Genomic DNA, 57671 nt, shown 5'->3' with positions numbered 1-57671 from the left:
CATATCAAGGGAACTCCATGATGAAACGGGACAGTTGCTGGCGTCGCTACTTGCTTATATGAAACTTTTGCTTTCCAAGCTGACCGACCAACAGCAAAAAGAGCTTTTGCAGGAGGCGCGTGACGTAGCGGTTAACGCGTTGGAAGGCTTGCGAAAAATTGCCGTAGAACTAAGGCCTCCGGTATTGGACGATTTGGGGGTCACAGCGGCTATGCAAAAATATATCCAGACTTTTAGTGGACAACAGGGGTTGAAGGTACATTTTTCTGTTCCGGAGAAACAGCTGGAGTTGGATCCGGAAGTCTCCCTGGCGCTTTACCGCATACTGCAGGAAAGTCTTACAAATATTGCCAAACATGCAAGGGCATCAAATGTCTATGTTTGTTTGTCCGCTGCCGGACAAACAGTAAGGCTGGTTGTCCGGGACGATGGCCTGGGAATTGACGGGGGACTTGAGTCTGCCGGCCAAAAGAACCGGTTAGGAATTTATGGCATGAAAGAACGGGCTGAACTTTTGGGCGGCAGCCTCGACATACATTCGGAAAACGGGTGCGGCACCGTTGTCATTGCTACATTGCCGAAAATTTTGTCTAACGTCCTTAAGTGAGCGGGGTTGATCATATGGTGAAAATAAAAATATCCTGGCCGATGACCATGCGGTTCTTCGGGCTGGTCTGAAACTACTGCTCAATAATGAGCCGGACTTTACTGTCGTGGGTGAGGCGGCCGACGGGCAGCAAGTGCTGCGTTTGCTGGAAAGAGAAACGGCAGACGTATTGATACTCGACTTGGCTATGCCTGTCATGGGTGGGCTGGAAGTCATCAGGGAGCTTAAGAGCCGGGGCTGCCAGATAAAAATCTTGGTGCTCACGATGCATGAAGATGAACAGTATTTAAAAGAGGCAATGCGGGCGGGGGCGTTAGGATATGTGGAAAAGAAAGCCGTCGATACGGAACTATTTCAGGCAATCCGGACGGTCGCTAAAGGACGGCGGTACTTAAACCCAGCCAAGACTCAGGAACTGCTGGGCAGTCTCTTGGCAGGCGCTGCCGCACACGCGGCCGATGATCCTTACACGCTGTTGAGCTTTCGGGAGCGGGAAGTGCTTAAATATATGGTTAGAGGCTATTCATTGAGCGAGATTGCGAAAATGTTATGTATCAGCGTTAAGACGGTGGATACGCACAAGACCAGGATTATGAATAAGCTAGGATATACGGAAAAAAGCCAGTTGGTGGAATATGCCTTAAAGCATGGGCTATTGACAACAAAATTAACCCCGTAGGAATTTTTCCTACGGGGTTTTCTCATTTTTTCTTACTGCAAAATCAGCATTTTACCGATATGAGAATTTTCTGTTAACGGCAATAATTGTAAATGAAGTGGAGAAATGGAGAAAGAGAGGGTGAAATTTTTATGTCGGAAAATTCTAAGGCTACATCAACATCAACGGCAGCACAAGCGAAAAAAGGTGGGTTGTTCAGTTTTTTTGAACCGGCTCCGCACATACCGCGCTTGCCGGACGCGGAAGTCGCCAAACTGTACCCCAAGTACCGTTTGCAGGTGTTCATGAGCATTTTTATTGGTTATGCAACTTATTATCTCACGCGGAGCAACTTTCCCATGGCGGCTCCGCACCTTATCAGAAATTTAGGTTTTACTACCGCCGATATCGGCAATGTTCGTGCTGCGCTTGGCCTAGCGTATGGCCTGAGCAAGTTTGTCATGGCAACCTGGTCCGACCGCAGCAATCCCCGCTATTTTATGGCCGCTGGCCTGTTTTTGTCCGGGGTCGTGAACCTGTTCTTCCCGCTGACAACCAGTGTTACAATCATGTTTATCCTCATGTTTCTCAATGGCTGGTTCCAGGGGATGGGCTGGCCTCCCAGCGGCCGTACCATGACGCACTGGTTTTCGGTGAGTGAGCGCGGCACCAAGATGGCCATCTGGAACTGCGCCCACAATATTGGCGGCGGCATCATCGCGCCTATCTGTATCTGGGCGTTGTTCTCCTTCGGCTGGCAGGGCATGTTCTACGTACCCGCTGTCATTGCCATCGCCATTAGTTTCTTTATTATTGCTACTTTGCGGGACACGCCGCAGTCAGTTGGCTTGCCGCCCATTGAAGAGTACAAAAATGACTATCCTGTTGCTGCTAAAGGCATTGACGCGGAAAAAGAATTGTCGGTCAAAGAGATTTTGTTTAAATATGTATTGAACAATAAATATGTGTGGACAATTGCTATTGCCAACGCTTTCGTATATTGCGTGCGTTACGGCGTGGTGGACTGGGCTCCAACATACCTTATGCACATGAAACAGCTATCGGTTAAGAACGCCGGCTGGGGTTATTTTATTTACGAGTATGCCGGAATACCAGGAACATTGCTGGCGGGCTGGCTGAGCGACAAATACTTCCGGGGGCGCCGTTCGCCGGTTAGCTTTATTTACATGATTGCAGTGTTGGCCGCCGTGTTTGTTTACTGGAAAAACCCAGCTGGCAACCCGCTGGTGGACATTATCGCCCTGGCGACTATCGGCTTTCTCATTTACGGACCGGTCATGTTGATCGGCGTTAGCGCCCTGGACATGGTACCGAAAAAAGCCGCCGGTACAGCTGCCGGGTTTACCGGATTATTCGGTTATCTCTTTGGGACGGTCGGCGCGAGCTCGGGCATTGGCTACGCCGTGAAAGCCTTCGGATGGGATGCCGGTTTCTACATTCTGATTGGCTCGTGCTTGCTGGCAATGTTGTTCCTGCTGTTTACCTGGAATTACAAGCCGACGTGCGAAGCTGACGATGCCGCCTGCAAGGCGTAGATAGCAAATTAAACTTAATATCTGGACTGGAGAGAACAAGAGATGGTCATCAAGTAGCGCCTGTAGCGGCAGGTGCCATTGCACCATCTCTTGCCTTTTTGCGATTTGGCTTAATGCGTTGGTCTATGTACAATGTTTGCCTGGAAAGACCAGCTATAAAAAAGTCAAGCCTACCATGTTAAGAAATCCAATATAAAATTGGGCTGTTTTTAAGTACGACAAATATGCCTGGGCAAAATGTTAAGCTTCATGTCGTACAAACAGTAAAGGTGGAGTAATGAGGGAAGTGAAGTTATGGCTGAACGAATGAAAGCAGATGTAGTAATCATCGGCGGCGGGATTGTCGGCGCGGCGATTGCGCGGGAGTTGGCAAGGTTTGAACTTGATACCGTATTGGTAGAACGCCATCCCGATGTCGCCATGGGAACTTCCAAAGCCAACAGTGGCATTTTACATGCCGGTTTTGACGCGCAACCGGGCACGCTTAAGGCGAAGCTCAATGTGCGTGGTAATGATTTATACCGTCGCCTGCAGGAGGAGCTGGACCTGGAAATCAAATGGACCGGCTCACTGGTGATAGCCCACGATGCCGAAGGAATGCAAACAATTCACGAACTGCTGGACCGCGGCCGTGCCAATGGCGTTCCCGGCCTGGCCATTTTAGACAGGGAGGCAGTACTGGCGCGCGAACCTAAGTTGACTAAAGACGTTGTGGGCGCGTTGTGGGCGCCGACGGCGGGAGTGATTTGCCCCTTTGGCGCGGCGATTGCGATGGCGGAAAATGCCGTTCAGAACGGCGTACACGTCATCACTGAGTGCCCGGTCTATAAAATCGAAGCCGAGGGCGGCCGAATAAAGGGAGTGCATACCGGCCGGGGGTTTATCAGTGCCAAGTTCGTCGTCAACGCCGCCGGTGTGCAAGCTGATGACCTGAGTAGGTCGGCGGGGGATGAAAGTTTTTCCATCAGGGCGCGCAAGGGTGAATATATTTTGTTCGATAAGACGGTAGGAAAATGGGTGAACAGTATTATTTTCCCGACGCCGAGCAAAGTATCAAAAGGCATACTGGTTGCCCCTACCGTGCACGGCAATTTGTTTATCGGGCCTAATGCCCGGGAGGTGGATGACCGCGCCGACCTGTCTACCACGTCGCAAGGACTTGCCGAAATTATCAACGGCGCCCGACAGTTGGTACCTGACTTGCCGCTGCATGCCGCAATCACCCAGTTTGCCGGTCTGCGGGCAGCAGCAGACGGCGGCGATTTTATTATTCGGCCGTCGGCGACGGTGCGCGGGCTTGTCCATGCCGCGGGCATACAGTCGCCGGGGCTGACGGCGGCGCCAGCCATTGCCGAAAAAGTAGTGGATATCCTGCGCGAGGAAGGGCTTAACTTAAGGCCGAAGGCCTCTTTCAACCCTATAAAACCGCGGCGGATCAGGTTTAATGAGCTGACAAGGGACCAACAACGGGAACTTGTAGCAAGAAATCCGCTATATGGGAGGGTTATCTGCCGCTGCGAGACGGTGACGGAAGGAGAGATTGTCGCTGCCATTCACGCCCCCTGTGGCGCCAGGACGGTTGACGGCGTAAAAAGGCGCACCCGGGCGGGAATGGGACGGTGCCAGGGCGGATTTTGCGGCCCGCGTGTTGTCGCTATCCTAGCACGAGAACTTGGTATCCCGGTGACTGCCGTACGCAAGGACACTGCCCGGTCCTACCTGTTTTACGACAAAATCCCCAGAAGCTGTGAGGTGGACTGTCATGACAAAACGGAGTGCTGAACTTTGTTACGATGTAGCGGTAATCGGCGGGGGGCCGGCCGGACTAGCCGCCGCATACAGCGCGCGACAAAACGGCGCCAGACAGGTACTCATTATCGAGCGGGATCGGGAGCTGGGCGGCATATTGCAGCAGTGCATTCACAACGGCTTTGGCCTCCACCGTTTTCGTGAGGAACTGACCGGCCCGGGGTATGCCAGCCGTTATGTGAAACTGGTGGCCAATGACCCGGGAATTGTCGTACTACTTGACACAATGGTGTTGGAAGTCGGTCGGGACAAAACTGTCTGGGCGGTCAATCCCCGCGAAGGGCTGCTGGCGATCAGGACCAAGGCGATTGTTTTCGCCATGGGCTGCCGGGAACGGACCCGGGGCGCTATCCGCATTCCTGGCGGTCGGCCGGCAGGGGTGTTCACGGCAGGGGCTGCCCAGCGGATGGTCAATATGGAAGGGTATTTGCCCGGGAAGAAGGTCGTTATTTTAGGCTCTGGCGACATTGGCCTCATCATGGCCCGACGCATGACGCTCGAGGGTGCAACGGTCCAAGCGGTCATCGAGATAATGCCGTATTCCAACGGCCTGACGCGCAACATTGTTCAGTGCCTGGAGGACTATAACATTCCCTTGTATTTGTCCCACACCATCACCGCTATTCACGGCGGCGAACGGGTTACTGGGGTCACCGTTGCCAAAGTAGACGAAAACCGGCTGCCGCTGGCGGGAACGGAATTTGAACTAGAGTGCGACTGTGTACTCCTGTCAGTCGGCCTTATACCGGAAAACGAGCTGTCGCGATCCGCCGGAGTGGAAATCGACAGCATCACTGGTGGCCCGGTAGTAGACCAGTTCCGCCAGACCTCGCTACCCGGTTTTTTTGCCGCAGGCAATGTAGTGCATGTTCATGACCTTGTAGATTTTGTATCAGAAGAGGGGGAAACAGCAGGAAAATATGCAGTGCTGTACGCACAAGGTCAAATGGGCGATTATGTTCGGAAGATCAGCGTCTTGACCGGCGACGGGATGCGGTCGGTTGTACCGCAGCGCCTTAGCCTCTGCTCCGGATCAGATGATCCTGTTCGCTTATTCATGCGCGTTGCCCGGCCCGAGCAGCGCGTCACTATCCAAATAGCAGCAGGCGATAAGGTAATTCAGGAGCGCCGGTTGCCTGTTGCCAAACCGAGCGAAATGGTTGTGGTGGATATTCCTGCCGAAAAGTTGCACAATGTTGATGGCGAAATCGTCGTGTCAGTGAGACGTCAGGGTGGTGAAAAGCAATGAGTGAGATAAAGCGGCGCATCAGCTGCATTGTTTGTCCGCTAAGCTGTGAGGGAGAAATCATACTCGAAGGAGAGCAGATTACCGCCGTAACCGGGTTCACCTGCCCACGCGGCCAACAGTACGCCCGGGAGGAAGTAACGGCGCCGAAACGGATGCTGACAACGACCGTCCGGGTGGTCGGTGGCCAGCTGCCGCTCTTACCGGTGGTCTCGAAAGGACCGCTGCCAAAGGACAAGATTGTTGCTTGCGCGCGGTTCTTGTCAACGGTAACGGTAACTGCGCCGGTCAGCGAAGGCAATATTATTTGCGAAAACATCCTCGGCCTTGGCGTTGATATTGTCGCTAGTAGGGATTTGTCAGTCGTTGATAAAAATTAACCTAAAATCGACCTTTGATCGATTTGAAAGTATTACGTGCAAACTGCATGTTTTACGCATCTTGTTGAATAAACGTGGCATCAAAGTAGCCGATCCGGATAAAGGGCCGCGGGTATGCGGCACTTCTGAGGATCCAAGAGCTACACAACTCACTAACCCGGAAGAGACAGAGGTAACTAAAAATTTAACCTTCTCGTGAACTATCGGATTCCTCACTACGACAGCAGCCATGTTTATCAACATGCTGGTACCGGATAATACGCTGCTTTTCGGCGTTTGCTGGAAAAAACAGTAAAATGCACTATGGACCGGGTAGATTAATCTTTTGGTTGTTCTATCGAGTAGAAGGGGGCGGCTAGCCCCCGTCCTCTCACACCACCGGACGTGCGGGTCCGCATCCGGCGGTTCGCCAAGCTTGGCGAAGCTTTTGGTAACGTTCGGTTAAACTCATCAGGCCCTGGGCTCGCCAGTAGGCATTGCCCAGGGCTCTATTCATTGGCCCGTGGGCCATTCGCCATGGTCCTTTGCGGGTATTGGCGAATTCATGCACTACCCATTCCGGTAGTCCCAAAGCCCTTAACTCACTGTATCTGGTCCTCACTCGCTTCCACTGCTTCCACAGGCACATGCGTAATCTTCTCCGTATCCAGCCGTCTATGTTCTTAAAGACGCTGGGAGTATCCGCCAAGGCGAAGTATCCTATCCATCCTCCCAAATAGGTGTTCAGGCGTTCTATCCGCTCCGCCATTGATTGTGGAGCACTACGAGCAGTCGCTTCCCGGATTTTCTGTTTCACCCGGTCGATTGTTTGTGACGCCAGGCGGATGAGGATTTTCCCACCTTTGGCTTTATACATGCTAAAGCCCAGAAATTTCAGTTTCCACGGTCGGTCTACCATGCTTTTCTCTTCGTTCAGTTTGAGTTTTAACCGCTCCTGCAAGTAGTTGCGGACACTAGTCAATATTCTTTCACCCGCGCGCCTAGTCTTTACGTAGATATTGCAGTCATCGGCATAACGCATGAACTTGTGGCCACGTTTCTCCAGTTCCTTATCCAGGTCATCCAGTAGGATGTTGGCCAGGAGTGGGCTTAATGGTCCGCTTTGCGGTGTTCCTTCTTCCCTGTCCATGACCACACCATTGACCATGATGCCTGCCTGGAGATAGCGGCGGATGAGTTTTAACACTCTTTTGTCTGTTACTTTTCGGGCCACTCGGGCCATGAGTATATCATGGTTTACCCTGTCGAAGAATTTCTCAAGGTCCATGTCCACAGCCCATTCATAGCCTTCTTCCACGTATTGGCGCGCCTTCCTTACCGCATCATGTGCTTTCTTGCCAGGACGGAACCCGTAGCTGGCTTCGGAAAAGTGCGGGTCAAAGATATGCGTCAGTACCTGCAGAAGGGCCTGCTGGATCAGGCGGTCCATCACGGTGGGTATCCCCAGCATCCGTGTACCTCCTCCGCACTTTCGGGATTTCGACCCGGCGCACGGGCATCGGTTTGTAGGTACCCGCGAGCAGTTCTTCCCGGATGCGCGGCCATTCGGCGCGTATTTGGTCCCGAAGCCGGTCGGTCGGGATGCCATCAACTCTGGGCGCGCCTCCGTTTCGCTCTACCCGTTTCAGCGCGGCCGTCATATTACTTGTGGCCACCACCTGTTCCATCAGGCTGTTACCCTGGTCCCCGCGAGGTGATGTTCCGCTTTGTGCCGAAGAAGGGCTCGGCCCTCCTGCAGTTCGCCATCGCTTCACCACTTCCTCCCGCAGGTAGGCCCCTTTCGGGGTATTCTGCTTTCTTCGTCCTTCTTGCGAACGCATCGGTTTCACCTCTACTTGATGTTCGGGCCTCCCCTGAAGTTCATGACCTTCGAGGTACTATGCCCTCTGCTGACTCCTGCCGGCTCAGCCGAGCCTCTCGACCCGGGTTGCCAGCTTTAGCTAGCTTGCCGACAGGCCTCCCCGGGTAAGAACGCTGATTTTCCCCGCACGCCTGCCCCATTTACTCTACCGTCCTTTGGCAGCCTGGGATTTAGCTGTGTTACGCCAGCTCATCCGAACGGTCTAGCCTCGTATGGGGTTCTTGTTCATCAGGCCGCGGTTTTGCCTCCGGCTTCCTTCAGACCCTACCTCACGGTTGGCGCCCTTGCCCTTGGCTAGCGGGCTGGTGCTGCCTCGCCCGCAGTAGACTTTTACCACCTAGCCAGAGCCCATGTCGGGCGCACGTATATTAGCACCAGTGATGCAACAAGCGCTATAACTTTAAGTAAGGTTTCGGTCATAGTCCAAGTTTGCTAATCCGTTCGCAGTACTTGAAACAACAACGCACTCGTCACTATTTTTTGTCGGTCTTGATGGTTAACAAAAACATCAGAAGGGCTAAAAGCAGCCCGTAAAGTAATATGACATATTCACGCTGAAAAGCTTTCTATATAAGACACTACAAGGACTTTCTTGGGCCCTTGTTTAAAAAATTATGTTAACTCATCCGAGGATGTATGTCTTCTTAAAAAACTACAATGTCTTGACACTATCCGTGCAACTAGGCCCTTTTGACGCCCGCCGAGGGATATGGTATTGTAATAAGGAATATGATAGTACTAACGCCTGTTGGTTCCGGTCTGGCAAGGACAGCCCCGACCGGTCAAGCAACAGGCTAGGCGTGTTTTCCGAGCAAAGAGGTGTGATAATGCAACCGCTATTTGACGCAATCCAGACCGACAAGGCCTTGCAGCAGGCCTTGGCCGCCTGCACCGCGGCCAACAAGGCGAGCCTGATCTACGGCTTGACGGGAACGCAGAAAAGCGTTCTCCTCGCAGCCGCCTACCATAAAAAACCGCGTGCCACGTTTATTATCACCGTCTCCGGCGAAAGTCTCAGCCAGCTTAAGAGCGATTTAGCCACGCTTTTGCCAGCGGCGCCGGTCTTAGAGCTGCCGGCCCTTGACTTTGTTACCTTTTCGGTAACGGCTAAAAGCCTGGAATTAACGGCCCAGCGGCTGGATATTTACAGCCGCCTGCTGGGCGGGGAGCCGGTCATTGTCCTGGCGACAGCCGAAGCCATTATGCAGAAGGCGCCGCCGAAAGAGGAACTGGTAAACAGCCGCGTCAGCCTTGCTGCCGGCGGCATAGTTCAGCTCGAAAAACTATTGGCAACCCTGGTGCGCTTTGGCTACGAACGGGTCGACCAGGTCGACAATGTTGGCCAGTTCAGCGCCCGGGGCGGCATTATCGATATTTTTCCGCTTAATCGCCCCTATCCGCTGCGACTAGAGCTTTTTGGCGATGAAATCGACTCACTTAGGGAATTCGACCCGGCTACCCAGCGGTCGATCGGCGCCTTGGACAAAGCAGACATCATGCCCATCATCGAGCCCGAACACAGCGGTAAACGGACGACGGTACTGTCGTATCTTCCGGCCGACGGCTGCGTCGTTTTTGATGAACCGGCCCGGGTGCGGGAAGCGATGGCCAAGCTGATCAAGGAAAACCCGGAAATAAAACGCCGCGTTTATACCTGGCCCGATATTGCCGCCGCGGCGCAAGCCTTCAATGTTGTTTATTTGTCGCTGCTCCTCCAGAAAACGCCGTACACCGAACCGGGCGAGATTCACAGCATCACCGCTAAGGGGATCGCCCCGTTTCACCGGCAGATGGAGATGCTTGTTGACGAGCTTAAAGCTTGGCTTGACCGCAAGCTGCAGCCCGTTATTTTCATGACCAACCGCGACAAGGCGGTGCATTTGCAGCATAATTTGACGCAGGAAGGTGTTAGCGCGGTCTTTAGCGAGCAGCTGACTACCCTTGTTCCCGGCACGGTCATGATTACCGTCGGCGTGCTGGCCGGCGGCTTTGAACTGCCCCATGCCAAACTGGCAGTGCTAACCGAAAAGGACATTTTCGGCCGCCAGAAAAAAGGCATACGCCCCCGCGCCGCTAAAGGACAGCAAATCACTTATTTCCGCGATCTCAAGGTCGGCGACTATGTTGTCCATGTCAATCACGGCATTGGCAAGTATGCCGGTGTCGAGACGCTTGAGGTCGGGGGCGTGCATCGCGATTATTTTCTTATCCGTTATGCCGGCGAAGACAAAATTTACGTGCCTACCGACCAGGTACATCTGCTGCAGAAATACATTGGCGCCGAAGGCGAAGTGCCGCGTCTTCATCGGATGGGCGGCACCGAGTGGCAGAAGGCGACGAGCCGGGCCAAAGCGGCCGTGGCCGATTTGGCCAAGGAACTTATTGCCCTGTATGCCGCCCGCCAGGTGACGCCGGGCTTTGCTTTCGAGCCCGATACGCCGTGGCAGAAGGAGTTTGAGGAAGCCTTTCCGTATGAGGAAACGCCTGACCAACTGCAGGCCATTAGCGAGATCAAACGCGACATGGAAGCGCCGCGCCCGATGGATCGCTTGCTCTGTGGCGATGTCGGTTTTGGCAAGACAGAGGTAGCCATTCGCGCCGCTTTCAAGGCCGTGATGAGTGGCAAACAGGTGGCCGTGCTGGTGCCCACCACCGTTTTGGCTCAGCAGCATTACCAGACGTTCAGCAGCCGTTTCGCCGGTTTCGGCCCGGTGGTCGACGTTATCAGCCGCTTCCGCAGCCCCAAAGAACAGAAAGCCACACTGGCCAAGGTGCGCGCCGGCCAGGTGGACGTTCTCATCGGTACCCATCGCCTGCTCAATCCCGATGTCCAGTTCAAAGACCTCGGCCTTTTAATCGTGGACGAGGAGCAGCGCTTCGGAGTTGCCCAAAAAGAAAAACTTAAGAAGTGGCGCACCAATATAGATGTATTGACTTTGAGCGCCACCCCCATCCCGCGCACGCTGCATATGTCGCTGGTCGGCGCCCGCGACATGAGCATTATCGAGACGCCGCCGGAGGAGCGCTACCCGGTCCAAACCTATGTTGTCGAATACCACGAAGAAGTCGTCCGCGACGCCATCCGCCGCGAACTTAGGCGGGGCGGGCAGGTGTATTTTGTCTATAACCGCGTTCAGACCATCGATAAGATGCACAGCCGGCTGAGTGAGATTTTGCCGGATGCGCGCATTGGCGTGGCGCACGGGCAAATGAGCGAGGACCGGCTTGAACGGGTGATGCTCGATTTTTATGAGGGAAACTACGATATTTTAGTCTGTACCAGCATTATCGAGAGCGGCCTCGATGTGCCCAATGCCAATACCATTATCGTTTATGACGCCGACAAATTTGGCCTGGCCCAACTCTACCAAATGCGCGGCCGGGTCGGGCGCACCCACCGCATGGCGTATGCCTATTTTACCTATCAGCGGGACAAGGTGCTGACCGAGGTGGCGGAAAAGCGCCTGCAGGCCATCAAGGAGTTCGCCGAACTGGGCGCCGGTTTCAAAATTGCCATGCGTGACCTGGAAATCCGCGGCGCCGGCAATATCCTGGGGCCCCAGCAGCACGGCCATATTCTGAGCGTTGGTTTTGAAATGTACTGCCGGTTGCTTGACGAAGCGGTGCAGGAACTTCGTACCGGTAAAGTTGTGCAGCCGCCGCCCGAGCCGGTATTGGAGTTCAATGTTGACGCCTACCTCAGCGGTGACTATATCAGTGATGCGATGCACAAAATCGAGGTATATCAGCGGATTGCCGCCATTCGTACGGAAGAACATATTAGTGAATTGGTCGATGAGCTGATCGACCGGTTTGGTGAGCCGCCACAGCCCGTACAAAATCTGTTTATGGTCGCCCGCATCAAAAACTACGCCCGGGTGCTGGGCATCCGCTCCATATTTCAGCGACGCGACCATGTGGAGATCCAGTTTACCGACCGCCCCAATATTGGCCTTGACGATATTATGGCGCTGAAAAGCACCTATCCTGGCCGTGTGTCCATTCAGCCCGGTCCCCCGCAGACACTGCGGCTGAAGACGGTGAATTTGACCGAACCGGTTCTTGACTGGCTGGTCAAGGTTTTACGCCCCCTTAGCGAGTCGGCCGAAAAAAAGACGGCATTAGCGCCGTCCGCTGCCGGCGGGGACAATGAATAAAACGCGGAAGCCGGATATATACTATCACTAGACAAATGTCAAAAACTGTAGAAAAGGGGGGATTACTGGTGAAAGCGACTGGCATCGTCAGAAGGATTGACGATCTGGGCAGAGTTGTCATTCCGAAGGAAATTAGAAGGACATTACGGATTCGTGAAGGTGATCCATTAGAAATATATGTCGACCGTGAAGGCGAAGTAATTCTCAAGAAATATTCACCAGTTGGCGAATTGGGCGATTTTGCCAAGGAATACTGTGACTCCCTCTATGAAGCAATTGGCCATATCATCATGATCGCCGACCGGGATAACGTAGTTGCGGTCGCTGGCGCGTCGAAGAAAGAATTTCTCGGTAAGCCGCTAGGGCCTGCTGTCGAAAAAGTCATGGAAGAACGCAAGACGACGGTCATAAATAATCCCGGTGAATACAAGCACTGCAAAGGTTGCGTCACGGATTGCGAAGACGACCATACCTGCAAATTCACAGCGCAAGTAATTTCGCCCATTATTGTCGAGGGGGACACCATTGGGGCAGTAATTATCTGCTCCAAGCAACCAGGCGTCCAAATGGGAGAAATGGAAGTTAAACTAGCCGAAACCGCTGCGGGCTTTCTCGCTAAGCAAATGTCTCAATAACGCCTTCTTGGTTGGTTTAAGTAGCGGACGCCGTTCGCTACTTTTCTATTGGCCGGCGTTCTTATGAATGGCAAGCGCTTTTGCCTGGAAAGTATTTCCCCTGAGGGGGGAATTTTGCTATAATATAAAATGCTTCAAACATGAAAGGTTATGCCATGGGTTAACATTCAGGAGAGGACTGACTGGTATTGAGCAAGGATACATTCCTAAAGGGCGCCTTGATTTTGACGGTTGCCGGCATTATCGTCAAGGTTATCGGGTCGGTGAACCGTATTTTATTATCACGGCTACTGGGCGGCGAAGGGATTGGTCTGTACCAAATGGCCTATCCCATTTATCTTTTAGCCCTCAGTATTTCGTCGGCCGGCATTCCGGTAGCAATTTCCATTTTAATTGCCGAGAAGATTGCCCTTGGCGACTATCGCGGCGCTAACCGTGTTTTCCGCATTTCGCTGGCGGTACTGGCAGCAACCGGTATTATTTTTACGTTTTTACTTTACTACGGCGCAAATTGGCTGGTCGAATACCAGTTTGTGCGCGATCCGCGGGCCTACTACGCCATTGCCGCTTTGGCGCCGGCCATCTTTTTTGTCACCATCCTCTCCAGTTATCGCGGCTATTTTCAGGGATTGCAGCTCATGACGCCCACGGCCGTTTCCCAGATTGTGGAACAGCTGCTGCGCGTCGTCACCATGATCGTCCTGGCTTATCTACTAATGCCATATGGCCTGGAGTACGCGGCCGCCGGCGCGAGTTTCGGTGCCGGTCCGGGTGCGGCCGCCGGTCTGCTCGTTCTTATCTATTATTACTGGCGCCAGCGGAGGGAATTTCAGCGCAAAATCGCTGCCCAGCCTGATATGCGGCAGGAATCGGGTTTCAGAATCATCACCCGTATTGTCCGTCTGGCCTTTCCGGTATCGCTGGCTAACATTATGCTGCCGGTTGTTTCCAATATTGACCTCTTGATTGTGCCGGCCCGTCTGGAAGTCGCAGGGTTTACGGTCGAGCAGGCGACGGAACTTTTCGGTTATCTGACCGGGATGGCGGTGGCCCTGATCAACCTGCCCACCATCCTTACCGCATCGCTGGCGGCCAGCTTAGTGCCGGCCGTGTCCGAAGCTTATACGCTGGGCAACCGCGCGCGCATTTACCAGCGTACGGCAACGGCCATGCGCATCTCCAATCTTATTACCATTCCGGCTTTTGTTGGGATGTGGCTGCTGGCTACGCCCATTTCGCAGATGCTGTACGGCACGCCTAACGCCGGAGTGCCGATTGCCATCCTATCGGTAGGTATCGTCTTGCTCGGCATTCACCAGGTGACGACCGGGGTGCTGCAGGGCCTTGGGCATACGGCCATTCCCCTTGTTAACATGGTTATTTCGGCGGTGGTAAAGGTCATTATGAGCTGGACGTTAACCGCCATGCCGTCCCTGGGGATTAAAGGGGCCGCCTGGGCGTCGGTAGCTGACTTCGGTGTTGCCGCCCTGCTCAATATGTATTTTGTTTATCGCTATGTGGGTTTCAGCATTGATTGGAAAGACACGTTTAAAACAATGGCAGCGACAGCCGTCATGGGCGGTATTGTGCTGCTTGTTTATGACGCCATTATGACTAAGACCTTTAGCAACACGCTGGCTACGTTGGCGGCCATTGCTGCGGGCGGCGCCGTATACGGTATTGTTCTCTTACTGGTAGGCGGCGTTAGCGAACGGGACGTCCAGCGCATTCCGCGGGTAGGGCCGGATTTAGCCCGCCTGCTACACACATTCCGATTGTTGAGGCGATAATATGGGCAAAATTACGATTGTTGGGCTGGGGCCGGGGGCCTTAAGCCTGCTTACCGTCGAAGCCTGGGATACGCTTCGCGCGGCTCAAACGCTCTTGCTGAGGACGGCGCGTCACCCTTGCGTGGACGATTTGGCGCGGCGCGGGCTTTTGTTCACAAGTTACGACGCTGTTTACGACGAAAAAACTTCTTTCGAAGAAGTTTACCGCACGATTGCCGCTGATGTAGTTTCCCGCGCCGCCGGCGGCGAAGAAGTGGTTTTTGCCGTGCCGGGCAGTCCCCTGGTGGCCGAGCGCGCGGTGGCTCTTATCCGGGAGCAGGCCAAGGCGCAGGGCATTCCGGTCGCCATTGTGCCGGGCATGAGTTTTCTGGAAGTGTTGTATACCCGGTTGGGTATCGACCCCATCCACGGCCTGACGGTTGTGGACGCGGCCGAGCTGGACAAGCTGCCGCCCGATCTTCCGACCGGCCTGGTCGTGACCCAGGTCTACAACCGGCAGGTAGCGTCGGAGACCAAGCTGACACTAATGGACTATTTTGGCGATGATTATCCCGTTACGGTGGTGCAGAGTCTCAGCCTGCCTGATGAACAAGTCCGGACTATTCCCCTGTATGAACTGGACCGTCTGTCGGTGATCGACCACCTTACCAGTGTGTATGTGCCGCCAAGACCGGCCAAAGCCACGCGCTTCAATCTCGACCCTATCGTCGAGGTGATGGCGACTTTGCGTTCCCCAGGCGGCTGTGTGTGGGATATTGAGCAAACCCATGCCAGCTTGCGGCGCTATCTTGTCGAAGAAGTATATGAAGTGCTGGAGGCCATTGACCTGGCCGATGCGGACAAACTATGCGAGGAGCTTGGCGACCTGCTCCTGCAAATTGTCTTTCACGCCCGCATCGCCGAGGAGAGCGGTGCCTTTTCCATGCAGGACGTAATTGACGGCGTAACGGAAAAGATGATCCGCCGCCACCCCCATGTTTTTGGCGATATCACGGTCCGCGACGCCGCCGAGGTCGTGCTTAATTGGGAGAAAATTAAAAAGCAGGAAAAGGGCGGGGCACCAGCCTCTGTCCTTGCCGGTATCCCGAACGGCCTGCCCAGTCTGATGCAAGCTTATAAACTGCAGGCTAAGGCGGCGAAAGTTGGTTTTGACTGGGACGACATCGGCCCGGTATGGGCGAAGATTGACGAAGAGCTGGCCGAACTCCGCGCCGCGGTGCAAAGCGGCAAGCAAAGTTGCTGCGAAGACGAACTGGGCGACGTACTGTTTGCCGTTGTTAATTTGGCGCGCTTTTTAGACATCGATCCCGAAACCGCTCTCAATCATACCAACAACAAATTTCGGCGGCGGTTCGCTCATATCGAAGAAACGGTTGCCGCGCAGGGCCTCAGGTGGCAGGATCTAACCCTGGCCGAGCTCGACCGTCTGTGGGAGGAGGCTAAGGCCAAAGAAACAGGAAAAAATAAGTAATGTTTGGTAATTTGTAGAAGGAATAAAAACCAGAATAGCGAATAATGCTATTCGTAACAATTATGGACAACTATATTGAGGAGGAAGGATTGTGAATAAAACCGAATTGATCGCCAGTGTTGCGGAAAAAGCCGGCATGACGAAGAAGGACGCGGAAAAGGCGCTTAATGCCGTTTTTGCCAGCATCGAAGAAGCGCTGGCTCAGAACGACAAAGTGCAAATTATTGGGTTCGGCACCTTTGAGGTAAGAACGCGCGAAGCCAGAAAAGGACGCAATCCGCAGACCGGCAAGGAAATCGATATTCCGGCCTCGAAGAGCCCTGTCTTCAAAGCTGGCAAAGGTTTGAAAGACGCTGTCAACAAGTAAGGCGATACATAGATGTGTAAAAACCAGGTGCAGGCCTGGTTTTTTCTCTTCTCCTCATTTCTGACATAAGGGGAGGCTATTTGTTCGGTGACTGGGAAAATACTAATTGTGGAAGATGAAGCCAATATCCGGGAGCTGGTGCGCTTTAATCTGGCGAAGGAAGGCTACGTTGTTCTTGAGGCTGAGGACGGTAATGCGGCGCTGGCTTTGGCGCGGCGCGAGCGGCCTGACCTTATTGTTCTCGACCTGATGCTGCCGGGCATGGACGGGCTGGACGTTTGCCGCATTCTTAAAGGCAGCAGCGAAACAGCCGGTATGGCGATCATTATGCTGACCGCCAAAGCGGAGGAAGTGGATAAAATCATCGGTCTGGAGCTAGGGGCCGATGATTACATGGTTAAACCTTTTAGCCCGCGGGAGCTTTTGGCCCGCATTAAGGCAGTGCTGCGCCGTAGCAAGAGAGATGCTCCTCTGGCCGGTGAACTGGTAGTTGGCAACTTAAAACTTAATTTTAGCCGCTATGAGGCCCATATCGGTAAAGTAAAACTCGAACTTACGCCCAAAGAGTTTGAACTTCTGAAGCTGTTCGTCACCGATATGGGTAAGGTATTTACGCGTGAACAACTCTTGGACAAGGTCTGGGGGTACGAATACTACGGCGATACCCGAACCGTAGACGTTCATATCCGCCATCTGCGGGCCAAATTAAGTATTGACCCTGTCCTGGCCGAGGCCATCGAGACAGTGCGCGGCGTCGGCTACCGGTTTCGGGAAATTTAACAATTTATTAACATGGATTTAACAATGGTAGAACGCATTCATGCTATAGTGCTGGGAGAGAACCTTAGGAGGAGCCCTATATGGAATATAAAATCCAAATTAACAAACTGAAGCTTTATTATGGGGATACTCTGGCACTGAAAAAGATTTCCCTAAATGTGGTAAAAAACAGCGTTTTGGCCCTTATCGGCCCGTCCGGCTGCGGCAAATCCACCTGTCTGCGCACCATTAACCGGATGAATGACCTCATTGACAATGTCCGCATTGAGGGCGAGGTACTGCTGGACGGCATGAATATTTACCATCCCGGCACCGACGTAGTCATGCTGCGCAAGCGGGTAGGCATGGTGTTTCAGCGGCCTAACCCCTTTCCCATGTCCATTTATGACAATATCGCCTACGGCCCCCGTATTCATGGCCTAAAAAATAAGGCGCGCCTGGATGAGATTGTGGAAAAAAGCCTGACCGGCGCCGCCTTGTGGGATGAGGTAAAAGACCGCCTGCACAGCTCGGCAATGGGCCTGTCGGGCGGGCAGCAACAGCGGCTGTGTATCGCGCGCCTCTTGGCGGTTGAACCGGAGGTGCTGCTCATGGACGAACCATGTTCGGCGCTCGACCCTATTTCGACGATGAAAATCGAGGAACTAATCACGGCGCTTAAGACTAATTACACGATTGTCTTGGTGACCCACAATATGCAGCAGGCTGCCCGCGTTTCCGATTACACCGCCTTTTTCCTAAACGGCGAGCTCATTGAACATGACGAAACCGGCGCCATTTTTACCCGCCCCCAGGATAAACGCACCGAAGATTATATCACCGGCCGCTTCGGTTAACAGGAGGGAAAGACGTGGTAACACGACAAAGTTATGATCAGGAATTGGAGGCGCTTAGGCAGGAACTGCTGCGCATGGGCAATGCCGTGGCTATGGCCATTGAGGATGCCGTCCAGTCGCTGGCAAAGCAGGATGTTAACCTTGCCCGCAAGGTAATTGAGGGCGACGACATCATTGACAAGATGGAAGTGGACATTGAGGACAAGTGTATGGTCCTCATTGCCCGTCAGCAACCGCTGGCCCGGGACCTGCGCATCATCAGCACAGGCCTGAAAATTACGACCGATCTGGAGCGTATCGGCGATCACGCCTATGACATTGCCAATGTCACCCTACGGCTGGCCCACCAGCCTCTCATCAAGCCGTTAGTCGACATCCCCCGCATGGCCGGCATGGCTCAGAAGATGCTCCACAATGCCCTTGAAGCATATTTTAAGTTGGATATCACGCTGGCCGAGCAGGTCTGCCTGGCTGATGACGAGGTCGACAACCTTTACCAGCAGATTTTCCGGGAACTTTTGACCTATATGATGGAAGATCCCCGGACGATCAGTCAGGCAACGCAACTTATTTTTGTCGGCCGCTACCTTGAGCGTATCGCTGACCATGCTACCAACATCGCCGAATGGGTCATCTATCTGGTGACTGGGCAGCGGTTAAGGAAGAAGTGAAAAAAATTCCCCCGCGGTGACCATCGAAAAAGTCTAACATTATATTTGCTTCTGTGACAGGAGACCGCTGATTGGCCAACAAGACAAAAAGTTTCTCCGGGGTTTAAAAAGGCCCCGTGATTTTGGCAATAATCCTTGGCAGAAGTGCCCAAGTATGCTATGATCATAATAGCTATTGTACGGTATAGCTCTGCCCAGTGGCCTTTGTGATCATCTTGATTGGGCTTTTTCTTTTTTCCCCGCTTTATCTGTGGGTTTATATACGTACATGACCACTGGTTTCTTGGGGTTATGACATAAGTTATCAAAAATAATCTGCCATTTAATATTGGTGGTAAGCACATGCTTGAGCATGACAAGAGACCGCACAGCCACCTTGAGAAATTCAAGGAGCAATGGCGGGTAATGAGCTTCTACGAACGCTTCGAGCAGGTCATCGCGCTCATTCTCAGTGCCGTGATCGCCTGCATCATTGTTATTTCGCTGATCCAACTGATTCGCGTCGTCTTTGTCTTGCTGGTCTTGGAGACATTCAATCCCCTCGATCATGGGGTGTTTCAAACGGTGTTCGGGATGATCATGACCTTGCTCATCGCGATGGAGTTCAAACACTCGATCATCAAGGTGACGCTGCGCCAGGACAGTATCATCCAGGTGAAGACCGTGGTACTCATCGCCATGATTGCCTTATCGCGCAAGTTTGTAATTCTCGAACCCGACACGAGCCCCGCCAAAATCGCGGCGCTTTCCGGCGCGATCCTGGCGCTGGGTGTGGTATACTGGCTGCTGCGCGAGCGGGATGACCGGCTTACGGCACTCAAAAAAAACTCATAGGAGACAAACCTCCAGTTGTTTCAACCTATTCCGTGGTATTCTGGCAAAAACAACGGCCTTAGAAGTTAGGAAACTACAGCGCGACAAATCATACTGGGCTAGTAAAAAGACGTTTTAATTAGAGAAGCGCCTTCCACATCAGCCTAAACTGGAAGGCGAGCGTTGACGTGTACATTAAGGTTTCTGGTATCCACAAAAAACGCACTTTTGCAGGGGGATTCCCTGCAAAAGTGCGTTTTTTGGTGCGCCCGGCATGGGCGGTATATAGGGTGAAAGTCCCGACCAGTGAAGGTAGCAGTAGCTGTAGCTTAAGTCAAGGGGTGTTGGTTGCGAGACCAAATCTGAAGGAAGGCAGCGTAATTGGGTTATTGCGTTTTGGCCAATGGCAGGGTGAAGGTGAAGGTGGTGCCGGCGTCCGGCTCGCTCACCACGTCAATTTTGCCGCCCAGTGTTTCGATGATGTGTTTGACAATGGCCAGGCCGAGACCGGTGCCGCCGGCGCGGCGGGAACGGGCGCGGTCGACACGGTAGAAGCGGTCAAAAATAAAGGGCAGGTCTTTCGCAGGGATGCCTATCCCTGAGTCCTGAACCATGACGACGGCTTTGTCGCTGGCCTGCCACCATTTGACCAGTATCTTTCCGCCTTCCGGCGTATACTTGATGCTGTTATCAAGCAGGTTAACGAGCACCTGCCTCAGCCAATCGGGGTTGGCCATAACCGCTAGCGGTCGGGCCGGAGCATCGAGGAGCACGGACAGTCGTTTGGCCCGCCATTGGGCCGACAACTCTTCGACAACGGCGGCCGCCACTTTATATATATCGGTAGGCTCAAGGCGGGCTTGCTGACCGGTTTCCCGGGCGTCCAAACTGGCAAGCTGCAAAAGGTCGTCTACCAGCCGGTTCATTCGTTCGGCTTCGTCATGAATGATGGTAACGAATTTAGTAGCCAGCGCCGGTTCCCGGATGGCGCCGTCGAGCAAGGTCGCAGCAAAACCTTTGATGGCTGTGAGCGGCGTCTTAAGTTCGTGGGATGCGTTGGCGACAAATTCGGCCTGCCGCTCCTGAATCTCCTGCAGGACGGTGATGTCGTGAAAGACGGTAAGGACACCGTCGCCACCATCATTGCCAAGGGGAGCAAGAAAAACCTGAAAGACGCGTTTTGCGCCGTGAAGGTTGGTGCGGAGCATAATCAGGCGGTTTTCGCCGGTAGCCACCGTTTCCCGGACGGCTTTATCAAGCAAACTGTTGCCGATAACCTGGATGTTGTGCTGGCCCAGCATGGCGCCGGTGATGCCGAACAGCGAAGCAGCCCGCAGGTTGGCGTCAGTCACCCGTCCATAGCGGTCAAGCAGGAGAACGGCATTATCCATATGCTGGAGGATGAGTTCGAGCTTATGTTTTTGCGCCACGATTTCCTTTAGCTTGTCATCGAGCCGCGCCGCCAGGTTGTTTAGCGTATGGCCTAAAATTTCGATTTCGTCGCCGGTTTTGATGTGAACGCGTTTATCGAGTTGCCCTTCACTAATAAGGCGGGCTACGTCCGTGATTTCTTCCAGCGGCGCCGTGTACTTACGGGCCAGGCGGATGCTGAAGGCGATGGCGAGCAGGGTAGTGACGACAAAGGCGGCGAGCAGCGCCGACCGAATCCGGTTATAAGCCTCTTCCACATGGGCCAGAGTGGTGGAGAGACGGACAACGCCAATGATTTCGTTGCCGCTTCGCATAGGAATAGCTACATAAAGCAGGTTTTCGTCCAAGGTAGTGCTGTGGCGGATAGCCGTGCCGCGGCCGTCGGCCAGCGCAGCGGCGATTTCAGGCCGCTCGCGGTGGTTTTCCATCAGGGCCGGGTTTTCTCGCGAGTCGGCCAGTACGACGCCGTTTGGGGCGATAATGGTTAGGCGCAGATCGACCTCGGCGCCGAGCTCTTTGGCGATGGCGTCAAGGCCGGCTTTCTCTGGCGGACCGCTCAAATGGATCCGTAACAGCTGTTCGGTGATTTGAGCCTGGGTAAACAGATTGCTGGTCAGGCGCTCAAGGTTATACCTGTGAACAAACCAGAGAATATAGCTGCCAAGGGCAGCCAAAGTAAGAATAATCAGCAACAAAAAAGAAAAAATGAGCCGGTTGCGTAAACTAAAGCGAAACATGGCTTATACTCCTGTTTTTAACAATAATACTACGGCATTTTGGATTTGTGTGCAATTATGACTATATTATATTATAGGTGGCCAGCTTACGGTCTCTCTGCCCGGCAATTTAACATAGCGTTAACATTGGTTTAACACAACGATTGCAGAACGGTTTTATAATGAAAGCGCGAAGATAAACTAATAAAACATGGTACAGGAGGTCTTGTTCATGAATTTATTCCGTAAACCGAAAATGCTCGCAGCGGCGCTGGTGCTTATGCTGGGCTTGTCGCTGGCGGCAGGCTGCGGTCAGAAAAGTGAGCCCAAGGCGAGTGAGCTGCAGGGCACGGTTACTGCTTCCGGTTCAACGGCCCTCTTGCCGCTTTTAAAGCCGGCGCAGGAAGAATTCCAAAAGAAACACCCCAAAGTTACCGTTAACATCGCCGGCGGCGGTTCGTTTACGGGGATGAACCAAGTTGCGGCAGGGTCAGTCAACATCGGCAACTCTGACGTCGAGCTTCCCCCTGAACTAAAAGACAAAGGCTTGGTCGACCACAAAGTGGCTGTTGCGCCCTTCGTGTTTATCGCTAATCCTGACGTAACTGTCGACAACCTGACTCAGCAGCAATATATCGACATCTTCACCGGCAAAATCACCAACTGGAAAGAAGTTGGCGGTAAAGACCAGAAAATCACCATTATTCACCGCGCTAAATCTTCCGGTTCCCGTGCGACCATTGCCCAAGTTGTCCTGAAAGGCGCCGCTTTCACTGACAATGCTGTTATCCAAGACTCGAACGGCGCTGTCCGGGCCGCCGTCGCCAGCACTCCCGGCGCAATCGGTTATGTAGATGCACCTTATGCAGACAATACCGTAAAAGTGCTGGCTTACAACGGGGTAAAATATACGCCGGAAAACGTAATCAACGGCACCTATCCGGTTTTCGCCTATGAGCACATGTATACCAAAGGTGAGCCGACCGGCGCGGTGAAAGCGTTCATTGACTACGTCATGAGCAAAGAATTTCAGGAAACTTACGTCGAGAAAAATGGCTTCCTGCCGATTACCAAGATGAAGAAACAATAGGGTAACCAAAGCCGCGCCGCCGGCGCGGCTTTTGCTTTCCTGTAAAACATGCAATTTTAACGAAAAGTTAACATTCTATTAACAAAGGCCGGAGCGGCGGTGTTTATAATAGCTATGAGGAAATTATGTTTAGAGCGGAGCGTGAATAAATGGCGACTTTGGTCAATGCCAAAGAACATAGCCTAAAACTGGCCTACGACCGTTATGTACGCTACTTGTTTGTTGCCAGCGCCTTTTTAATGACCGTTATCATCCTGTCTATTATTATTTTTGTTGGACAGCAGGGGCTGCTCACCTTTAAAGACGTGCGGCCCGAAGAATTTTTCCTGTCGACCAAGTGGGATCCGACGGAAGGCCATTACGGCGCGTTCAGTTTTATCGCCGGTTCGGTGTATGTAACGCTGCTCGCGGTGCTCTTTGGCACGCCACTCGGCCTCGCCGGCGCTATCTTCATGGCCAAAATCGCGCCACCGTGGCTCCGCCAAATCATGCGCCCGGCCACCGACCTCTATGTGGCCATTCCGTCGGTTGTTTATGGCTTTGTGGGTCTTACCGTGCTGGTGCCGTTTATTCGCGTACAGTTTGGCGTTAACACCGGCTTTGGCTTGCTGGCTGCCGCCGTTATTCTGGCCATTATGATTTTACCGACGATTATCAGCATCTCGGAAGACGCCATCCGCGCCGTGCCGCGGGCACTGGAGGAAGGATCGCTCGCACTGGGGGCTACTCGCTGGCAGACGATTACCGGCGTTATCCTGCCGGCGGCGCTGCCCGGCATATTAACTTCGGTTATTTTGGCCATGGCCAGGGCTGTAGGCGAGACGATGGCCGTGCAGATGGTGATTGGCAATACGCCGCAGCTGGCCAAGTCGTTATTTATGCCGACTTCTACCCTGACCAGCGAAATTGTGGTTGAGATGGGCAACACCCCCTTTGGCTCGGCCTGGGGTAATTCACTCTTCCTCATGGCTCTGGTGCTGCTGCTATTATCATTATTTATGATCTTGGTTATTCGCTGGGTGGCGGCAAGAAGGGCAGTATAATGGAACGCTCTATTGACGATACCCATTATTCTATCTGGCATATGCCGCTAAAGGGGATGATTGTCGTGTGGCGACGCCTAACAAACCCCCGTGTTATGGATAGATTGGCCAATGCGGTTATGTGGTTGGCGGGGATGGTTATTTTAGGAATTTTGGCTACCTTTCTTGCCTATATCTTATATAAAGGCGTACCGGTGCTGTCGTGGAACTTTATCACCGGTATGCCCAGCGATATCCGCGCCGGTGGCGGGGTGGGGCCGCAGTTTTTTAACTCGTTCTATATTCTCTTTTTGTCTATGCTATTTTCTATTCCGATAGCCATAGGCGCCGGCGTCTATTTGGCCGAATATGCGCCCGCCAGCCGTCTTACTGATCTCATTCGTCTCAGCACGGAAAGCCTCGCCACCGTGCCGTCCATTGTCCTTGGTTTGTTCGGGATGATAATTTTTGTTAATATGCTAGGGCTGGGATTCAGCATCATCGGCGGCGCGCTGACCTTGTCCCTCCTCAACCTGCCGGTACTGGTGCGGGTAACGGAAGAAGCGATCCGTGCTGTGCCGGCGTCCTACCGGGAGGCCAGCCTGGCCCTAGGGGCCACCAAATGGCAGACGATCTGGAAGGTAGTACTGCCTAATGCCTTGCCGGGCATTATTACCGGTATTACGTTGACCGCCGGCCGGGCGTTAGGAGAAACGGCGATTCTCATCTTTACCGCCGGGACTACCGTGTCGCGCCATCTGCCTGATTTTGACCCGCTGGCTGCCGGGGAGACGTTGGCCGTGCACATGTGGTATGTCATGGCTGTCGGTTTAGTACCAGACCGGGTCGAGATTGCCAACGGCATCGGCGCCCTGCTGATTATCGCCATCTTAGCCTTTAATCTTATGTTTACTATTCCGGGACAAATGCTGCAGCGAAAACTAAACGGGAAATAGGAAGAATAATTGGCAGGCAGCCGCCGCTCAGGATATTGCCAACACCATTGTGGTCATGGAAAAACTGTCAGCAGAGCTGGCAATAATTGTCGGCCAGTTTAAGGCGTAAAAGGACATAATTAAAAACGAGGATATAAAACCCCCCATTGCCAGTAGCTGGCAATGGGGGGTTTTAACCAAAATCATAATGCGTCGCTATATATATTGCGTACGACTTCGGGAGTCGCCGGCACAGGTGCTAGATCTAACAGGGTTTTAAGGCTGGGTGTTTCAAAGGCGAGCTTAACTAATTTATCAATGTCGCCAGCCGTAAACCCTTCATCCGCCAAGCGAGCGCTTATTCCCATTGATTTAAGCCAGTTTTTCAAGGCAGTGTATACTTTGGGGCTCTCGTTTTCTGCACCTGTGAGGCCAGGAATGATAGGCGCCAAAATATCTGCCAGGATGGCACCTTTGGCAGGATAAATTTGTTTGACTACGGCAGGCAAGAGTATGCCAAGGCCTTTGCCATGGGCTAGCTCGGGACGGACGCCGCTTAAGGGGTGTTCAAGAGCGTGCGTAAAATGCAGTAGACCGTTGTCAAAGGATATGCCAGCGATTAGGGAAGCATAGAGGAGGAAGTAGCGCGCCTGTAAATCCTGCGGGTCTTGTTTTGCCCGGGGGAGGTATTCGGCGACTAATTTAATCGTTTCACGAGCCAAACTAATGGCAAATGGATTATTTACCGTGGTTGTGGCTGCTTCAACAACATGGTTAACGGCATCGATTGTTACATAAATTGTTTGATCGACAGGAAGCATTGTCATTAATGCGGGGTCATCGATCGCATATAGCGGGTAAATACAGTCATAGGCAATGGCAGGCTTATATTCTTTTTCCGGGATGCTGACCACGGCGAAGCGGTCGACTTCAGTACCGGTGCCATGCGTGAGATTTATAGCAACAATCGGCGCTGCTTTGACTGGTGTAAACTTAAATTCATAAATGTCGCGGGCCGTTTTGTCAGTATACTCTAAAAGGATGGCTACGCTTTTCGCAGCGTCGATCGGGCTGCCGCCACCGATGGCGATTACCGCTTGGGCGCCAAAAGCGCGAGCAAGATGTGCAGCTTCATCTACTTGATCAACAGTTGGATTAGGCGTTACTTTGCTATAGAGTGTATAGGCGATGTTGGCAGCGTCTAAGGCATGCTTTACTTTGTCCCATGCACCTGTTTTAATATGTGAAGATTTACCTGTTACAACAACGGCTTTGTTTATGCCCTTTTTGCTCAATTCTTGGGCGATATCGGTTATTTTACCGATTGCGCCTACGCCTAAATAAACCGTTGTTTTAGCACGTATTTCGCTGATAAGGTTAATATCGACGCTTTTTTCCCACATAGTAGCACCTCTTTTTTAATAAATAATATGCTTATTTTGAGCATATTACATTTATGATAGTTTGCCAAACTTGGATTTGTGAAAAAAATAACTATTTTCGACTGCTAAAAGTTATTATAACTGTTTTTGTGTTTAAAATACAAAAACAGTTCCAGTTTTCACAAAATATTATACTTTTGAATTGCAATAGCAAATGTAACTTCTGGAAATTTACAGAGTATCGTAGGAAGCATAGGGGGAGTGTGGGTGAGCGGGTTTTACGTTCTGTCAGGAATAACAAATCTTTGACGATAAAAATATAGCAAACCACATGTTTTATTTGTCTTCTGCCATACTAAGAGGTGAGGAGGTGCATCATATGTCGAAAACGTGGAAGCAATGGTTTTGGTTGCCAACATTTTTGCTGGCGGTTGTGTTAGTGCTAGGCGGCTGCAATCTGTTTAAACCGCCCCAGCCAAAACCGCAGCCCGCGCCGCCGGGGCCGCCGCCGCAAAAGCAGGCCGTGCAAGGGGCCGAGCCGGACATTCTGGTGTATATGCATGAGACCGGTGAAAAGAAGACCATGAAAATGGAAGACTACATCGCCGGGGTAGTAGCCGGCGAAATGAAAAATGACTGGCCGGTCGAGGCGCTGGCCGCCCAAGCCATTATCGCCCGTACTTTTACCGTGGAGGCCATTGAGACAAAAGGCGGTGTTCCCGCGCGGGGCACACAGGCGTCAACCGACATCAAGGAGTTTCAGGCCTATAACGCCGCCGCCGTCAATGACCGGGTGAAACAGGCCGTACAGATGACTCGCGGCATGATTATTACCTACCAGGGTAAACCCGCCAAGACATGGTTTCATGCCAGCGCTGGCGGCGTGACGGCCACTGCCAAAGAGGGGCTCGACTACAAGGAACCAGAACCGCCCTACATCCAGAGCGTCCAGTCCCCCGACGACCTCGCGCCGCCCGAGGTACAAAACTGGACGGCAACGTTTTCTAAACAAGATGTAATGGCTGCTCTGGCAAAGGCGGGCCAGCGCGTCGACCGCATCGACAGTTTCGAAATCGGGCAAAAAGGGCCTTCCGGACGGACGACTGTCTTTGTCGTCAACAAGAATGTGCAGGTATCAGGGCCGGCGCTGCGCGTAGCCCTAGACAGCACGAAACTTAAGTCACTACTGTTAGACAAAGTGGAAGTAAGCGGCGACAGTATAACCTTTATCGGCAAGGGCTACGGCCACGGGGTAGGCATGTCGCAGTGGGGCGCCCATAAATTGGCCCAAGACGGCAAGAAGCCGGAAGAGATTATCGGCCACTACTACCGGGGTATAACAATCGAAAAACGCTGGCAATAACGTAAAGCCGGGGCAAGACCCCGGCTTTGCTGCTTATATCACGGTTTTAAAAGACGTGTCCTGGTATAAGCTTCCCATAAAATGCGGAAAATACCAAGTGGAAAAAGGGGGGGTATGGTGCAGGACAAACAATGCCAGCCAGTCAAAAAGCTATCTGCTCGTTTGCCTGATGCTTCCCTGGCCGAGGCCGGCAGAGAACTGGCCCGGTTGCGCAGGCTCACTGCCGAAAGCGCCGAAATCGGCGAAGAACTAAGCCAAATCGTTGCCGATCTTCGTCAGGTTGCTGCTCCTCCGGGCCAACCCTTTATTTTTACGCCGGTGCTGGCTAAAAATGAACAATTATTACGCGTTGTGTTCCGCGACTGCGACGATATTAAATACCGTTCCTTTAATGCTGGTCAGCGCCAGGCGCTGCTGGTCTTTCTCGACGGTTTAACCGACCTTACCCTGCTGGAAAAAAACGTCCTGGAAACGCTGATGTCCCCCGGGCAGGGGGGGCAGGTCCACGCTGATCCCAGCGCGTTGGTTAATCAATTGTTGACCTCCGCGTCTTTAACTGTGATTTCCCAGGCCAGCGAGGCCATTGAGGCCGTTATGACCGGCAACGCACTGCTGCTGGTCGACGGCATAGCAGAGGCGTTCACAATTGGCACGGTCAAGCATGTGAAGCGTTCGGTTGAAGAAGCTAAAAGCGAAGGGGTAGTGCGGGGGCCCCAGGATGCGTTTAATGAAACGCTTAGTGACAATATTGTGCTCATCCGCCGCCGCACTCGCGATCCCAACGTCAAAGTCCGCGTCCTGAAGCTGGGGGAGCGGACCAGGACGGCCATTGCTTTGGTGTACGCCGCTAATTTAGTTAAGCCCGGCTTGGTGGAAGAGGTTGAGCGCCGGTTAAGCCTGCTAAAAATCGACAATGTCATATTATCTGCAACGGTGGAAGAAGCTTTGAGCGACCACCCCTGGACGCCGTTTCCCCAGGTGCAGGTCACGGAACGGCCGGAAACAATGGTGGCAGCGGTGTATGAAGGGCGGGTAGGCATCATCGTGGACAACACCCCGTTTTCATTGATTGTTCCTTGCACCTACGCTAATTTAATGCAAAGCACGGATGATTATACCGCCCGGCCCACCGTGGCCAGCCTCATCCGCTTTACTCGCCATGCGTCGGCGTTTCTGGCGATTTACCTGCCGGCGATTTATATTGCCATTGTTTCTTTTCACCCCGGGATGTTGCCGACGACCCTGGCCATTTCCATTGCCGAGCTCAGGGCTCGGACGCCTTTTCCGTCGCTGATAGAGGCGGTCATGATGGAGACTTTTCTGGAAATTTTCCAGGAAGCCATTATCCGGCTGCCGAAAAAATTCGCCGGCGCTGCCGGCGTAGTAGGCGGTCTGGTCATCGGCACCACCGTTGTCCAGGCGGCGCTGGTCAACCCGCTCTTGGTGGTCGTTATTGCCACCACTGCTATCGCCTCTTACACGATGCCTTCTTATCACTTTAGCATAGCCCTTCGGTCGCTGAGGGTACCGCTGTTAATCTTGGCGTCGGTTTTAGGGTTATATGGCGTGATATTGGGATTGTTAATTATTACTGTCCATATGTGTTCGCTACGCAGTTTTGGCGAGTCATACCTTGGGGGCTTGCTGGATATTACGCTGCTCGAAGACTGGAAGGATATGCTGGTGCGGTTTCCTGCAAAATTTTTGCAGGCCCGGCCCAAAGAAATGGGCCCTCAGGAGCGGACCAGGATAGGGGACGACCATGACTAATCTGCAGCGAAATCCATTTAGGCGAAACAATTTCAGGCTACAGAAGCGGACAAGGTGGTGAAATATATTGGCTAATCTGGAAGCTAAAACCAAAATGTCGGCGATGCAGTTAGGCCTTGTCGTGGCCACAACTGCTATTGGCGCGCAAATCATCATAATGCCGGCTGAATTAATTAAACAGACAGCCCAGGCGACCTGGCTGAGTGTCCTGCTAGGCGGTTTCATCTTTTATGGGGCAGCCTATTTGATGATCAAGCTGGGCAAGCAGTATCCGGAGGAAACAATGGTGGAATACATGCCGCGGTTATGGGGACGGTGGGGCGGCAGTATCGTTATCTGGTGGTTCAACTTACTTTATATGCTGGTTTTCACCCTAATCTTATGTTGCTTCAGCCGGGCAATCACGTTTATTATGTTTGACCGGACGCCGCCGGCGGTAGTGGCCATGGGCATATTGGCAGCCAGTACATACTGTGCCTTGCAAGACTGGGGAACCATCTTACGAGTGTTGCAATTATTATTTTTTCTTGCCGTCCCGATGCTGGTTGGCATGTGGCTGCTTAGTCTATTAAATTTCCAGCCCGAAAACCTACTGCCGCTGCTGCCGGAAGATATCGCCGAGGTAATAGCCGCAAGCTTGAAAAGCTGGGACATGTACAGCGGTTATGAAATTATTCTGCTGCTCTTGCCGGCAGTGGCCAGGGGCAAAATTAGCATGGAAAAGGCCGTGGGCGGGGCGTTCGGCTGTATGGGCCTGATCTTTGTGTCAATCATGGTCATAATCGTCGGGGTATTGACCGCCGCGAGCGCGAAGAATGCGGTTTATCCGGCCATCATGGTCATTCGCGCGGTCGAACTGCCCGGCACTTTTATTGAACGCTTGGAGAACTATCTGGTTATCGCCTGGATACCGATTGTATTTGATACTTTGGCCGTCATGTTATTTATAGTAGCCCAGGTTTGTATGCGGCACTACCATTATGCTGACCACCGGCCATGGGTAATGGCGCTTGCTCCTCTGTTGTATTTAGGTAATGAATTATTATCCGGTTTTAAGACATTCGAGATAATGAGTAAAATAGCGACCTGGCTGGGGCTCGGGTTTTCGCTGGCGGTCGTGCCGCTGACCCTAATCCTGGCCTGGCGGCGAAAGCGGCGATGGCATGAACGGTGCGGTTAAGAAAAGCGCCCTGGGCTATATTGCCATTATCTGTCTTTGCTTACTGCTTACCGGCTGCTGGGACCGGCGGGAGTTGCAGGACCGCAATTTTGTTCTGGCGGCAGCTATCGATGTGGCTGATGCCGGACATAGGAGCGACCAAAGTGCAGCGGTAACACGCACCGAAACCTTTGTCCAGCCTCATGGCGAGAAGCGTTATCGCGTAAGTTTCCAGCTCATGCGCTTTCAGGCGGCCGAACCGGAGGGCAAGAAAGCGGCAGCCGTCAGGACCTATGTTATCTCCAATACCGGGCAGTCCATATTTGAAATGCTTCGTGACATGCTGGGACAGACCAGTAAGGGCCTGTTTTTTGAGCATATCCAGACCATTGTTATCAGTGAAGCGGCGGTAAAGCAGGCCGGCTTGTCTCCGATCATTGACTTGTTCCGCCGCGATGCGGAAATGCGCTGGCGCATTGTAGTATACATAACACCAGGAGAAGCGCGGCCTCTGGTGGAATACAAGCCGCCTACCGGTGAACCGGGCGGGCTCTTTCTGGCCCGCATCGCCCAGCTTCACCCCCGCAATGTACATGTGGGCGGTGCGCGCACCGACCTCGGGTATATTACCCAGATGATCGACAATAAGGCTGACGTCATCATCCCGCGGATTGAGCTGGCCGACAAGGTAGTCAAGGTGGGCGGTCTCGCGGTGTTTAAAAAAGATAAATTTGTCGGTTATATTGATGAATACGCTGTTACCGGTCTGAAATTTATCCACGGCACCGAAAAATCGGCCGTTTTTTCGGTGAACTGTCCTGACCATCCCGGGGAAGTGCTGGTCTTTGAGTTGTTTAATCATGATACCAAACTTGAGCCCCATGTGGTGGGCGACAATATTTATTTTACCCTAGATATTGCCATGCGGGGCAATATCGGCGAGATCCAGGGGACTGGCCACGATACCAAGAACCCTGAACACATTCGTAAACTGGAGCTGCTGTTTGCCGAGGAAGTGAAGCGATCGGTCATGTACGCCAAGGATGTTCTGCAAGCTCTTGGGGTGGATGCTCTGAGGTTTAGTACTAAACTAAAAGCCCATGAACCCAAAGTTTGGAAAAAAATCGAGGAACGGTGGGATGAGATCTACCCGACCATTCCGATGGTAGTATCAGTCAATGTGACCATCCGGAATATCGGCGCCCATAAATAGCAGCAGCCAAGCTAATCCTGGCCTGGCAGCGAAAGCGGGGTAGTATATGAAGGATAAAGTCAATAAGCGAATCTGCGGCTATATCGCTATCATCTGCCTTGCTTTGCTGCTGTCCGGATGCTGGGACCGGCGGGAACTGCAGGACCGCAATTTTGTCCTGGCCGCGGCCATTGATACCGCTGATGCCGGGCAGATTGGCAGCCAAGACGGGGCGGTAACCCGGACCGAAACCTTTGTCCAGCCCCATGGCGCCAAGCGTTACCGGCTGAGTTTGCAGGTTTTGCGCTTGGTCTCAGGCGGCGAAGGGGATGAAAAGGAAGCCGAAGGCAAAACCTATGTCCTTTCCAATACTGGCCAGTCCATCTTTGAAATGATTCGCGATACGCTGGGGCAGAGCAGCAAGAGTCTGTGGCTTGAACATATCCAGACCATTATTATCAGTGAGGCGGCGGTAAAAGAAGCCGGTGGCCTTGAGCCCATCCTCGATTTTTTCCGCCGCGACGGGGAAGCGCGCTGGCGGATTAAAGTCTATCTTACCCCGGGTGAAGCGCGGCCGTTTCTTGAGTATATCCCGCCCAGCGGCGAGCCGGGCGGGATATTCCTGGCCAAAATGGCTGACCTCCATCTGAAAAATGTGCATGTGGCGGCAGCACGGGCTGACCTTGGTTATATTTCTCAGCATATCGACGCCGGGGTCGATGTAATCGTGCCGCGGATTGAGCTGTCTAATAAGGTAGTGAAGCTGGGCGGCCAGGCGCTGTTTAAAAAAGATAAATTTGTCGGGTATCTAGACGAATATGGTGTAAAAGGGCTGAGATTTATCCACGGTACCGAAAAATCGGCCATTATAACGGTTGGCTGCCCGGACCACCCAGGGGAAATGCTGGTCTTTGAGCTGTTCAACCATGACACCAAACTCGAGCCTCATGGGGAGGGCGACAATATTTATTTTACTCTGGATATTTACATGCGGGGTAATATTGGCGAGGTGCAGTGCCCCAGCCATGATACCAAGAATCCTGACTATATTCGTAAACTGGAGGTGCTGTTTGCCGAAGAAGTGAAGCGCAATGTCTTATATTCTCTGGGCGTTTGCCAGAAATTGGGGGTGGATGCTCCCCGTTTCGCCGGTAAATTAAAGGCCTATAAGCCAAAAATATGGGCAAAAATTAAGGACCGGTGGGATGAGATTTATCCAACCGTTCCGCTCGTAGTGTCCGTCAATGTAACTATCCGCAATATCGGCGAGCATAAGTAATGCTCACCCTAAAACTACGCTTAGGAGCCACAGGATAACGGCTGTAGCGGCATACCCTACAGCCGTTTTTCGTGCCAGGCTGGCTTCCCGTTGCCGGGCATTATGCTTGTCAAGGACTACCGCCAGCCGCCATGAGGCTAAGGCGGTGCCAAGCAGGACGATAAGCAGCCAGAGCGTTGTTTTATGTACGATCAGGAAGGCTAGTTTTTGCCAGACGGTGTATAGGTCGATGTTCATGGCAAATTTCCTTTCCGGTTTGTTTTCAGCCTTAAACTGTTTTTCCATTGCCTTACCAAGATTATTTTTGACAAAGCAACCGCAAAATATCATGCCGCGGCCAAAACCAAGACCCAATCGGATAAAATGTACCGCTAAAGTGTTCATGCCAATAAATTGCCACCACTTACCACTTTCCACTTACTAATTTCCAGGGTCGAAAGACTGGTAATTTTTTACCTCTCTTCTTCATAAACATCAATGAGATGCGTTGCGAGGAGGGAAGGGTATGCCGATAGATGATAAAACGCCGAAGTGGCGACACCAAATCACCCTGGTTGACCGGGAGGAGTTGACGGTCGAAGGCGTTGTTGGCCTTGGAAGCTATGATGAACACGAAATTATAATGGAAACGGAACGGGGCACGCTGGTTATCAAGGGTGAAGGGCTCGACATCAAGCAGCTCAGCCTTGACAAAGGCAATATTATGGTAGAGGGCGTGATCAAATCGCTAACCTATGACGAAGAGACGAAGAACAAGAAAGGGCTGCTCGGCCGTCTACTTAAGTAAGTCCACAAGCTCGCGAAAGGAGAAAAGCCTTGCGCCGCCTGCTGATTAAATTGTGGTATCTGCTCCTTTGCTTTCTGGCGCTGGAAGTGGCAGGTTATGGACTGGCGTGGTGGCTGGCCGATTACAGCCGGCGGGCGGCTGCTATTCGTTTCAATACCGCGGCTGCGGCGTGGCAGCCGGTGAAAAACGTGCCTTACGCCGACCTGATTAACCGCCATTCCCGCGCCGCCGGGGTAAGCGCCCAGGTTGTCGCCTGCGTCATTCAGGCGGAAAGCTCTTTTCAGCCTCGGGCGGTATCGCGGGCGGGCGCCTATGGGCTGATGCAGATTATTCCCGATACCTGGCGGCAGGTTAACGGGCGGATCAAGGCCTGCGCCGGCCGGCATGAGGGCGATTGCACGCGCGAGTGCTTTTTCGACCCGGAGCTTAACATCCGGGTGGGAACGGCGTATCTAGCCGAACTTGCCGGGCGCTATCCGGGGCGGCTGGACCTGGCCCTGGCCGCGTATAATGCCGGGCCGGGCGCCGTCGATTATTACGGCGGCGTTCCGCCTTATGCCGAAACCCAGCAGTATGTCGCGCGGATTATCCACTATTGGCATCAGATGCAGTCTCCGGCTATGCCCGTTCAAGCGGCCGGTGCGGCGTGGGAACGGGCGCGGCGCGCGTTAGGCTGGCTGCTGGCGCTGACGCTGTTTATGCTGCCCGTATTGGCGCGGTTTTTGCATAAGCTGCACCGATCCTGGCGATGGAGGTGAGCGAGTGGAAATAAACGTTCAGGCCAGCGCTTTTTTGACGATGGTTCTGACCGGCGTGCTGCTTGGCCTGTTATTTGATTTTTACCGGGTGCTGTACAGCTGGTTTAAGCCCCGGTGGTTTATCACCGCCATCGGTGATCTGGCCTACTGGCTGGCCGCGGCCGCCGTCACCTTCGTGGCGCTTTTGGGGGCTAACGGCGGTGAACTTAGGCTGTATGTCTTTCTGGCGCTGGCGACGGGGGCCGCCGGCTATTATCGCCTGCTAGGCCGTCCGGCCAGGTACTTTTTGATGCGCCTGGTCCGGACTGTCGCCGCCGTTATGCGGTGGGTGCGCTTAATCCTGCTGTGGCTCTTGGTCAAACCCGTTGTTTTGGCAGTGCGCATGATGTGGCTGCCGTTTGGCTATGTTGGGCGGCTGGTTAGTAGGCTGCGCCGGCCGCCGGGCCCGCCGCCAGAGGAAAATGTTCCGCCGCCTGACTGATTTTATATTCCCAGAAAGAGGAATTTGCCTCGCCGCCGCGAATATAAAAACATAATATCTCACTAAAGTGGTGTGGATAGTAATGGCGCATCTTCGGCAAGGGAAAAAATACCGTTTTAATTGGTTCCGGCTGGTAATGCTGGGGCTTATCGGCTATTTCGGCTATGTACTGTACGGTCAGTATACCGAACTCGCCGCCATCCGCCAGGAAATGGCGGCAACCCGGGCCCGGCTGGAGGAGGTCCGGCAGCAGAACAAGGCTTTGCAGGAAGAGAGGCAGCGCCTGACAACGCCGGCCTATGTGGAAAAACTGGCTCGTGAGGAACTGGGACTTGTCAAACCGGGCGAAGTGCCGTTCATTCCGGCCGGCCGCGACTAGGCTTGTAATATTTTGATGACGGCAACATTCCTTGACACATTTTTTAGGTCAAGGGTATAATATGGTTGCAAAAACACTAGTAGTTTTTAAGGAGGAAATTTGATTAGCATGTCCATCGAGGTTGGCAGCGTGGTTGAAGGAGTGGTGACAGGGATCACGAACTTCGGGGCCTTTGTCGAACTGCCGGGAGGAAAGGTTGGACTGGTGCACATTTCGGAAGTGGCAGATGTGTACGTCCGGGATGTCAAAGATTTCCTGAAGGAGCAGGACCGGGTAAAAGTTAAGGTTCTGTCCATCGATGAACGCGGCAAAATCGGCTTGTCTATCAGGCAACTGCAGGCGCCCAGCTCGCCGCAGGGATCAAAAAGACCACCTGTCAACGACCGGCGACACAGCCGACAACATTCTCTTTCATTTGAAGACAAACTGAGTAAGTTTCTTCGCGACAGTGAAGACCGCCTTTCTGATTTAAAACGCAATACCGAGTCCAAACGGGGGGGACGCGGCAGCGCCCGCCGGGCGGAATAGGGACAGATATTTTTCAAGAGCATTCTTCGGAATGCTCTTTTTATCATAAAAAAGCATAAAGCAGGTGAAATTATGATCAAAGCGGCGATTGATATTGGCACAAACTCGGTGCGGCTCTTGGTCGCCGAGTGGCAGGACGGGCGGCTTCGCCCGCTCTACAAAGACCTGGACAGTACGCGCCTGGGACAGGGAGTGCACCATAGCGGCGCTCTCAGTGCCGACGCCATCGCGCGTACCGTGCGGGCGGTAGCGAATATGGCTCGCGCCGCCCGCGCACGCGGCGCGGACGAAGTAGTTGCCTTTGCCACCAGCGCCGTGCGGGAAGCGGTTAACGGCTTGCGGTTCGCGCATTTGTGCCGCGATTTAGCAGGGGTGGACGTACATATTCTTGACGCAGTGACCGAAGCGCGTCTTGCCTATGCCGGGGCGATGCTTGGCGACACGGGCCGGGGGGATTGTCTTGTCGTTGATATCGGCGGCGGCAGTACCGAACTGGCCTATGGCCATGACGGGGTGCTTCAGGCGGCGGAAAGTCTCAAACTTGGCGCCGTGCGGCTAGCTGAACTCTTCCCCGCCGGGCCCGGCGGGGCGGTTAGTGATTTGGCGGCGGTGAATGACTATATTGGCGCCGCACTGGCGGCTGCGCCGCGGCTGCCTTGGCCGTCCCGCCTGATTGGCGTCGGCGGTACGGCAACTTCGCTTGCCGCTATTAAGCAGCAGCTTACGGTGTATGACAGCGCCAAAGTGCACGGGTTTTACTTGACGCTCGGCGACATTGAACAACTATTGGCAGAGCTGGCCGCTATGCCCCTTGATGAGCGGCGGCGTGTACCGGGACTGCAGCCTGAGCGGGCCGACATTATTGTCTATGGCGCCGCCATCCTGGCGGCTGTTGTCAAACGGTTCGGCGCCGACGGCATCACGGTCAGCGACCAGGATATTTTGGAAGGGGTAGTTAACTATCTGGCTGTCTACCATGGCTCCTGGCACTTCGACAAGAAACTGCCGGTCCTGTAACTATTTTTACTGCCGGCCGGATTTGTGGCCGGTAGTTTTTTGTATTTTCGCCCACTCAGTGTCGGATTTTTTTTTCCTGGCAGTAGTTATTCAGACATGTTTTATCTGGAATTTTCTGTAAAATAATGATACGACAACTGAGCAGGGGTGGAAAATATGCCAAAAGTATCAGTCATTAATTTACCATCGGAGCCAGTACAGGTGCCTGGCCGTCCGACGGCGCCCGGCCGGCTGGCGCGAAAAATATCCCGTCCGCACATATTCAGCCGTTTGGGTGAACTTGTGTCGTCAATTGTACGTCCCGACTACCTTCTGGTCAACGTTTTGGCGTTTTTATTGGCCCGCGTTTCCATTCTTGGTGAAATGGCGCCCTTTGGCCTAGCCTTTTTTGCGGCCGTTGCCCAGGCGGCGCCGCAGCTGGCCTTTACCACCGGTTTATGGGCGACGGCCGGGGTGCTGTCGGCCGGCTATTATCCCGAGGCCGGCGTTTATGGTTTTTCGATTTTGCTATATTTACGTTTAGTGGACAAGCTATCGCGCCTCGAGCGTAAAATGTTGGCCGTACCGCTTTTCTTTTTTGCCACGGTAACCTTGAGCGGCCTGGCCTTTGTCGTCTGGCAGCAGGCCACCCTGTACAGCATTCTGCTGGTTCTGTTTGACGCCGCCCTATGTATGGTTCTCTCGTGTCTGTTCGCCTACGGGACGCCGTTATTTATCGCGCGGTCGCCTGGCGCGCTTGCCGGTGAGGGCGTTCTCTACGCAGTCATTATTCTGGCCGTTGCCGTTGCCGGTCTCGGCGATTTCAGCGTGTGGGGCTACAGCCTGCGCAACATGACCGGCAGCCTACTCGTTATGGCCTTAGCTTTGGCCGGCGGTCCGGGATTGGGCGCAGCGGCGGGCGTCGCCGTAGGGCTGGTAGTGGGGCTAAGTGATGGCAACGCATCGATGGCTATCGCTCTCTATGCCCTGGCCGGGCTGTCAGCCGGCCTGGTGCGCCAGCTTGGCAAGTTTGCCGTAATTGGCGGTTTTGTCCTAGGGGGCGCCCTGACTGTGCTTTACTTTGGGCATATGGTGGAATTGGCGACAATCCTCACCGAGATAGCGGTGGCCGGTGGGCTGCTATTGGTTGTGCCGGCGCGCCGGTTGGCTTGGTGGCAGCCTGGACAAGCTGCGGCCGGAGAAGCTGGCCTGGATGAAGACAGTGAGCGGCTGGCCGCGGCCGCTGCCAAATTGACCTGTCTGGCCGAACTGTTTCAGGATTTGGCCGGTGCCTTTGGGGAGTTTTCCGCCGATGAAGCGCAGGGGAAACTGCGCCACAATGAGCTGACCGCTCTGCTGGCTGCGGTGGGCGAGCGCGTATGCGGCCCCTGCGAACGGCGGTCTGCCTGTTGGGATTACGATTTTTACCGTACTTATCAGGCGATGCTGGATACGCTCGCGCTGGCCGAGGCGGGGCCGCTCACGGCCGGCAGTCTGCCCAAACCGCTTAGGGACACTTGTGTCCGGCGTAAGGAGTTGGTCGAAACGGTCGGCGCGGTGGCCGAACGCAACCGCACTGCCTTCTTCTGGTACAAAAAAATCGGGGAAAGCCGCCGGATGGTAAGCGAACAGATCAAGGCCATTGGCGCCATCATAGTCAATTTGGTCCAGGAAATTGGCCGTCAGCCGCAGACCAACGAGGAAATGGCCCGGTCGCTTAAGGACAAGGCCGCCTTAATCGAATGTCCGGTCGACGAGGTGCGGGTAGAGGGCATCGGCGCCAGAGCTACGATAGAAATCTGCAAACATCCCTGCAGCGGCGCCCGGGAGTGTCTTAATACCCTTCTGCCGCTGGCGGCCAACCTGTTTCATGAGAAGATGATTCTCCATGCCGAGTGCGGCAATGCCATGCGGCGGAAAAAGTGCCGGTTAACCATGCAGGCCGCCCAAAGTTACCAGGTGCTGACTGGCATGGCATCAGCCGCCAAAGATGCAAAGGGGGTATGTGGCGATACCTGCATGGTAATGCCGCTAAGCCGCGGACGGGTGGCTCTCGTGCTTAGCGACGGCATGGGCAGCGGCAACGAGGCGGCGACGGAAAGCGGCCGGGCGGTCAAGTTTCTCAAGAGGCTGCTCGCCGCCGGTTTTGATGTCGACCTGGCGGTAAAAACGGTCAACTCAATGTTTATGCTTCGCTCGCCGGACGAGACTTTTGCTACCATTGATATGGCGATTATCGATACCTATTCGGGTGAAGTCGAATTTCTCAAAATTGGTTCGGCGCCCAGTTTTGTCAAGCGGGTGCGGGAAGTTGCGACCATTAAGTCAGCTTCGTTGCCGGTTGGGATCTTGAGCCAGATTGAGTTTGATCCGGTAAAAGCGCAGCTGGCGTCCGGCGATATTATCGTCATGGCCAGCGACGGGGTAGCCGATGCGCCTTACCGCGGTCCAGACAAAGAGAATTGGGTAGCTAACTTCCTACGGCGGACGGCAAGCGCTGATCCGCAGGAAATCGCCGATAAACTTTTGCACCAGGCGCTGGAGTTATCAGGCGCAAAACTCCGGGATGACATGACGGTGCTGGTGGCCAAAATCTGCCACCGGTCACTGTTGGTCCAGTAAGTATGACTTATCACGAATAATGCCAGGCCCCCGGGGGCTTTTTTCTTTGTTGATGATAAAATCGCCTGATTGGGACAGACTATCGCCAGTGAAAAATCTAAGCAGGAAATTGTCCGGAGCCGGGAGAATAGAGGGTATAGCAGAAAGTTTGACCATGTTACGGGATGGTGAGCAGGTGAACGGTATCTCTTTGGAGAAAATTGTCGCCCTAGTGATCCTGGCCGGTGAAGTCATGCTGAAAAACGGCGCCGAAACAAGCCGGGTGGAGCAGACGATGGCTCACATGGCCCGCGCGTGCGGGGCCGCTAAAGTAGAGAGTTTTGTCATTCCGACCGGCGTGTTTGTTACCGTGACTGACAGCGCCGGCAATTCCCTGACGACGATGCGGCGGGTTTATAACCGTACGATTAACCTGGACCGCATCGCTAAGGTCAATGAACTGTCGCGGCGGCTGGCCGACCAACGGCTGGACTATGAGGCGGCTCTAAGCCTGCTGGAATATATTGCTAAAGAGCGGAGCGGCTTTTCTCTCGGACCGTCGGTAGTCGCTTCCGGCGTGGTCGGCGTCGGATTTGCCGTTCTCCAGAACGCCGGTCCGGGCGAAGCCGGCTTTGCTTTTCTGGCGGCCGCCCTGGTCCGGTATATTGCCCACATTGTATCGCGGCTGCATGGCGTACGCTTCACTTTTGAGTTTCTTGGCGCAATGGTGGCGGCGCTTACCGGCGTGACGGTCAATTGGCTGTGGCCCCAGATCAGCCGTGATATTGTTATTGTCGGTGGCATCATTCCCCTCGTGCCGGGCGTGGCGGTTACTAATGCCATCAGCGACGTTATCGCCGGCGATCTGCTTAGCGGCTTATCGCGCGGGCTGGAAGCGGCCTTGACGTCGATAGCGGTAGCGATGGGCGTGGTTATCGTTCTCGCGATTTCGATATAGGGGGAGAAGTCTATGGCGATAAAACTGGCCGCTGTCTTTCTAATGGGTACGGCGGTCGGAGTGCTGTACCGCATCCCGCGCCATTTGCTATTATACAGCAGCTTTACCGGCGCCGTCGTCTGGCTTATATACTACATCGCCATAACCAGCGGGGCGAATGTTATTTTTGGCGCTTTTCTCGGCAGTGTCGCCGTCGGCTTTTTATCTGAATTTTTGGCCCGGCTGCTGAAAAAGCCGACCACCATTTTTGTAATTCCTGGTTTTTTGCCGCTGGTGCCGGGCCGGGAGGCCTATACGGCCATGCGCTATATGGTGGAAGGCCAGTATGGACAGGGAGTAGCGACGGCCATGCAGACCATGCTGACTGGCGGTGCTATCGCCTTTGGCATTTTTCTTAGCGCGACCGTGTACCGGCTGGTGATAAATTACAGGGTGGCGAAGGCAAATGATACTGGAAAAAGTTAAGGCTTTGGTGGAGCGGCGCCGGCTACTGACGGCCGGCGACCGGGTGGTGGTCGCCTGCTCAGGCGGCCCCGATTCGCTGGCCCTTGTTCATCTTTTGCATCGGCTGCAGCCCGCCTATGGCTTTGATATGGTCGTGGCCCATGTCGATCACATGCTGCGTGGCGCCGAGTCGGCGCGGGAGGCGGAGTTTGTGCGCGCTTTTTGCCGGCGTCTCGGCCTTGACTGTCAGGTAGCGGCCATCGATGTTCCCGGTGTGTTGGCGGAGCGGGGCGGCTCAACCCAGGAGGTTGCCCGCACGTTGCGCTACGCTTTTCTGCGCCGGGTGGCTGACAGCCTGGGCGGGGCGAAAATTGCCACCGGTCATCACCGCGACGATCAGGCCGAAACGGTGCTGATAAATTTTTTGCGGGGCGCGGGGCCAGGGGGCTTGAGAGGAATGCAGCCTGCCGCCGGCGGCATTATTCGGCCCCTCTTAAGCGTGACGCGGCAGGAAATCGAGGATTATTGCGCGGCCGAGGGTCTGACGCCTTGTTTGGACAGTTCTAATTTACACACCGACTATCTCCGCAACCGGGTGCGCCTGGAGCTTTTGCCGCTACTGGCACGCGAGTACAATCCAGCTATCGGCGAAAACCTTGCCCGGCTCGCAGAAATTATGGCCGATCAATATGATTTTCTCAAGCAATGTGCCGCCGATGTCTACACGCGCGTGGCAGACGAGACCGAGGGCAGGTTGGCGCTGGACAGCGCGGCCCTTGCGGCGCTGCCGACTGCGCTCCGGCGGGAGGTGCTAAGGCTGGCCATCGAAAAAAAACGGGGCAGCCTGACAGGAATAAGTTTTTGGCATGTGGAAAAATTGTTAGAGATGGCGCTTGACGGCAAAGTGGGTAGTTTGTTTACCCTGCCGGGTGGACTGTCGTTCGTCCGGACCTACGATGGACTGGCAACGGTCGACCGTGCCGGAAGCGCTAGGGCGGCTGTTGGCATTGCGCCGCCCGGCCGTGCGCTTGTCGTTCCCGGGGTGACCGAAGTGCCGGAGCTTAACCTTGCGGTTGCCGCCGCTTTGCATGACGAGATTCCGGCGGCGACAGGCCGCTTAACAGCGGTGTTTGACTGGCAGGCGCTGTCGCCACCGCTCGTCGTGCGCACTCGCGTTGCTGGCGACCGGTTTTGGCCCGCTGGCATGCAGGGGAGCAAAAAACTCAAAGAATTTTTTATTGACGCCAAAGTGCCGCGGAGCGAGCGCGACCGCGTGCCGCTCATTTGCGATCAGGACGGCATCCTGTGGGTAGCCGGTTACCGGCAGTCTGCGCGGGGACGGCCTGACAGTGCGACGCGCCGGGTTCTAGAGCTTACTTTAATAAGGCAGGAGGAAATTACGTGTTAGAGGACATTCAGGAAATTTTGCTTTCTTCTGAGCAATTGAGCGCCCGTATCCGGGAAATGGGCCGCCAAATCAGCGCTGACTATGCCGGCAAAGAAATTTTAATGATCGGCGTACTGCGTGGCGCCGTTATTTTCATGGCCGACCTGGCTCGCGCCATTGATGTGCCGGTCGCGCTCGATTTCATGGCCGTTTCCAGTTATGGCGCATCCACTACTTCCAGCGGCGTGGTCCGGATCCTCAAAGACCTGGACGAAGACGTGGAGGGCAAGCACCTTTTGATTGTAGAAGATATCATTGATTCCGGCCTGACGCTCAATTACCTCCTCGACAACCTGCGGTCTCGCAAGCCGGCGAGCATTAAGATCTGCACACTGCTTAACAAGCCGGAGCGACGCAAGGTGGACGTGCAGGTCGACTACAACGGCTTTACCATTCCCGACCATTTTGTGGTTGGCTATGGCCTTGATTACGCGGAAAAGTACCGCAATTTGCCTTTTATCGGCATACTAAAACCGGAGGCTTATAAGAGCTAAGCGGTGAATACAATTTACAATGTAACACTCCGCCAGTTGCGGCTTCATTGCTACATATGCTATTTTGTGGTATAATAATTGCCTATGGAACGTCCTTGGGTTATTCCTTGTGTTGCTCCAGCGAGAGGAGGGCTACTGGTTGAATAAATTTTTTCGCAACGTCAGTTTCTATTTGTTGATTATCATCATCGCTATCTCGATAATCGACTATTACTCGTCGCGCACCACTAACAAGCAGGAAATAAGCTATACGCAGTTTCTGCGCCAGGTAGAAGAAAAAAAGGTGGAGCGCGTAACCATCATAGAAAATACCATTCGCGGGAAGCTCAAGGACGGACAAGAGTTTACGACCATTGCTCCCAATGATCCGACCCTGATTAATACTCTGCGCGAAACGGGAGTGGATATAAAGGCCGAACAGCCGCCCCAGCCGCCCTGGTGGACGACGATATTCTCATCCATTCTCCCCATGTTGCTGCTCATAGGCGTTTGGTTTTTCATCATGCAGCAGACCCAGGGGGGCGGCAACCGGGTGATGTCGTTCGGTAAAAGCCGGGCGAAACTGCATACAGAGGACAAAATCAAGGTCACCTTCAAGGATGTAGCCGGGGCCGATGAAGCTAAGCAGGAGCTTGAGGAAGTTGTTGAGTTCCTCAAGCATCCCAAGAAGTTCAATGATTTAGGCGCGCGCATTCCGAAAGGCGTGCTGCTGTTCGGTCCGCCGGGTACGGGCAAGACGCTGCTGGCTCGGGCGGTAGCCGGGGAAGCGGGCGTGCCGTTTTTCAGCATCAGCGGCTCTGATTTCGTGGAAATGTTTGTCGGTGTCGGCGCGTCACGCGTTCGCGACCTTTTTGAACAGGCGAAGAAGAACGCCCCCTGCATTGTTTTCATCGACGAGATTGACGCTGTCGGCCGTCAACGTGGTGCCGGTCTGGGTGGCGGCCACGATGAGCGCGAACAGACCCTCAACCAATTGTTGGTTGAGATGGATGGCTTCGGCGTTAACGAGGGCATTATCATTATTGCGGCCACCAACCGGCCGGACATCCTGGATCCGGCGCTGCTGCGCCCCGGGCGGTTTGACCGCCAGATTGTCGTTGACCGGCCGGATGTCAAGGGCCGGCTGGAGATCCTTAAAGTGCATACTCGTGGTAAACCGCTGAGCAAAGAAGTTAATCTTGAAATCCTGGCTCGTCGCACGCCCGGGTTTACCGGCGCCGACCTGAGCAATCTGGTCAACGAAGCAGCGCTACTCGCTGCCCGCCGCGGCAAGAAACGCATCGAAATGCCTGAACTGGAAGAAGCGATTGAGCGGGTGGTAGCAGGACCGGAGCGCAAGAGCCGGGTTATCAGCGACAAGGAAAAGAAACTAACGGCGTATCATGAAGCTGGTCATGCCTTGGTCGGTATGCTGCTAACCCATACCGATCCCGTGCACAAGGTATCCATTATCCCCCGCGGCCGCGCTGGCGGCTACACGTTAATGCTGCCCAAGGAAGACCGCTACTATGCCACTAAGTCGGAATTGCTCGATCAGCTTAAGACGCTGCTCGGCGGCCGGGTGGCAGAAGCGCTTGTGCTCGGGGAAATCAGCACCGGCGCCCAGAACGACTTGGAACGGGCCACCGAACTGGTGCGGAAGATGGTTACCGAATACGGTATGAGCGAAGTGCTTGGGCCTATTACTTTCGGCCGGCGTCAGGAACAAGTATTCCTGGGCCGCGATATTGCCCGTGACCGCAACTATAGCGAAGAAGTGGCCTATGCGATTGATAAGGAAGTACGCCGCATTATTGAAGACGCTTATGCCAAAACGGAAGAAATGCTGAAGACCAACATGGATAAGCTCCATCTCATTGCTGAAGCGCTGCTTGAACGAGAAACGCTCGAAGGCGAGGAATTGGAGCAACTCCTTAAAGAAGGGAAAATTACCGATAAGTCTTCTGACGAACAAGAACCGGACACGGCTCCGCAAAATACCCAACCCGGGCCGGATGACGGGCCGGGACCGAAGATTGTCTACATTTCCCGACGGGATGGTGATTGGCCTTGGCGCAAGCGCTAACAGTAGGTCTAAGAGGGGAAGTAACAATTAAAGTGACGCCGGACAACACGGCCGAACGGTTCGGTAACGCCGGCGCCGCCGTATTTGCCACACCGATGCTGGTAGCACTCATGGAACAGGCGGCGATTGCCGCCGTTGCCGGCTGTTTGGCGCCGGGGGAAGGTACGGTAGGCACCCGGGTGGATGTGCAGCATTTGGCCGCAACGCCGGTCGGTATGACCGTACGGGCTACGGCCGAACTGGTGGAAGTGGCCGGTAAACGGCTGGTCTTCGCCGTGTCGGCCTATGACGACCGGGAAAAGGTCGGCGAGGGGTGGCACGAGCGCTATATTATTAAGACAGCTTCGTTTCTAGAAAAAGTTGCTGCTAAAGCAGGCAGCGGTATTTAGGATAGAGTGGGGGGGACGGCTATGTCGCGTAAATGGATCCCCAACCTGCTAGCCATCGTTAACCTTTTTGCCGGCTTGCTCGCTATTATGTTGGCCTTTACCGGGAATTGGACGCTGGCGGCGGCCTTAATCCTCGGGGCGGCTTTGTTTGACAACCTTGATGGGCGGGTAGCCCGCCGGCTTAACGCGACTAGTGAATTCGGCAAAGAGCTCGATTCGCTGGCTGACTTGGTATCCTTTGGCGTAGCGCCCGCTACAATTGACTATATGTTGAATTTTAGCTTACTTGGCTGGAGCGGCTATCTTTTGGCCGCTTTGTTTCCTATTTGCGGTGCGCTGCGCCTGGCCCGCTTCAACAGCATGAATGTGCGGGGATACTTTGTCGGCCTGCCCATCACCGTCGCCGGTCCGGTACTCGCCGGTACGGCCCTGTTCGGCGATTTCTTGCCGGTAGCAGTGCAGGCGCTGGTGTTATTGGTGCTGTCCGGCCTGATGGTTTCGACGCTGCGGGTGCCGAAATGGTGATTGCGGCTGTTATCTAGTTACCAAACATCCTTTCACCGCATATGATATATTGACATAAGAAGGTGAAAGGAGTTTTTGTTGTGGGCAGAAGATTTTTCTTTAAACGCTTGCGTCAACTTCCGGCCGGGCCGGTGATGCCGCTATTGCCGGTTGTTAACCCTCTCCAGGCCGTTAATCCCTTTTACCTGCTGCTTAATCTGCAGCCGGTGGTGCGACACGGGCTGAACGAGCTTACGGCGACCAACACCCGCCATGTCCTTTTTGAGACGGCAATGATTGCCTACTTGATGGGGGTGGGCTATGATTATCGGACGGCGATGGCGATCGTTGAGTCGTGGGAACTTGCTGAAACACTGAAAGAAGGGACGCTGCTCTTAGAGCAGTTCCAGTCAACACGGGAAGATGACGAAGAGGGAGAGAACTAGCTGCTCTCCCTCTCTAATTGCAATAGCAAATGCAACCCCCAGAAAAATTAACGGTATGAAAAGAGTTAATAAGAAATATGGGCCAATTCCTCGGCAAAACATTGCTGAGGGGTTTTATAGCCGATGATTTTGCGTGGCAGGTAATTACACCAGTCCTGGACGCGCTGAATAACAGAGTCATCTAATGCGGTTATGCTGGTTCCCTTGGGAAAATTAAGCGGATGAGGCCGTTATGGCGTTCATTCGTGCCCCCTCTCTTAGGGAAAATAGGGGTGAGCAAAGTTTACGCTGCAATACCGACTCTGTAGGTTTTGCTTGCTGGGTAGACAAAAACGTGCTATCATGAAATTAGTTACGGGACAACCAAAAGCTAGGGTGGCATCATCACGAGCCACACCTAACAAGTTAAGTTTATGAATTTAATAGTATGTGTCTTACCCCGCTTAGAGCCCAAAGGGACTGAGACGGAAGGGACCAACAGTGTTTCGGCATAGGGAACATGCGCCTTCTTGTCTTAGCAAGAAGGCGTTTTTATGTTTAAGGAGGCATTAACCGTGCAAATTGTGACCCGTATTGATGAGGTAAAAAACTTGGTCAGACAGCTACGCCGTCAAGGCAAGACGATCGGCTTGGTGCCGACCATGGGGTATCTGCACGAGGGACATCTGACGCTCATGCGCTGGGCCAAGGCAGAGCAGGATGTGGTTGTCGCCACCATTTTTGTTAACCCGTTGCAGTTCGGCCCGAACGAAGATTTCGCCGTTTATCCGCGCGATCTTGACCGTGATAGCAAACTTGCCGCAGCTGCCGGCGTGGATGTGCTGTTTGCTCCGCCGGTGGAAGAAATGTATCCCCAGGGCTACGAAAATATGCTGGCCTTTGTGGATGTGCGTAAAATTACCGAGCGGTTGTGCGGCGCGTCCCGGCCGGGCCATTTTCGGGGTGTTGCTACCGTGGTTACAAAACTGTTTAATATCGTTGAACCTGATGTGGCCTATTTCGGTCAAAAAGATGCCCAACAAGTAGTTGTCATCCGCACCATGGTCCGCGACCTGAACATGAATGTTCGCATTGTGACGGTGCCAATCGTGCGCGAGCCGGACGGCCTGGCCATGTCGTCGCGCAACGTCTATCTGGCGCCGGCCGAGCGGCAGGCGGCCCTGGTACTGTCCCGGGCGCTGAAACTGGCGAAAGAAAAGCTCGATGCCGGTGAACGCTCTGCCGCGGCGCTGATTGCGGCCATGCGGGAGCTAATTGACCGTGAGCCGCTGGCAACCATTGATTATATTTCGGTCAGCGATGCCGCGACGCTGGAAGAACTTGATACTGTCCGCGCACCGGCGCTGGTGGCGTTGGCAGTAAAAATTGGCAGAACACGGCTGATTGATAATTTGCTCTGGGAGGAGAAGCAGCATGTTTCGCACGCTTTTTAAGTCTAAACTGCACCGCGCGACCGTGACCGAGGCCTGCCTCAATTATGTGGGCAGCATCACTATTGACGAAGACCTCATGGACGCCGCCGACATTCTTATTAATGAGAAGGTGCAAGTGGTAAATATCAATAACGGCGCCCGCTTTGAAACTTATGTCATAGCCGGTGAACGAGGATCAGGGACGATTTGCCTGAACGGCGCAGCCGCCCGACTCGTCCAGCCGGGTGATAAGGTAATAATTATAACTTATGCAATGATGGATGACACCGCAGCGCGCACTTTCCGGCCGACCGTAGTATTCTTGGATGAGGCGAACCGTATTGTCGAAATTAAGCGGCAAGAGCAGCATGGTAAAATAGGTTAGCAGGAATTGACATAAGCGTTAACTTCGGCTTATGATAGAGGTGACAATTCACAGGGGAGTGTAGCGCTGTGCGAACGCGCATCTTGGAACTATTGCGCCAACCATGCCGGCCAGTATGTTTCAGGCGAGGAGATATCGAAACAGCTCGCGGTATCGCGTACCGCCGTTTGGAAACATATCCAGGCTCTCAAAAACGAAGGGTATGATATTGAGGCCCATTCGCGGCTTGGTTATTTGCTCCGGCAAGCACCCGACCTGTTGTTGCCGGCGGAAATTGTCGCCCGGCTCAAAACAACGGTGCTTGGCAAAGAAATACGCTATTTCTCCGAAATCGGCTCGACCAACAATGAAGCGAAACGGTTGGCCGCCGAAGGCTGTCCGGAAGGACTGATTGTCGTCGCCGAAGCGCAAAGCACCGGCCGGGGGCGCTTAGCCCGAGGCTGGTTTTCGCCGTTTGGCAAAGGCATTTGGCTGTCAGTGGTGCTCAGGCCGCCTTTTCATCCCCTGGATGCGCCGAAATGTACGTTAATGGCCGCCGTTGCCCTGACAAAGGCGATCCGTAAGGTAACGGAGGCGCCTTGCGGTATTAAGTGGCCGAATGACATTCTGTATGAGGGCAAAAAGCTGGTGGGGATACTCACCGAGATGAGCGCTGAGATGGATGCCATCAACTATGTGGTTATAGGCATGGGCATCAACGTGAACATTGCACCCGAGGAATTTCCTCCCGAACTGCGCGACATTGCCACCTCCGTGGCCGCTGCCGCCGGCCGTCCTGTATCTCGCTTGGCGCTGCTGGCTGAGGTGCTTGCCGAACTGGAGACGGTCTATAGTTTGGCCGTGCGCCAGGGATTTGGTCCGGTGCTGGACGAGTGGCGGAAGCTCACTATTACGCTCGGCCAGCAGGTTAACGTCCTGGCGCCAGGGGAAACCTTTGCGGGTATTGCAGTAAACATCGACAACGAGGGGGCGCTGCTGGTAGATACCGGTCAAGGCGTGCGCCGCATTCTGGCCGGTGACGTCACCATCCGTCCCCGCACATGAACAGGAGGAGTCTATGCCAATTCGCAACATGATTTTAACCGGTTTATTTGCCGCTCTGTTAGCGGTAGGATCCCAGGTCTCGATACCGCTCGGCCCGGTGCCACATACGCTGCAGGTCTTCTTTGTCATGCTGGCCGGGGTCATTCTCGGCAGCCGCTGGGCTGTTGCTAGCGTGGCCGTATGGATTTTGCTCGGCTGTTTCGGATTGCCCGTGTTTGCCCAGGGTAAGGCCGGGGTGGCTGTGCTGGCCGGTCCTACGGGCGGTTTTTTGGTAGGATTTATGGTATGCGCTTATTTGGTTGGGCTGATGACTGAGCGGGCGCAGCTTACGGTCTGGCGTGCTGTCGGCGCGATGCTCGCTGGTCTGGTGACGGCTTACGTCCTCGGCCTTGTGGGGTTCATGGCTAGCTTTAAATATTTTTTGCATAAGCCGATGACGTGGGACAAAGCGATTAGCCTGGCTGTGCTGCCTTTCATCCCTTTTGACGTCATCAAAAGCGTGATGGCGGCTTACATTGGGGTAAAAGTGCGCCGGGCGCTGCTGCGGGCCGGTTATATAAACTAAAAACGCGCAAGCGGGGAAATTTATTGCGAGAATTTATAGGGGGACAAAAATTTATATGCTGTTGGTTTTTGACGTCGGTAATACCAATATTGTGCTCGGGGTATATGATGGCGATAAGCTGGTGGTGAACTGGCGGGTGTCCACCGACCGGCAAAAAACATCGGACGAGTACGGCATGCTCATTCACAACCTGTTCAGCTTCCGGGGCCTTGACATGAAGCAAATTCAGGCCATTGTCATTTCTTCGGTAGTACCCCCGGTTATGGCGCCGCTAACCCGCATGGCGCAGCGCTATTTCGGCCTTGAACCGTTGGTGGTCGGTCCCGGTATTAAGACAGGGATTGCCATTAAGTACGAAAACCCGCGGGAAGTGGGCGCTGACCGCATTGTCAATGCCATTGCTGCTTACTCCAAGTACGGCGGGCCATCGATTATTGTTGACTTTGGTACAGCCACCACTTTTTGCGCGATTGCGGAAAACGGCGACTACTTAGGCGGCGCTATTGCTCCCGGCATTGGCATTTCGACCGAGGCGCTGTTCCAGCGAGCGGCAAAGTTGCCGCGGATCGAACTGTTAAAACCGAAAACGGTCATCTGCCGCAACACGGTTACCAGTATGCAGGCTGGCATTATTTACGGCTTTGTTGGGCAGGTCGACGAAATCGTTCGCCGCATGAAAGAGGAGCTGGGCGGCGATGCGCATGTAATCGCCACCGGCGGGCTGGCTGGTCTCATCGCTCAGGAATCGCGTACCATCGATGTGGTCGAGCCGCTTCTCACCTTAGAGGGATTACGGATCATCTACGAACGCAACCGCGCCTGACTAACGCGGGGCAACCTTCGGGTTGCCCTTGTTGTTTTCAGTACATACTAATAAGGGGTGAGAGGATGCGGATCGGTACGATTGAATTAGCCAATCCGGTAATTTTGGCGCCTATGGCCGGGGTGACCGATTTGCCCTTTCGGCTTTTAGCCAAAGAGATGGGCTGCGGGCTGGTTTATTCCGAGATGGTGAGCGATAAAGGACTGCTCTATAATAACGCCAACACTTTAAGCCTTATTCGGATCGACGAGCGCGAGCGGCCGGTAGCTATTCAAATTTTCGGCTCCGAACCGGAGAGCATGGCCGCCGCCGCTCGCATCGTTGCTCGGGCCGGCGCTGATATCATCGATATCAACATGGGCTGTCCCACCCCCAAAATTGTCAAGAACGGTGAGGGTGCCGCCCTGATGCGCCGGCCGGAACTGGCGTACCGCATCATCGCCAGTGTGGTGGAGGCGGCAGAGGTGCCAGTGACGGTGAAGATGCGCAAGGGGTGGGATGAGTCATCGATTAATGCCGTGGAAATTGCCCGGCTGGCCGAACGGGCTGGGGCCAGTGCGGTCAGCGTGCACGGGCGGACCCGGGAACAGTTTTATGCCGGCCAGGCCGACTGGTCGATTATTCGGGCGGTAAAGGAAGCGGTTACCATTCCAGTCAACGGCAACGGCGACGTGCGCACGCCCCAGGATGCGGCGCGGATGTTGACGGAAACAGGTTGTGATGGCATAATGATAGGGCGGGGAGCGCAAGGAAATCCTTGGCTGCTCAGACAGGTAGCCCACTACTTGGCTACCGGCGAAATTTTGCCTGGCCCGACGCTCCAGGAGCGGTTTAACATGCTGCTCCGTCACCTTGATATGCTGATCGAATATAAGGGTGAATATATCGGCATCCGGGAGATGCGTAGCCACGCTGCCTGGTATACCAAGGGTCTGCCCAATGCGGCGGATCTTAGGCGGCGGTTCAACCGGGCGGAAACCCGTCAAGATTTTTATACCATAATCAGTGAGTTTTTGTAGGTGATGCTAATGCCACCCATGCTGATTTTACCGGTAGCCAACGGCGTGCTACCGCGGCCCAATGGCGGGACAATCGCCGGCATGTTTGCCATGGAGCAGGGGAAAATGCTGGCCGAACTCGGGGTGGGCCGCGACCTTCTCGTTTGTCCCTGGGTGATGGATAGTCAGTCGCTTTATCCAGTAGGCGTACTGGCCCGGCTGGTAGACATAAGGCAGCATACCGTTATTGGCGAGCATGGCCAGGAACGGGCGGTGCTGCTGGCGGTTCTGGAAGGCCGGGAACATGCGCGCTGGCACAGTCTGCGCACGGCAGGGGGCTATATTTTTTCCAGCTCTGTCGAAGTGCTTGATCTGCAAGGGATGCGCAAGGAGTACCCGGTCATTTCCGGGGCGGGCTGGTCGCCGGCGGGCGGTTATACCGAATTTCGCGACAAGAGCGACATTCCGGTGACCATCTATGGTACCGATCTGATGACTGGTGAAGAAGTAAGTATAACGGCCAATCTGGGCGGCTTAGTCGAGCAGGAACAGGCTCATACCATCGAGCATGCTATCATCCGGGCCTTGAAAGTATACGGTCTGTGCTCGGTTCGGACGCTGCTCGCTTCCATTGCCAGGGAAACGGATGAGCTCAAACAGACCCTGGAATTTAGCATTAAATACACTATGCCTGAGTTTTTGGGCGTTACGTCAAGCGGCGTGTGCGGCAATCCAATGACTAACCTGGCCCACTTCTACTTGGCTAAAGAGTTTGTCGACAACGTACGGGCCGGTAAATCGCTGGATGCGTCGCTGGCCGCCGCCCGGCGGTCGACGATGTCGCAGCTTACCCAGGAATTGGGCTTGACGATGCAGCAGGGACTCAGGACGCTGCAAGGGCTGAAAAAGGGCATGAGCCATGACGATACGCCGCTCAAAGTCGAGACGTGTAAAAAGGTAATTAGCCGGTTCCCCTTTGAACCGTGGGGCTAACGCCCCGTTTTTTTTTTATTTTCCTGACGGTAGTTGGCAAAATAGCAGTCATTGAGCTGCAGTGAAAAAACTGGTACAATATGTATGTGAACAAGTTTGTGCACATATACTATGGCGAGGAGATGAACCCATGCTGCGGCGCATTGGCGATAAGATCGTCAATCGACAGAAAATTTACCAGGTGATTGACCAGATCCTGGAACTGCGCGGCCAAGGCATGTCTCAGCAAGAAGTGGCCAACCAGTTGGGGATCGACCGCACATTTATTTCCCGGCTGGAAACGATCGGGGAGGTACGAAAGGGGGCGCGCATTGCCCTCATCGGTTTTCCGATCAAAAACTGCCATGAACTGGAGGCGGTAGCCCGGCAGGAAGGGATTGACTACTGCCTGCTCATGTCCGAGCAGGAGCGGTGGCATTTTGTGGAAAGCAAGACAGGCGTGGAACTATTTAACCAGATAACGGAAATGATCGCGCTGCTGCGCCAATATGATATTGTTATCATTTTGGGGTCCAATATGCGCATTAAACTGGTTGAAACGCTGCTTGACAAAGAAGTGATCGGCATCCAAATTGGCGAATCGCCCATTGCGGACGACCGGTATGTTAATCCGGAAGACCTGCGGGCCATCATCCGCCAACTCAGGTACTGAGCAGGAGGCAACTATGATGAAACGCATAATAAGCGTCAGTCTGGGCTCTTCCCGGCGCAACCACAAGACCATCCAGCAATTTGCCGGGCAGACTTTTTCCATTGAGCGGATTGGCACCGATGGTGATAAACAAAAAGCGATTGAACTCATCCGCCTGTTAGACGGCCAAGTTGATGCTTTTGGCCTGGGTGGCACTGACCTGTACATTTATGCCGGCAATCGGCGCTACACTTTCCGCGAATCGGCGCAAATCGCCGCGGCCGCTCAAAAAACGCCCATTGTTGATGGTAGCGGCGTCAAGAACACGCTGGAGCGGCGGGTGGTCAGGTTTTTGGAAGAAAATGAAGTTTACCGGTTCCAAGGGAAAAGGGTATTGATAGTCTGCGCCGTCGACCGCTTTGGTTTGGCCGAAGCGCTGGTTAACGCCGGCAGCTCTGTTGTTTTTGGCGATCTCTTATTCGGACTGGGTCTACCGCTGCCTATCCGCAGTTTGGACGGCCTGGCTCGTTTGGCCAAAGTAGTAGCGCCGGTCATAACCCAATTGCCGGTTAGTTTCTTTTATCCAACCGGTGACCGGCAGCTTTCTTCCCGGCCGCGGTTTAGCCGTTATTTTACGGAAGCAGATGTTGTAGCCGGCGATTTTCACTTTATTCGCCGCTATATGCCGCCGTCGCTCGCCGGCAAAATCGTCATCACCAACACGATAACAGGCGAGGACGAAGCGCTGCTTAGGGAGCGGGGCGTAGCGACGCTGGTAACAACAACTCCCGATATGGGCGGGCGGTCTTTCGGCACCAATGTGCTGGAAGGAGTGGCCGTTGCGCTGGCCGGGAAACGGCCGGAGGAGCTAACTGCTGCTGATTATGACCGAATACTTAACGAGATGGGTATTCAGCCGACCGTAAAAAGGCTGAACCCGTAAGGAGGGATTGGCTTGGAAAAATTTGCGTTTATTATCCACCCGCTCACGGCCAAGGATTTTAGCCGCAAATTTCCCTTCGCTAAGAATTGGCCTGATCGCTTTGTGGAAGGCATAATGAAATACATACCGCCGTTTAAAGTTTCCGAAATTACGGGTGTCGTTTCCGATCATGCCGAGGCGCAGGGATGGTTTGTTGGTTGTCCGCTTACGTCGCGGCAGATGCTGGAAATGCCGGAGCCTTACGTCATAAAAAAAATTATTAAGGCCGGTAAAGTAGCGGAAAAATTAGGGGCTAAAGTTGTCGGCCTGGGAGCTTTTACCTCGGTTGTCGGCGATGCCGGAATTACGATTGCCAAGAATTTAAATATTGCGGTTACTACCGGTAACAGTTACACCGTAGCAACGGCATTGGAAGGCACCCGGCAGGCGGCGAAGCTGATGGGCAAGGATATTACGCAGGCCAATATTGTTATTTTAGGCGCCACCGGATCCATCGGGGCGGCTTGTGCTCAAATCCTAGCACGGGAAGCCCGTTATATGACGTTAGTCGCCCGCAACGAAAAAAAGCTGGAAAAACTTGCTGAACAAATTTTCCGTTCTACCGGATTAGCCGCGCGCGTAACGGCAAATACTAAATCCGCTCTAAAAGCAGCCGATGTCGTAATTGCTGTAACAAGCGCTGTCGACAGCATTATTGAGCCGGAGGACTTAAAGCCCGGTGCCATCGTCTGTGATGTGGCCCGCCCGCGCAATGTTTCGCGCCGTGTCGCCGAAATGCGCAATGACGTTTTGGTCATCGAAGGCGGCGTGGTGAAGTGCCAGGGGACGTAAATTTCGGCCTGAATTTTGGCTTCCCGCCTAAAACAGCCTACGCCTGTATGGCCGAGACGATGATATTGGCGCTCGAAGGGCGGTACGAGAACTTTACTTTGGGACGCGACCTAACGGTTAAGCAAGTCGAGATTATCGAACAATTGGCGCGTAAGCATGGTTTTAAGCTGGCCGGCTTCCGCAGCTTCGAGCGGGCGCTGACGCCGGAAGAAATTGCGGCAATTAAAGCAAATGCTACGGCGAAACAACGAGGTGAGGGAGAAAAGGAATTTGAAAATATTGACAAAGTCTTGGAAACGACCTATAATTAATGCCATAATATCAGGGCCTTATTCCTGAGTGATAAAAAGTGTCAAGTGTTCACTTGACACTATTTATATTGCCGTCTTGGGTCGTGGTCAAAAAGTGTAGAAAAAGAATAGAATAAAATAGGTTTTTGTACCGAATTATCAAGGAAAAGGGGAGCAAAAACACATGGCGGAAAAACAGACAATTCTTACCGTAGATGGTTTGAAGAAGATAGAGCAGAAACTAGAACACCTCAAATCGGTGCGTCGCCGCGAGGTAGCCGAGCGCATTAAGCAAGCCATCGAATTTGGCGATATCAGTGAAAACTCAGAGTACGAAGACGCTAAAAACGAACAGGCTTTCATTGAAGGGGAAATCCTTACCCTGGAGAAAATGTTGCGCAATGCTAAAGTGATTGACGAAGGCGAAATTAGCACTGATACGGTGACAATTGGCTCTACCGTTGTCCTTAAGGACCTTGAGTTCGGCGACGAGCTGGAATATACGTTAGTGGGCTCGGCGGAGGCTGACCCGATGGAGTTCAAGATATCCAATGAATCGCCGGTGGGCCAGGCAATTATGGGCCAGAAGGTGGGAAGCGTTGTTGAAGTGAATGTTCCCGCCGGCATACTGAAATATAAAATTTTAGAGATTAAACGGAGCTAATATTTGCTAATCATGGGGGAGAGTACATGGCCGAAAAAATGGAACAACCAATACAAACCCAAGAAGAATTAAATGAACTGATGCGGGTGCGGCGCGAAAAATTGGCGGCTATTGCGGCTCAGGACATTGAGCCCTATGGCCGCAAATATAATTTTAGCCACCATGCCGCCGATGTTCTGGCTGACTTTGCCGCCCTGGAAGGGCAGACCGTCCGCCTTGCCGGCCGGATTATGGCGATTCGCGGTCACGGCAAGGCTACGTTTGCCCATTTAATGGACATGTCCGGCCGGATTCAAGTGTATTTTCGCCAGGACGTATTAGGCGAAGCTGCTTACGACTTTTTCCGCCTCCTGGATATCGGCGATATCATTGGCGTTGAAGGTGTTGTATTTAAGACGCAACGGGGCGAGATAAGCGTTAAGGCGACCAGTTTTGAAATCTTGGCCAAATCGCTCCGGCCGTTGCCGGAAAAGTGGCATGGCCTTAAAGACGTAGAAACGCGCTACCGCCAGCGCTACTTGGATTTGATCGTCAATCCGGAGGTGCGCAACACTTTTGTATTGCGGAGCCGCATTATTCAGGCAATGCGCCGCTATCTGGACAGTAAAGGCTTTTTGGAAGTCGAAACGCCGATGATGCATCCGATCGCCGGCGGGGCGGCGGCGCGTCCGTTTATTACTTACCACAATGCTTTGGATATGAACTTATATATGCGAATTGCCCCGGAGCTATATTTAAAACGGCTTATTGTCGGCGGGTTTGAGCGGGTATATGAAATCGGCCGGGTCTTTCGCAACGAAGGCATTTCTATCCGGCATAATCCGGAATTTACTCTAATGGAACTTTACCAGGCTTATGCCGATTACCAGGATATTATGAAAATTACCGAGGAAATCATTGCCCAGGTGGCGCTGGATGTCTTGGGAACGACGAAAATAACTTACCAGGGGCAGGAGATTGACCTTACACCGCCATGGACCCGCATGACAATGACGGAAGCCATTTTGAAATACAGCGGTGTCGACTTTTCCACAGTCAAGACGGTGGAAGAAGCGCGGGCCATCGCGGACCGTCTTGGCGTAGTCTACGAAAAAAAGGACGGCATTGGCAATATTCTTAACAATGTCTTCGAGGAAGTCGCCGAAAAACACCTAATACAGCCTACCTTTATCATCGGCCATCCGGTGGAGATTTCGCCCCTTGCCAAACGCAACAAGGACAACCCGGCCATTACCGACCGGTTCGAAGCTTTTATTTTTGCTCGGGAGATGGCCAATGGCTTCTCTGAGCTCAATGATCCCATTGATCAGAAAGAGCGGTTCCTTGCCCAGGTAGCGCAGCGCGAATCGGGTGACGATGAGGCCCATATGATGGATGAAGATTATGTAATTGCTCTCGAATACGGTATGCCGCCCACCGGCGGGTTAGGGATTGGCATCGACCGGCTGGTTATGCTTCTTACCGACAGTTATTCCATTCGCGATGTCATTCTCTTTCCCCATATGCGTCACCGCGAAGGCTAACGGTATAGCTCCCCTCGGGCCGACCGAGGGGAGTATTTTATTAATGGTTAAGTATCGCAAATTTTTATCTATTTTGACAATATAGTCTGTGTGCCCTTGACAAGCCATGTTTGTTTATGCTAACATAACTATGCACCGGCGGTGTAGTTAAAATAAGAGCTGAGCTGTTGACAAAACTGACCTGCGGTGCTAGTATAATAAATGTCGCCTCGATTGAAGTAAACTCGGGCGAATGGCTACCAAAATTAGTATATTGACATAACCGAGTGATTGTGTTAATATAATTGAGTCGTCGCTGCGGCGAACGACAAAAATT

56 protein-coding genes (1 of these 56 running past the window's edge) are annotated in these 57671 nt (G+C 53.6%); 51 read left to right on the top strand and 5 right to left on the bottom strand.

Annotation, left to right across the window (positions count from 1 at the left end; translation table 11 throughout):
* The 6 genes from TCARDRAFT_RS09440 to TCARDRAFT_RS09415 form a co-directional block, all read left to right on the top strand.
* Positions 1-607, top strand: the 3' end of a protein-coding gene (locus TCARDRAFT_RS09440) for a HAMP domain-containing sensor histidine kinase (protein WP_232199115.1). It extends 797 nt beyond the left edge of the window; only the last 607 of its 1404 coding nucleotides appear in the window; its start codon lies beyond the left edge, outside the window; its stop codon occupies positions 605-607.
* Between the two features lie 31 nt (positions 608-638).
* Positions 639-1286: a response regulator gene (locus TCARDRAFT_RS09435; RefSeq protein ID WP_040683272.1), complete on the top strand. Its 648-nt coding sequence runs from the start codon at positions 639-641 to the stop codon at positions 1284-1286.
* A 131-nt stretch (positions 1287-1417) separates the two neighbouring features.
* Complete coding sequence (gene glpT, locus TCARDRAFT_RS09430) at positions 1418-2821, top strand: glycerol-3-phosphate transporter (protein WP_007289760.1); 1404 nt, start codon at positions 1418-1420, stop codon at positions 2819-2821.
* A 294-nt stretch (positions 2822-3115) separates the two neighbouring features.
* Positions 3116-4603, top strand: a complete 1488-nt coding sequence (locus TCARDRAFT_RS09425) for an NAD(P)/FAD-dependent oxidoreductase (protein ID WP_007289759.1) — start codon at positions 3116-3118, stop codon at positions 4601-4603.
* Positions 4584-5879 (top strand): NAD(P)/FAD-dependent oxidoreductase, encoded by a 1296-nt coding sequence (locus TCARDRAFT_RS09420; RefSeq protein WP_007289758.1) that lies wholly within the window; start codon positions 4584-4586, stop codon positions 5877-5879. Before TCARDRAFT_RS09425 ends, TCARDRAFT_RS09420 begins: the two co-directional genes overlap by 20 nt.
* Positions 5876-6256: a DUF1667 domain-containing protein gene (locus TCARDRAFT_RS09415; RefSeq protein WP_007289757.1), complete on the top strand. Its 381-nt coding sequence runs from the start codon at positions 5876-5878 to the stop codon at positions 6254-6256. Before TCARDRAFT_RS09420 ends, TCARDRAFT_RS09415 begins: the two co-directional genes overlap by 4 nt.
* Before the next feature lie 370 nt (positions 6257-6626).
* Here TCARDRAFT_RS09415 and ltrA read toward each other — a convergent pair whose 3' ends face one another.
* Positions 6627-7706 (bottom strand): group II intron reverse transcriptase/maturase, encoded by a 1080-nt coding sequence (gene ltrA / locus TCARDRAFT_RS09410; RefSeq protein ID WP_198003920.1) that lies wholly within the window; start codon positions 7704-7706, stop codon positions 6627-6629.
* Positions 7633-7923, bottom strand: coding sequence for a hypothetical protein (locus TCARDRAFT_RS15820; RefSeq protein ID WP_198003919.1), 291 nt, complete (start codon positions 7921-7923; stop codon positions 7633-7635). The genes ltrA and TCARDRAFT_RS15820 overlap by 74 nt, the downstream gene beginning before the upstream one ends.
* Before the next feature lie 1021 nt (positions 7924-8944).
* Between TCARDRAFT_RS15820 and mfd the strand changes: the two genes are divergently transcribed.
* From mfd to TCARDRAFT_RS09365, 9 genes are all read left to right on the top strand, one after another.
* Positions 8945-12274 carry a transcription-repair coupling factor gene (mfd, locus tag TCARDRAFT_RS09405; RefSeq protein WP_007289755.1) on the top strand — a complete coding sequence of 1110 codons (3330 nt, stop codon included), beginning with the start codon at positions 8945-8947 and terminating at the stop codon, positions 12272-12274.
* Positions 12275-12342: 68 nt separating this feature from the next.
* Positions 12343-12909 (top strand): stage V sporulation protein T, encoded by a 567-nt coding sequence (spoVT, locus tag TCARDRAFT_RS09400; RefSeq protein ID WP_007289754.1) that lies wholly within the window; start codon positions 12343-12345, stop codon positions 12907-12909.
* A 188-nt stretch (positions 12910-13097) separates the two neighbouring features.
* Positions 13098-14699, top strand: a complete 1602-nt coding sequence (locus TCARDRAFT_RS09395; protein ID WP_007289753.1) for a putative polysaccharide biosynthesis protein — start codon at positions 13098-13100, stop codon at positions 14697-14699.
* A gap of 1 nt (position 14700) precedes the next feature.
* Complete coding sequence (gene yabN, locus TCARDRAFT_RS09390) at positions 14701-16170, top strand: bifunctional methyltransferase/pyrophosphohydrolase YabN (protein WP_007289752.1); 1470 nt, start codon at positions 14701-14703, stop codon at positions 16168-16170.
* 91 nt (positions 16171-16261) lie between these two features.
* Entirely contained in the window at positions 16262-16537 is a 276-nt protein-coding gene (locus tag TCARDRAFT_RS09385; protein WP_007289751.1) for an HU family DNA-binding protein, read from the top strand.
* An 87-nt stretch (positions 16538-16624) separates the two neighbouring features.
* On the top strand, positions 16625-17317 hold the full coding sequence (locus TCARDRAFT_RS09380) for a response regulator (RefSeq protein WP_007289750.1): 693 nt from the start codon (positions 16625-16627) through the stop codon (positions 17315-17317).
* Between the two features lie 80 nt (positions 17318-17397).
* On the top strand, positions 17398-18153 hold the full coding sequence (gene pstB, locus TCARDRAFT_RS09375) for a phosphate ABC transporter ATP-binding protein PstB (protein ID WP_007289749.1): 756 nt from the start codon (positions 17398-17400) through the stop codon (positions 18151-18153).
* A gap of 74 nt (positions 18154-18227) precedes the next feature.
* Positions 18228-18824, top strand: a complete 597-nt coding sequence (gene phoU, locus TCARDRAFT_RS09370) for a phosphate signaling complex protein PhoU (protein ID WP_050769620.1) — start codon at positions 18228-18230, stop codon at positions 18822-18824.
* Between the two features lie 342 nt (positions 18825-19166).
* Entirely contained in the window at positions 19167-19658 is a 492-nt protein-coding gene (locus tag TCARDRAFT_RS09365) for a phosphate-starvation-inducible PsiE family protein (protein WP_040683271.1), read from the top strand.
* A gap of 365 nt (positions 19659-20023) precedes the next feature.
* On the opposite strand, the gene TCARDRAFT_RS09360 is transcribed toward TCARDRAFT_RS09365, so the two are convergent.
* Positions 20024-21805 carry an ATP-binding protein gene (locus tag TCARDRAFT_RS09360; RefSeq protein ID WP_007289746.1) on the bottom strand — a complete coding sequence of 594 codons (1782 nt, stop codon included), beginning with the start codon at positions 21803-21805 and terminating at the stop codon, positions 20024-20026.
* Between the two features lie 211 nt (positions 21806-22016).
* Between TCARDRAFT_RS09360 and TCARDRAFT_RS09355 the strand changes: the two genes are divergently transcribed.
* The 3 genes from TCARDRAFT_RS09355 to pstA all read left to right on the top strand — a co-directional run bounded on the left by TCARDRAFT_RS09355 (position 22017) and on the right by pstA (position 24852).
* Positions 22017-22874, top strand: a complete 858-nt coding sequence (locus TCARDRAFT_RS09355; RefSeq protein WP_007289745.1) for a phosphate ABC transporter substrate-binding protein — start codon at positions 22017-22019, stop codon at positions 22872-22874.
* Positions 22875-23023: 149 nt separating this feature from the next.
* On the top strand, positions 23024-23917 hold the full coding sequence (pstC, locus tag TCARDRAFT_RS09350; protein ID WP_007289744.1) for a phosphate ABC transporter permease subunit PstC: 894 nt from the start codon (positions 23024-23026) through the stop codon (positions 23915-23917).
* Between the two features lie 56 nt (positions 23918-23973).
* Positions 23974-24852 (top strand): phosphate ABC transporter permease PstA, encoded by an 879-nt coding sequence (pstA, locus tag TCARDRAFT_RS09345; protein ID WP_050769619.1) that lies wholly within the window; start codon positions 23974-23976, stop codon positions 24850-24852.
* A gap of 182 nt (positions 24853-25034) precedes the next feature.
* Here pstA and TCARDRAFT_RS09340 read toward each other — a convergent pair whose 3' ends face one another.
* Positions 25035-26234, bottom strand: coding sequence for an iron-containing alcohol dehydrogenase (locus tag TCARDRAFT_RS09340; RefSeq protein WP_007289742.1), 1200 nt, complete (start codon positions 26232-26234; stop codon positions 25035-25037).
* 358 nt (positions 26235-26592) lie between these two features.
* Here TCARDRAFT_RS09340 and TCARDRAFT_RS09335 point away from each other — a divergent pair, with 358 nt between their 5' ends.
* The 5 genes from TCARDRAFT_RS09335 (at position 26593) to TCARDRAFT_RS09315 (ending at position 32976) form a co-directional block, all read left to right on the top strand.
* Positions 26593-27576 carry a SpoIID/LytB domain-containing protein gene (locus TCARDRAFT_RS09335; RefSeq protein ID WP_007289741.1) on the top strand — a complete coding sequence of 328 codons (984 nt, stop codon included), beginning with the start codon at positions 26593-26595 and terminating at the stop codon, positions 27574-27576.
* Positions 27577-27690: 114 nt separating this feature from the next.
* Positions 27691-29346, top strand: coding sequence for a spore germination protein (locus TCARDRAFT_RS09330; RefSeq protein WP_007289740.1), 1656 nt, complete (start codon positions 27691-27693; stop codon positions 29344-29346).
* Positions 29347-29413: 67 nt separating this feature from the next.
* Entirely contained in the window at positions 29414-30526 is a 1113-nt protein-coding gene (locus tag TCARDRAFT_RS09325) for a GerAB/ArcD/ProY family transporter (protein WP_007289739.1), read from the top strand.
* Positions 30510-31718: a Ger(x)C family spore germination protein gene (locus TCARDRAFT_RS09320; protein WP_007289738.1), complete on the top strand. Its 1209-nt coding sequence runs from the start codon at positions 30510-30512 to the stop codon at positions 31716-31718. The genes TCARDRAFT_RS09325 and TCARDRAFT_RS09320 overlap by 17 nt, the downstream gene beginning before the upstream one ends.
* A 46-nt stretch (positions 31719-31764) precedes the next feature.
* Entirely contained in the window at positions 31765-32976 is a 1212-nt protein-coding gene (locus TCARDRAFT_RS09315) for a Ger(x)C family spore germination protein (RefSeq protein ID WP_007289737.1), read from the top strand.
* A gap of 3 nt (positions 32977-32979) precedes the next feature.
* Here the strand turns inward: TCARDRAFT_RS09315 and TCARDRAFT_RS16020 are convergent, their stop codons facing one another.
* The gene (locus TCARDRAFT_RS16020) at positions 32980-33360 is read right to left on the bottom strand and encodes a hypothetical protein (RefSeq protein ID WP_007289736.1); all 381 of its coding nucleotides are present in this window, start codon (positions 33358-33360) and stop codon (positions 32980-32982) included.
* Between the two features lie 121 nt (positions 33361-33481).
* On the opposite strand from TCARDRAFT_RS16020, the gene yabP reads away from it, so the two are divergent.
* The 28 genes from yabP (at position 33482) to lysS (ending at position 57355) form a co-directional block, all read left to right on the top strand.
* On the top strand, positions 33482-33763 hold the full coding sequence (gene yabP / locus TCARDRAFT_RS09305) for a sporulation protein YabP (RefSeq protein WP_007289735.1): 282 nt from the start codon (positions 33482-33484) through the stop codon (positions 33761-33763).
* 29 nt (positions 33764-33792) lie between these two features.
* Entirely contained in the window at positions 33793-34521 is a 729-nt protein-coding gene (locus tag TCARDRAFT_RS09300; protein WP_007289734.1) for a lytic transglycosylase domain-containing protein, read from the top strand.
* A 4-nt stretch (positions 34522-34525) separates the two neighbouring features.
* Complete coding sequence (yabQ, locus tag TCARDRAFT_RS09295; RefSeq protein WP_007289733.1) at positions 34526-35002, top strand: spore cortex biosynthesis protein YabQ; 477 nt, start codon at positions 34526-34528, stop codon at positions 35000-35002.
* A gap of 82 nt (positions 35003-35084) precedes the next feature.
* On the top strand, positions 35085-35381 hold the full coding sequence (locus TCARDRAFT_RS09290; protein WP_007289732.1) for an FtsB family cell division protein: 297 nt from the start codon (positions 35085-35087) through the stop codon (positions 35379-35381).
* A gap of 108 nt (positions 35382-35489) precedes the next feature.
* Complete coding sequence (locus TCARDRAFT_RS09285; RefSeq protein WP_007289731.1) at positions 35490-35909, top strand: S1 domain-containing RNA-binding protein; 420 nt, start codon at positions 35490-35492, stop codon at positions 35907-35909.
* A gap of 72 nt (positions 35910-35981) precedes the next feature.
* Positions 35982-36926 carry a Ppx/GppA phosphatase family protein gene (locus TCARDRAFT_RS09280; protein WP_007289730.1) on the top strand — a complete coding sequence of 315 codons (945 nt, stop codon included), beginning with the start codon at positions 35982-35984 and terminating at the stop codon, positions 36924-36926.
* A gap of 156 nt (positions 36927-37082) precedes the next feature.
* Positions 37083-39527: a stage II sporulation protein E gene (gene spoIIE / locus TCARDRAFT_RS09275; RefSeq protein WP_007289729.1), complete on the top strand. Its 2445-nt coding sequence runs from the start codon at positions 37083-37085 to the stop codon at positions 39525-39527.
* A gap of 175 nt (positions 39528-39702) precedes the next feature.
* Positions 39703-40464 carry a threonine/serine exporter family protein gene (locus TCARDRAFT_RS09270; protein ID WP_232199114.1) on the top strand — a complete coding sequence of 254 codons (762 nt, stop codon included), beginning with the start codon at positions 39703-39705 and terminating at the stop codon, positions 40462-40464.
* Between the two features lie 12 nt (positions 40465-40476).
* The gene (locus tag TCARDRAFT_RS09265; RefSeq protein WP_007289727.1) at positions 40477-40929 is read left to right on the top strand and encodes a threonine/serine exporter family protein; all 453 of its coding nucleotides are present in this window, start codon (positions 40477-40479) and stop codon (positions 40927-40929) included.
* On the top strand, positions 40910-42316 hold the full coding sequence (gene tilS / locus TCARDRAFT_RS09260; RefSeq protein WP_007289726.1) for a tRNA lysidine(34) synthetase TilS: 1407 nt from the start codon (positions 40910-40912) through the stop codon (positions 42314-42316). The genes TCARDRAFT_RS09265 and tilS overlap by 20 nt, the downstream gene beginning before the upstream one ends.
* Positions 42310-42849 (top strand): hypoxanthine phosphoribosyltransferase, encoded by a 540-nt coding sequence (gene hpt / locus TCARDRAFT_RS09255; protein ID WP_007289725.1) that lies wholly within the window; start codon positions 42310-42312, stop codon positions 42847-42849. Before tilS ends, hpt begins: the two co-directional genes overlap by 7 nt.
* Before the next feature lie 139 nt (positions 42850-42988).
* Entirely contained in the window at positions 42989-44914 is a 1926-nt protein-coding gene (gene ftsH, locus TCARDRAFT_RS09250) for an ATP-dependent zinc metalloprotease FtsH (RefSeq protein ID WP_040683268.1), read from the top strand.
* The gene (locus tag TCARDRAFT_RS09245; RefSeq protein WP_040683267.1) at positions 44899-45303 is read left to right on the top strand and encodes a thioesterase family protein; all 405 of its coding nucleotides are present in this window, start codon (positions 44899-44901) and stop codon (positions 45301-45303) included. Before ftsH ends, TCARDRAFT_RS09245 begins: the two co-directional genes overlap by 16 nt.
* A 21-nt stretch (positions 45304-45324) precedes the next feature.
* Positions 45325-45828, top strand: coding sequence for a CDP-diacylglycerol--serine O-phosphatidyltransferase (gene pssA, locus TCARDRAFT_RS09240; RefSeq protein WP_007289722.1), 504 nt, complete (start codon positions 45325-45327; stop codon positions 45826-45828).
* An 80-nt stretch (positions 45829-45908) separates the two neighbouring features.
* Entirely contained in the window at positions 45909-46253 is a 345-nt protein-coding gene (locus TCARDRAFT_RS15815) for a hypothetical protein (protein WP_007289721.1), read from the top strand.
* A 554-nt stretch (positions 46254-46807) separates the two neighbouring features.
* On the top strand, positions 46808-47686 hold the full coding sequence (gene panC / locus TCARDRAFT_RS09230; protein WP_007289720.1) for a pantoate--beta-alanine ligase: 879 nt from the start codon (positions 46808-46810) through the stop codon (positions 47684-47686).
* Positions 47667-48050 carry an aspartate 1-decarboxylase gene (gene panD, locus TCARDRAFT_RS09225; RefSeq protein ID WP_007289719.1) on the top strand — a complete coding sequence of 128 codons (384 nt, stop codon included), beginning with the start codon at positions 47667-47669 and terminating at the stop codon, positions 48048-48050. Before panC ends, panD begins: the two co-directional genes overlap by 20 nt.
* A gap of 66 nt (positions 48051-48116) precedes the next feature.
* Positions 48117-49094, top strand: a complete 978-nt coding sequence (locus tag TCARDRAFT_RS09220; RefSeq protein WP_456300347.1) for a biotin--[acetyl-CoA-carboxylase] ligase — start codon at positions 48117-48119, stop codon at positions 49092-49094.
* A gap of 13 nt (positions 49095-49107) precedes the next feature.
* Positions 49108-49659: a biotin transporter BioY gene (locus TCARDRAFT_RS09215; RefSeq protein ID WP_007289717.1), complete on the top strand. Its 552-nt coding sequence runs from the start codon at positions 49108-49110 to the stop codon at positions 49657-49659.
* Positions 49660-49714: 55 nt separating this feature from the next.
* Positions 49715-50482 carry a type III pantothenate kinase gene (locus TCARDRAFT_RS09210; protein WP_007289716.1) on the top strand — a complete coding sequence of 256 codons (768 nt, stop codon included), beginning with the start codon at positions 49715-49717 and terminating at the stop codon, positions 50480-50482.
* Positions 50483-50547: 65 nt separating this feature from the next.
* Positions 50548-51501, top strand: coding sequence for a tRNA dihydrouridine synthase DusB (gene dusB, locus TCARDRAFT_RS09205; RefSeq protein ID WP_007289715.1), 954 nt, complete (start codon positions 50548-50550; stop codon positions 51499-51501).
* A gap of 9 nt (positions 51502-51510) precedes the next feature.
* On the top strand, positions 51511-52473 hold the full coding sequence (locus TCARDRAFT_RS09200; RefSeq protein ID WP_007289714.1) for a hypothetical protein: 963 nt from the start codon (positions 51511-51513) through the stop codon (positions 52471-52473).
* Between the two features lie 130 nt (positions 52474-52603).
* Positions 52604-53125, top strand: coding sequence for a transcriptional regulator (locus TCARDRAFT_RS09195; protein WP_007289713.1), 522 nt, complete (start codon positions 52604-52606; stop codon positions 53123-53125).
* Positions 53126-53138: 13 nt separating this feature from the next.
* Positions 53139-54047: a hypothetical protein gene (locus TCARDRAFT_RS09190; RefSeq protein ID WP_007289712.1), complete on the top strand. Its 909-nt coding sequence runs from the start codon at positions 53139-53141 to the stop codon at positions 54045-54047.
* Positions 54048-54059: 12 nt separating this feature from the next.
* Entirely contained in the window at positions 54060-54878 is an 819-nt protein-coding gene (locus tag TCARDRAFT_RS09185) for a saccharopine dehydrogenase NADP-binding domain-containing protein (protein WP_007289711.1), read from the top strand.
* The gene (locus tag TCARDRAFT_RS16015; RefSeq protein WP_007289710.1) at positions 54863-55189 is read left to right on the top strand and encodes a hypothetical protein; all 327 of its coding nucleotides are present in this window, start codon (positions 54863-54865) and stop codon (positions 55187-55189) included. Before TCARDRAFT_RS09185 ends, TCARDRAFT_RS16015 begins: the two co-directional genes overlap by 16 nt.
* A gap of 163 nt (positions 55190-55352) precedes the next feature.
* The gene (gene greA, locus TCARDRAFT_RS09180; RefSeq protein WP_007289709.1) at positions 55353-55832 is read left to right on the top strand and encodes a transcription elongation factor GreA; all 480 of its coding nucleotides are present in this window, start codon (positions 55353-55355) and stop codon (positions 55830-55832) included.
* 26 nt (positions 55833-55858) lie between these two features.
* Positions 55859-57355: a lysine--tRNA ligase gene (lysS, locus tag TCARDRAFT_RS09175; protein ID WP_007289708.1), complete on the top strand. Its 1497-nt coding sequence runs from the start codon at positions 55859-55861 to the stop codon at positions 57353-57355.
* Positions 57356-57671 lie beyond the last annotated feature (316 nt).

The sequence above is a fragment of the Thermosinus carboxydivorans Nor1 genome (assembly GCF_000169155.1).
GTDB classification, from domain to species: Bacteria; Bacillota; Negativicutes; order Sporomusales; family Thermosinaceae; genus Thermosinus; species Thermosinus carboxydivorans.
Note: the sequence above shows the minus strand (reverse complement) of the source record. Positions and strands in the feature narration are given on the sequence as shown.

What these genes read in the sequence shown, in the direction of transcription:
- TCARDRAFT_RS09290 (WP_007289732.1), top strand. Translation starts at nt 35,085, where the DNA reads ATGGCGCATCTTCGGCAAGGGAAAAAATACCGTTTTAATTGGTTCCGG.
- pstA (WP_050769619.1), top strand. Translation starts at nt 23,974, where the DNA reads ATGATTGTCGTGTGGCGACGCCTAACAAACCCCCGTGTTATGGATAGA.
- dusB (WP_007289715.1), top strand. Translation starts at nt 50,548, where the DNA reads ATGCGGATCGGTACGATTGAATTAGCCAATCCGGTAATTTTGGCGCCT.
- TCARDRAFT_RS09335 (WP_007289741.1), top strand. Translation starts at nt 26,593, where the DNA reads ATGTCGAAAACGTGGAAGCAATGGTTTTGGTTGCCAACATTTTTGCTG.
- ltrA (WP_198003920.1), bottom strand. Translation starts at nt 7,706, where the DNA reads ATGCTGGGGATACCCACCGTGATGGACCGCCTGATCCAGCAGGCCCTT.
- TCARDRAFT_RS09415 (WP_007289757.1), top strand. Translation starts at nt 5,876, where the DNA reads ATGAGTGAGATAAAGCGGCGCATCAGCTGCATTGTTTGTCCGCTAAGC.
- TCARDRAFT_RS09190 (WP_007289712.1), top strand. Translation starts at nt 53,139, where the DNA reads ATGATGAAACGCATAATAAGCGTCAGTCTGGGCTCTTCCCGGCGCAAC.
- yabP (WP_007289735.1), top strand. Translation starts at nt 33,482, where the DNA reads ATGCCGATAGATGATAAAACGCCGAAGTGGCGACACCAAATCACCCTG.
- greA (WP_007289709.1), top strand. Translation starts at nt 55,353, where the DNA reads ATGGCGGAAAAACAGACAATTCTTACCGTAGATGGTTTGAAGAAGATA.
- TCARDRAFT_RS09285 (WP_007289731.1), top strand. Translation starts at nt 35,490, where the DNA reads ATGTCCATCGAGGTTGGCAGCGTGGTTGAAGGAGTGGTGACAGGGATC.
- TCARDRAFT_RS09320 (WP_007289738.1), top strand. Translation starts at nt 30,510, where the DNA reads ATGAACGGTGCGGTTAAGAAAAGCGCCCTGGGCTATATTGCCATTATC.
- TCARDRAFT_RS15820 (WP_198003919.1), bottom strand. Translation starts at nt 7,923, where the DNA reads ATGGAACAGGTGGTGGCCACAAGTAATATGACGGCCGCGCTGAAACGG.
- TCARDRAFT_RS16020 (WP_007289736.1), bottom strand. Translation starts at nt 33,360, where the DNA reads ATGAACACTTTAGCGGTACATTTTATCCGATTGGGTCTTGGTTTTGGC.
- mfd (WP_007289755.1), top strand. Translation starts at nt 8,945, where the DNA reads ATGCAACCGCTATTTGACGCAATCCAGACCGACAAGGCCTTGCAGCAG.
- yabN (WP_007289752.1), top strand. Translation starts at nt 14,701, where the DNA reads ATGGGCAAAATTACGATTGTTGGGCTGGGGCCGGGGGCCTTAAGCCTG.
- TCARDRAFT_RS09280 (WP_007289730.1), top strand. Translation starts at nt 35,982, where the DNA reads ATGATCAAAGCGGCGATTGATATTGGCACAAACTCGGTGCGGCTCTTG.
- TCARDRAFT_RS09195 (WP_007289713.1), top strand. Translation starts at nt 52,604, where the DNA reads ATGCTGCGGCGCATTGGCGATAAGATCGTCAATCGACAGAAAATTTAC.
- pstC (WP_007289744.1), top strand. Translation starts at nt 23,024, where the DNA reads ATGGCGACTTTGGTCAATGCCAAAGAACATAGCCTAAAACTGGCCTAC.
- spoIIE (WP_007289729.1), top strand. Translation starts at nt 37,083, where the DNA reads ATGCCAAAAGTATCAGTCATTAATTTACCATCGGAGCCAGTACAGGTG.
- TCARDRAFT_RS09265 (WP_007289727.1), top strand. Translation starts at nt 40,477, where the DNA reads ATGGCGATAAAACTGGCCGCTGTCTTTCTAATGGGTACGGCGGTCGGA.
- TCARDRAFT_RS09360 (WP_007289746.1), bottom strand. Translation starts at nt 21,805, where the DNA reads ATGTTTCGCTTTAGTTTACGCAACCGGCTCATTTTTTCTTTTTTGTTG.
- TCARDRAFT_RS09425 (WP_007289759.1), top strand. Translation starts at nt 3,116, where the DNA reads ATGGCTGAACGAATGAAAGCAGATGTAGTAATCATCGGCGGCGGGATT.
- tilS (WP_007289726.1), top strand. Translation starts at nt 40,910, where the DNA reads ATGATACTGGAAAAAGTTAAGGCTTTGGTGGAGCGGCGCCGGCTACTG.
- TCARDRAFT_RS09200 (WP_007289714.1), top strand. Translation starts at nt 51,511, where the DNA reads ATGCCACCCATGCTGATTTTACCGGTAGCCAACGGCGTGCTACCGCGG.
- TCARDRAFT_RS09215 (WP_007289717.1), top strand. Translation starts at nt 49,108, where the DNA reads ATGCCAATTCGCAACATGATTTTAACCGGTTTATTTGCCGCTCTGTTA.
- panD (WP_007289719.1), top strand. Translation starts at nt 47,667, where the DNA reads ATGTTTCGCACGCTTTTTAAGTCTAAACTGCACCGCGCGACCGTGACC.
- glpT (WP_007289760.1), top strand. Translation starts at nt 1,418, where the DNA reads ATGTCGGAAAATTCTAAGGCTACATCAACATCAACGGCAGCACAAGCG.
- TCARDRAFT_RS09330 (WP_007289740.1), top strand. Translation starts at nt 27,691, where the DNA reads ATGGTGCAGGACAAACAATGCCAGCCAGTCAAAAAGCTATCTGCTCGT.
- TCARDRAFT_RS09420 (WP_007289758.1), top strand. Translation starts at nt 4,584, where the DNA reads ATGACAAAACGGAGTGCTGAACTTTGTTACGATGTAGCGGTAATCGGC.
- TCARDRAFT_RS09355 (WP_007289745.1), top strand. Translation starts at nt 22,017, where the DNA reads ATGAATTTATTCCGTAAACCGAAAATGCTCGCAGCGGCGCTGGTGCTT.
- TCARDRAFT_RS09210 (WP_007289716.1), top strand. Translation starts at nt 49,715, where the DNA reads ATGCTGTTGGTTTTTGACGTCGGTAATACCAATATTGTGCTCGGGGTA.
- TCARDRAFT_RS09340 (WP_007289742.1), bottom strand. Translation starts at nt 26,234, where the DNA reads ATGTGGGAAAAAAGCGTCGATATTAACCTTATCAGCGAAATACGTGCT.
- phoU (WP_050769620.1), top strand. Translation starts at nt 18,228, where the DNA reads ATGGGCAATGCCGTGGCTATGGCCATTGAGGATGCCGTCCAGTCGCTG.
- TCARDRAFT_RS09315 (WP_007289737.1), top strand. Translation starts at nt 31,765, where the DNA reads ATGAAGGATAAAGTCAATAAGCGAATCTGCGGCTATATCGCTATCATC.
- lysS (WP_007289708.1), top strand. Translation starts at nt 55,859, where the DNA reads ATGGCCGAAAAAATGGAACAACCAATACAAACCCAAGAAGAATTAAAT.
- pstB (WP_007289749.1), top strand. Translation starts at nt 17,398, where the DNA reads ATGGAATATAAAATCCAAATTAACAAACTGAAGCTTTATTATGGGGAT.
- pssA (WP_007289722.1), top strand. Translation starts at nt 45,325, where the DNA reads ATGTCGCGTAAATGGATCCCCAACCTGCTAGCCATCGTTAACCTTTTT.
- TCARDRAFT_RS09365 (WP_040683271.1), top strand. Translation starts at nt 19,167, where the DNA reads ATGCTTGAGCATGACAAGAGACCGCACAGCCACCTTGAGAAATTCAAG.